Origin of the sequence: Streptomyces sp. NPDC048442 (assembly GCF_040651475.1) — a bacterium.
Lineage (GTDB): Bacteria > Actinomycetota > Actinomycetes > Streptomycetales > Streptomycetaceae > Streptomyces.
The window spans coordinates 1-56,984 of the sequence record NZ_JBEZKB010000018.1 but is presented as its reverse complement, the minus strand read 5'-3'; the positions used below and the strand labels follow the sequence as shown (position 1 = coordinate 56,984).

At 70.6% G+C, this 56,984-nt stretch carries 51 protein-coding genes and 3 tRNA genes (1 of these 54 running past the window's edge); 28 read left to right on the top strand and 26 right to left on the bottom strand.

The features are described from left to right. Positions 1-204, bottom strand: the 5' portion of a protein-coding gene (locus tag AB0D18_RS25155) for a DNA-binding protein (RefSeq protein ID WP_362422679.1). The gene continues 21 nt to the left of window position 1, outside the view; the window shows 204 of its 225 coding nt (coding positions 1-204); it begins with the start codon at positions 202-204; the stop codon falls past the left edge of the window. Between the two features lie 126 nt (positions 205-330). On the opposite strand from AB0D18_RS25155, the gene AB0D18_RS25150 reads away from it, so the two are divergent. After that, the gene (locus tag AB0D18_RS25150; protein ID WP_362422676.1) at positions 331-987 is read left to right on the top strand and encodes a helix-turn-helix transcriptional regulator; all 657 of its coding nucleotides are present in this window, start codon (positions 331-333) and stop codon (positions 985-987) included. A 33-nt stretch (positions 988-1,020) separates the two neighbouring features. Beyond that, positions 1,021-2,190 (top strand): site-specific integrase, encoded by a 1,170-nt coding sequence (locus AB0D18_RS25145; RefSeq protein ID WP_362422673.1) that lies wholly within the window; start codon positions 1,021-1,023, stop codon positions 2,188-2,190. A gap of 119 nt (positions 2,191-2,309) precedes the next feature. On the opposite strand, the gene AB0D18_RS25140 is transcribed toward AB0D18_RS25145, so the two are convergent. Continuing rightward, positions 2,310-2,382: transfer RNA gene (locus tag AB0D18_RS25140), tRNA-Arg, on the bottom strand. 192 nt (positions 2,383-2,574) lie between these two features. Continuing rightward, positions 2,575-2,668 (bottom strand) — tRNA-Ser (locus AB0D18_RS25135). Positions 2,669-3,072: 404 nt separating this feature from the next. Between AB0D18_RS25135 and AB0D18_RS25130 the strand changes: the two genes are divergently transcribed. Beyond that, a complete protein-coding gene (locus tag AB0D18_RS25130) occupies positions 3,073-7,314 on the top strand; it encodes a PAS domain-containing protein (protein WP_362422670.1) in 4,242 nt (1,413 codons plus the stop codon). A gap of 119 nt (positions 7,315-7,433) precedes the next feature. Here the strand turns inward: AB0D18_RS25130 and AB0D18_RS25125 are convergent, their stop codons facing one another. The 9 genes from AB0D18_RS25125 to AB0D18_RS25085 form a co-directional block, all read right to left on the bottom strand. Then, positions 7,434-9,080 carry a long-chain fatty acid--CoA ligase gene (locus AB0D18_RS25125; protein ID WP_362422667.1) on the bottom strand — a complete coding sequence of 549 codons (1,647 nt, stop codon included), beginning with the start codon at positions 9,078-9,080 and terminating at the stop codon, positions 7,434-7,436. Positions 9,081-9,279: 199 nt separating this feature from the next. Next, positions 9,280-9,882: a SigE family RNA polymerase sigma factor gene (locus tag AB0D18_RS25120; RefSeq protein WP_362422664.1), complete on the bottom strand. Its 603-nt coding sequence runs from the start codon at positions 9,880-9,882 to the stop codon at positions 9,280-9,282. Between the two features lie 182 nt (positions 9,883-10,064). Next, positions 10,065-11,021, bottom strand: a complete 957-nt coding sequence (locus AB0D18_RS25115) for a DUF1906 domain-containing protein (protein WP_362422661.1) — start codon at positions 11,019-11,021, stop codon at positions 10,065-10,067. 53 nt (positions 11,022-11,074) lie between these two features. Beyond that, positions 11,075-12,241 carry a lipid-transfer protein gene (locus tag AB0D18_RS25110; protein WP_362422658.1) on the bottom strand — a complete coding sequence of 389 codons (1,167 nt, stop codon included), beginning with the start codon at positions 12,239-12,241 and terminating at the stop codon, positions 11,075-11,077. Then, complete coding sequence (locus AB0D18_RS25105) at positions 12,238-12,705, bottom strand: MaoC/PaaZ C-terminal domain-containing protein (protein WP_362422655.1); 468 nt, start codon at positions 12,703-12,705, stop codon at positions 12,238-12,240. Before AB0D18_RS25105 ends, AB0D18_RS25110 begins: the two co-directional genes overlap by 4 nt. Continuing rightward, positions 12,702-13,826, bottom strand: a complete 1,125-nt coding sequence (locus AB0D18_RS25100; protein WP_362422652.1) for an acyl-CoA dehydrogenase family protein — start codon at positions 13,824-13,826, stop codon at positions 12,702-12,704. Before AB0D18_RS25100 ends, AB0D18_RS25105 begins: the two co-directional genes overlap by 4 nt. Further along, positions 13,807-14,823 carry a bifunctional MaoC family dehydratase N-terminal/OB-fold nucleic acid binding domain-containing protein gene (locus tag AB0D18_RS25095; protein WP_362423039.1) on the bottom strand — a complete coding sequence of 339 codons (1,017 nt, stop codon included), beginning with the start codon at positions 14,821-14,823 and terminating at the stop codon, positions 13,807-13,809. Before AB0D18_RS25095 ends, AB0D18_RS25100 begins: the two co-directional genes overlap by 20 nt. Before the next feature lie 32 nt (positions 14,824-14,855). After that, positions 14,856-16,013, bottom strand: a complete 1,158-nt coding sequence (locus tag AB0D18_RS25090) for an acyl-CoA dehydrogenase family protein (protein WP_362422649.1) — start codon at positions 16,011-16,013, stop codon at positions 14,856-14,858. 241 nt (positions 16,014-16,254) lie between these two features. After that, positions 16,255-16,566, bottom strand: a complete 312-nt coding sequence (locus AB0D18_RS25085) for a hypothetical protein (protein ID WP_362422646.1) — start codon at positions 16,564-16,566, stop codon at positions 16,255-16,257. Positions 16,567-16,871: 305 nt separating this feature from the next. On the opposite strand from AB0D18_RS25085, the gene AB0D18_RS25080 reads away from it, so the two are divergent. Beyond that, positions 16,872-17,810, top strand: a complete 939-nt coding sequence (locus tag AB0D18_RS25080) for a bifunctional DNA primase/polymerase (RefSeq protein ID WP_362422643.1) — start codon at positions 16,872-16,874, stop codon at positions 17,808-17,810. Between the two features lie 93 nt (positions 17,811-17,903). Here AB0D18_RS25080 and AB0D18_RS25075 read toward each other — a convergent pair whose 3' ends face one another. Both AB0D18_RS25075 and AB0D18_RS25070 read right to left on the bottom strand, forming a co-directional pair. Beyond that, on the bottom strand, positions 17,904-19,070 hold the full coding sequence (locus tag AB0D18_RS25075) for a cytochrome P450 (RefSeq protein ID WP_362422640.1): 1,167 nt from the start codon (positions 19,068-19,070) through the stop codon (positions 17,904-17,906). Between the two features lie 10 nt (positions 19,071-19,080). Further along, positions 19,081-19,785 carry a class I SAM-dependent methyltransferase gene (locus AB0D18_RS25070; RefSeq protein ID WP_362422637.1) on the bottom strand — a complete coding sequence of 235 codons (705 nt, stop codon included), beginning with the start codon at positions 19,783-19,785 and terminating at the stop codon, positions 19,081-19,083. Between the two features lie 195 nt (positions 19,786-19,980). Between AB0D18_RS25070 and AB0D18_RS25065 the strand changes: the two genes are divergently transcribed. From AB0D18_RS25065 to AB0D18_RS25045, 5 genes are all read left to right on the top strand, one after another. Further along, positions 19,981-21,567, top strand: coding sequence for an FAD-dependent oxidoreductase (locus AB0D18_RS25065; RefSeq protein ID WP_362422634.1), 1,587 nt, complete (start codon positions 19,981-19,983; stop codon positions 21,565-21,567). 34 nt (positions 21,568-21,601) lie between these two features. Next, positions 21,602-21,997: a lipocalin-like domain-containing protein gene (locus AB0D18_RS25060; RefSeq protein WP_362422631.1), complete on the top strand. Its 396-nt coding sequence runs from the start codon at positions 21,602-21,604 to the stop codon at positions 21,995-21,997. A 4-nt stretch (positions 21,998-22,001) separates the two neighbouring features. Further along, positions 22,002-23,207, top strand: a complete 1,206-nt coding sequence (locus AB0D18_RS25055; protein ID WP_362422628.1) for an acyl-CoA dehydrogenase family protein — start codon at positions 22,002-22,004, stop codon at positions 23,205-23,207. Positions 23,208-23,212: 5 nt separating this feature from the next. Beyond that, complete coding sequence (locus AB0D18_RS25050; protein WP_362422626.1) at positions 23,213-24,031, top strand: helix-turn-helix transcriptional regulator; 819 nt, start codon at positions 23,213-23,215, stop codon at positions 24,029-24,031. Positions 24,032-24,198: 167 nt separating this feature from the next. Beyond that, a complete protein-coding gene (locus AB0D18_RS25045; protein WP_362422624.1) occupies positions 24,199-25,035 on the top strand; it encodes an NAD(P)H-binding protein in 837 nt (278 codons plus the stop codon). Positions 25,036-25,050: 15 nt separating this feature from the next. On the opposite strand, the gene AB0D18_RS25040 is transcribed toward AB0D18_RS25045, so the two are convergent. Further along, positions 25,051-25,902, bottom strand: coding sequence for an AfsR/SARP family transcriptional regulator (locus tag AB0D18_RS25040; protein ID WP_362422621.1), 852 nt, complete (start codon positions 25,900-25,902; stop codon positions 25,051-25,053). Between the two features lie 187 nt (positions 25,903-26,089). Between AB0D18_RS25040 and AB0D18_RS25035 the strand changes: the two genes are divergently transcribed. From AB0D18_RS25035 to AB0D18_RS25025, 3 genes are read left to right on the top strand one after another with little or no spacing between them, the layout of a single operon-like run. Then, positions 26,090-26,515: a helix-turn-helix transcriptional regulator gene (locus tag AB0D18_RS25035; protein ID WP_362422618.1), complete on the top strand. Its 426-nt coding sequence runs from the start codon at positions 26,090-26,092 to the stop codon at positions 26,513-26,515. A gap of 8 nt (positions 26,516-26,523) precedes the next feature. Continuing rightward, on the top strand, positions 26,524-27,087 hold the full coding sequence (locus AB0D18_RS25030) for a toxin (protein ID WP_362422615.1): 564 nt from the start codon (positions 26,524-26,526) through the stop codon (positions 27,085-27,087). Between the two features lie 45 nt (positions 27,088-27,132). Next, positions 27,133-28,428 carry an MAB_1171c family putative transporter gene (locus AB0D18_RS25025; RefSeq protein ID WP_362422613.1) on the top strand — a complete coding sequence of 432 codons (1,296 nt, stop codon included), beginning with the start codon at positions 27,133-27,135 and terminating at the stop codon, positions 28,426-28,428. On the opposite strand, the gene AB0D18_RS25020 is transcribed toward AB0D18_RS25025, so the two are convergent. The 8 genes from AB0D18_RS25020 to AB0D18_RS24985 form a co-directional block, all read right to left on the bottom strand. After that, positions 28,418-28,711 (bottom strand): acyl carrier protein, encoded by a 294-nt coding sequence (locus tag AB0D18_RS25020; protein ID WP_362422610.1) that lies wholly within the window; start codon positions 28,709-28,711, stop codon positions 28,418-28,420. The genes AB0D18_RS25025 and AB0D18_RS25020 overlap by 11 nt on opposite strands. 15 nt (positions 28,712-28,726) lie before the next feature. Further along, positions 28,727-29,953 (bottom strand): ketosynthase chain-length factor, encoded by a 1,227-nt coding sequence (locus AB0D18_RS25015; protein ID WP_362422607.1) that lies wholly within the window; start codon positions 29,951-29,953, stop codon positions 28,727-28,729. Further along, positions 29,950-31,236, bottom strand: a complete 1,287-nt coding sequence (locus tag AB0D18_RS25010) for a beta-ketoacyl-[acyl-carrier-protein] synthase family protein (RefSeq protein ID WP_362422604.1) — start codon at positions 31,234-31,236, stop codon at positions 29,950-29,952. Before AB0D18_RS25010 ends, AB0D18_RS25015 begins: the two co-directional genes overlap by 4 nt. Positions 31,237-31,269: 33 nt before the next feature. Then, a complete protein-coding gene (locus AB0D18_RS25005; protein ID WP_362422601.1) occupies positions 31,270-31,881 on the bottom strand; it encodes a malonic semialdehyde reductase in 612 nt (203 codons plus the stop codon). A 15-nt stretch (positions 31,882-31,896) separates the two neighbouring features. Continuing rightward, on the bottom strand, positions 31,897-32,667 hold the full coding sequence (locus AB0D18_RS25000; RefSeq protein WP_362422598.1) for a cyclase family protein: 771 nt from the start codon (positions 32,665-32,667) through the stop codon (positions 31,897-31,899). Beyond that, positions 32,664-33,491, bottom strand: a complete 828-nt coding sequence (locus AB0D18_RS24995) for an aromatase/cyclase (protein ID WP_362422595.1) — start codon at positions 33,489-33,491, stop codon at positions 32,664-32,666. The genes AB0D18_RS25000 and AB0D18_RS24995 overlap by 4 nt, the downstream gene beginning before the upstream one ends. 236 nt (positions 33,492-33,727) lie before the next feature. Continuing rightward, positions 33,728-33,817: transfer RNA gene (locus tag AB0D18_RS24990), tRNA-Ser, on the bottom strand. Positions 33,818-33,861: 44 nt separating this feature from the next. Beyond that, positions 33,862-35,412, bottom strand: a complete 1,551-nt coding sequence (locus AB0D18_RS24985; protein ID WP_362422592.1) for a trypsin-like peptidase domain-containing protein — start codon at positions 35,410-35,412, stop codon at positions 33,862-33,864. A gap of 269 nt (positions 35,413-35,681) precedes the next feature. Here AB0D18_RS24985 and AB0D18_RS24980 point away from each other — a divergent pair, with 269 nt between their 5' ends. The 3 genes from AB0D18_RS24980 to AB0D18_RS24970 all read left to right on the top strand — a co-directional run bounded on the left by AB0D18_RS24980 (position 35,682) and on the right by AB0D18_RS24970 (position 38,331). Continuing rightward, on the top strand, positions 35,682-36,503 hold the full coding sequence (locus AB0D18_RS24980) for a glycerophosphodiester phosphodiesterase family protein (RefSeq protein WP_362422589.1): 822 nt from the start codon (positions 35,682-35,684) through the stop codon (positions 36,501-36,503). Positions 36,504-36,582: 79 nt separating this feature from the next. Continuing rightward, a complete protein-coding gene (locus AB0D18_RS24975; RefSeq protein WP_362422586.1) occupies positions 36,583-37,188 on the top strand; it encodes an ATP-binding protein in 606 nt (201 codons plus the stop codon). 174 nt (positions 37,189-37,362) lie between these two features. Continuing rightward, positions 37,363-38,331, top strand: coding sequence for a DUF5926 family protein (locus AB0D18_RS24970; RefSeq protein WP_362422583.1), 969 nt, complete (start codon positions 37,363-37,365; stop codon positions 38,329-38,331). Between the two features lie 200 nt (positions 38,332-38,531). Here AB0D18_RS24970 and AB0D18_RS24965 read toward each other — a convergent pair whose 3' ends face one another. Then, positions 38,532-39,056, bottom strand: coding sequence for a hypothetical protein (locus AB0D18_RS24965; protein ID WP_362422580.1), 525 nt, complete (start codon positions 39,054-39,056; stop codon positions 38,532-38,534). A gap of 173 nt (positions 39,057-39,229) precedes the next feature. Then, positions 39,230-39,916: a bifunctional DNA primase/polymerase gene (locus tag AB0D18_RS24960; RefSeq protein ID WP_362422577.1), complete on the bottom strand. Its 687-nt coding sequence runs from the start codon at positions 39,914-39,916 to the stop codon at positions 39,230-39,232. Between the two features lie 485 nt (positions 39,917-40,401). Here AB0D18_RS24960 and AB0D18_RS24955 point away from each other — a divergent pair, with 485 nt between their 5' ends. Together AB0D18_RS24955 and AB0D18_RS24950 are read left to right on the top strand one after the other, a co-directional pair. Beyond that, a complete protein-coding gene (locus AB0D18_RS24955; RefSeq protein ID WP_362422574.1) occupies positions 40,402-41,877 on the top strand; it encodes a PP2C family protein-serine/threonine phosphatase in 1,476 nt (491 codons plus the stop codon). A 163-nt stretch (positions 41,878-42,040) separates the two neighbouring features. Beyond that, entirely contained in the window at positions 42,041-43,525 is a 1,485-nt protein-coding gene (locus tag AB0D18_RS24950) for an aminopeptidase P family protein (protein WP_362422571.1), read from the top strand. Between the two features lie 126 nt (positions 43,526-43,651). On the opposite strand, the gene AB0D18_RS24945 is transcribed toward AB0D18_RS24950, so the two are convergent. After that, complete coding sequence (locus AB0D18_RS24945) at positions 43,652-44,107, bottom strand: ATP-binding protein (protein WP_362422569.1); 456 nt, start codon at positions 44,105-44,107, stop codon at positions 43,652-43,654. Positions 44,108-44,357: 250 nt separating this feature from the next. On the opposite strand from AB0D18_RS24945, the gene AB0D18_RS24940 reads away from it, so the two are divergent. From AB0D18_RS24940 to AB0D18_RS24890, 11 genes are all read left to right on the top strand, one after another. Then, on the top strand, positions 44,358-45,215 hold the full coding sequence (locus AB0D18_RS24940; protein ID WP_362422566.1) for a hypothetical protein: 858 nt from the start codon (positions 44,358-44,360) through the stop codon (positions 45,213-45,215). Between the two features lie 157 nt (positions 45,216-45,372). Then, positions 45,373-46,137: a YcnI family protein gene (locus tag AB0D18_RS24935; protein WP_362422563.1), complete on the top strand. Its 765-nt coding sequence runs from the start codon at positions 45,373-45,375 to the stop codon at positions 46,135-46,137. 58 nt (positions 46,138-46,195) lie between these two features. Then, positions 46,196-46,864: an SCO family protein gene (locus AB0D18_RS24930; protein WP_362423037.1), complete on the top strand. Its 669-nt coding sequence runs from the start codon at positions 46,196-46,198 to the stop codon at positions 46,862-46,864. Continuing rightward, on the top strand, positions 46,861-47,430 hold the full coding sequence (locus tag AB0D18_RS24925) for a copper chaperone PCu(A)C (RefSeq protein ID WP_362422560.1): 570 nt from the start codon (positions 46,861-46,863) through the stop codon (positions 47,428-47,430). The genes AB0D18_RS24930 and AB0D18_RS24925 overlap by 4 nt, the downstream gene beginning before the upstream one ends. Before the next feature lie 17 nt (positions 47,431-47,447). Further along, complete coding sequence (locus AB0D18_RS24920) at positions 47,448-49,577, top strand: copper resistance protein CopC (RefSeq protein WP_362422557.1); 2,130 nt, start codon at positions 47,448-47,450, stop codon at positions 49,575-49,577. A 116-nt stretch (positions 49,578-49,693) separates the two neighbouring features. Continuing rightward, positions 49,694-50,932 (top strand): iron uptake transporter deferrochelatase/peroxidase subunit, encoded by a 1,239-nt coding sequence (gene efeB, locus AB0D18_RS24915; RefSeq protein ID WP_362423034.1) that lies wholly within the window; start codon positions 49,694-49,696, stop codon positions 50,930-50,932. 115 nt (positions 50,933-51,047) lie between these two features. Then, positions 51,048-51,983, top strand: a complete 936-nt coding sequence (gene pheA / locus AB0D18_RS24910; protein WP_362422554.1) for a prephenate dehydratase — start codon at positions 51,048-51,050, stop codon at positions 51,981-51,983. 507 nt (positions 51,984-52,490) lie between these two features. Further along, positions 52,491-53,768 carry a serine--tRNA ligase gene (gene serS / locus AB0D18_RS24905; RefSeq protein WP_362422551.1) on the top strand — a complete coding sequence of 426 codons (1,278 nt, stop codon included), beginning with the start codon at positions 52,491-52,493 and terminating at the stop codon, positions 53,766-53,768. Beyond that, positions 53,765-54,604 (top strand): HAD family hydrolase, encoded by an 840-nt coding sequence (locus tag AB0D18_RS24900; RefSeq protein WP_362422548.1) that lies wholly within the window; start codon positions 53,765-53,767, stop codon positions 54,602-54,604. Before serS ends, AB0D18_RS24900 begins: the two co-directional genes overlap by 4 nt. Positions 54,605-54,805: 201 nt before the next feature. Further along, positions 54,806-55,480, top strand: coding sequence for a FadR/GntR family transcriptional regulator (locus tag AB0D18_RS24895; RefSeq protein WP_362422545.1), 675 nt, complete (start codon positions 54,806-54,808; stop codon positions 55,478-55,480). A gap of 97 nt (positions 55,481-55,577) precedes the next feature. Next, entirely contained in the window at positions 55,578-56,849 is a 1,272-nt protein-coding gene (locus tag AB0D18_RS24890; protein WP_362422543.1) for an MFS transporter, read from the top strand. Positions 56,850-56,984: the final 135 nt, after the last annotated feature.

Here is a 56,984-nt window from a genome sequence, read left to right as displayed (position 1 = left end):
GACAAGGGACGCGGTCACCACGCGCTTCCGGGCGCCGAACGCCAAGGTCCGTACGGGCGCCTCCCCGCGCTGGATGAGCGCGTACATCTGGCTTCGGGAGATCCCGAGCGCGAGCGCGGCGCGGCTGACGTCAACCGTGGCCGGCCAACTGCGCACCTCGGTGAGGGTGGGCGCGACCGCCGCGGCTCTCATCAGGTGGTTCACAGCACTCTCCGTTTCTGAGCGCGACACATGCCGCACAATCACGATTCCGTGTAACCGAATCGCTGTCTTGGAGAACGTACCGCAGTCCACTTGCTACGCGCTAGTCTGTGGTGCAGAATCCACAACATGGCGATTACGGAGTCTGGTCCGGCTGCTGCGCAGGTGGCTAAGAACATCGAGCTGATCCGCAAGGCGCGGCAGCTGAAGCAGAAGGACGTGTCGGATCGGCTCCGCGAAGCAGGCCGGCCGATGCTGCCAACCGTCGTCAGCAAGGTCGAGCGCGGAGAACGTCGCATCGACGTCGACGACCTAGTGGCCTTCGGCCGTGCGCTCGGTGTCCCGCCGGTTCTCCTGCTGTACCCGCTGGGGCAGGACGAAGAGGTTGAAGTCCTGAAAGGACAGCGCGTACCGACCGAGGCGGCGCTGAAGTGGTTCGTCGGAGAAGATCGCTTCCCTTCCGAACTCGTACCGGGCGGCGAAGTCGACGCGGCCACCGGGCTCCCCGAGTACTACGAGGTCCCCGAGGAGGGGTGGCGGGAGGGTGCCGCGCCCGTGCTGCTCTGGCGGCAGCACGCCGAATGGCTCAGCGAGTGGAGCGACGCCGTCTCAGTCGCGCGTCGGAAGGGTCTCTCCGAGGCGGACGAGCGCGCCGAACGCGCTCGGCTGCAAGGCCAGGCTGAGGACTCTTTGAAGCAACTACGGGACGTTATGCGCATGCACGGGCTGAAGCCGCCGCGGCTGCCCAGGGAACTTGCGCACCTGGAGATGTCCCCGGGCCAGTAGGGCGCCGGGAGCTACTGAAGGACAGGGGGAGGTATGGCCGATCCCATCAAGAAGATCGCACTCAAGGGCGGAAAGGTCCGTTACAGGTTCGTCGTCGACGTCGGCACGGACCCGGCAACGGGCAAGCGCAAGCAGCTCACCGTCACGAAGGACTCCAAGAAGGACGCGGTCGCGGAGTACGGCCGCATCCAGCACCAGAAGTCCACGGGGACCTACGTGGCGCGATCAAACGCCACGGTCACCGACCTCGTCGACATGTGGCTGAAGGCTGCGACGCGCGACGTCGAGCGGGCCACCAAACGCAGCTACGAGGACGCGATGCGGTACGTCCGCACGCACCTCGGAGAGAAGCGGTTGCAGCAACTCACCGAGGACGACGTGGAGTCGCTCATCGACTGGATGCTGACCAGCGCGCGCCGCATCGGAGGAACACCCGGTACCGGGGTCGGCGTACGCACGGTGAGCCTCACCCTCGGGCGCCTGCGGGCCGCGCTCAACCTCGCGATCCGGCGGGGCCTGGTAGCCCGGAACGTGGCGGAACACGTCACCATCCCGCGGGCCGCCCGCGTCGCAGCGAAGGCGAAGGCGAAGGCCCGCGTCCCGTGGAACGAGGACGAGGTGAAGGTGTTCCTCGGGCACGTCGCCGGGGACCGGCTCAACGGCGTGATGCTCCTGTCCCTGATCGGCCTGCGGCCGGCGGAAGTCTGCGGACTGCGCTGGCGGGACGTCGACTTGGACGCGGGAACGGTCTCGGTCGAGACCACCCGCACCCTCGTGGAGGGGGATGTCGTCGAGAAGGAGGCGAAGAGCGAATCAGGGGAACGGAAGCTGCCGTTGCCCGCGGTCGTCCTCGTCGCGCTGAAGACGTTCCACCGGACGCAGGCGAAGGAGAAGTTGGCGGCCGGGGACGGGTACGACGCTTCCGGTCGCGTGGTCGTCGACGAGCTGGGCGGCGCGGTCAAGACTGACTGGCTGCGGCGCCGGGCGTACAAACTCATGGAGGCGGCCGGGGTCCGGAAGGTGCGCCTGTACGACGCGCGCCACGCGTGCTTGTCGTGGATGGCCAACAACGGCGTGCCCGACACAGTGGTGTCGGCGTGGGCCGGTCACTCGGACCTCGGCTTCACGAAGAGGATCTACGTGCACCCTGATCCGCAGTCCCTGAAGGCTGGTTCCGACAAGCTGAACAAGCTGCTCGGCTAGCAAGATCAAACAACGAATGTGAGATGTTGTGAGACATCCGCTCCGCGAGCACGACAAAGGCCCCGATCCGCCTTAGCGTCTCAGGGCCTCTGACCTGGTCTTTAACCAGTCTTTCTCTGTGCACTCGGCAGGATTCGAACCTGCAACCTTCTGATCCGTAGTCAGATGCTCTATCCGTTAAGCTACGAGTGCTTGTCGCTGTGCTTCCGGGCCGTTTTCCGCCCCGTCGGCGTTGCAAGAAGAACATTACATGACCTGCGCCGTCATGCGAAATCCATTGCGTGCACCCGGCCCCACCTGCGTAAACACCCCAAGAACCACCCCTGGGAGCGACCCCGGAAACGGCCGAAGCCCCGGTCCTGGTGGACCGGGGCTTCGATGTGCTGGCGGAGGCGGAGGGATTTGAACCCTCGATGGGCTTTAAGACCCAAACCGCATTAGCAGTGCGGCGCCATAGACCGGACTAGGCGACGCCTCCAGCACGACCCACGTACGCCATCGCCTGCGCGATCGCGAGTAGGTGCGTTGCAGATGATGGCACAGCATTGCGCGGTGTCACCAATCGCACCCCACGGTACTAGGCGACCGGGCGCCAGGGCAAAGCACTTCCGCACCCGAACCGAAGATCCACTCCGGGGCGGGCAGAGATCCACTCCGCGCCCGCCGAAGATCCGCTCCGTGGAGCGTGAAGGTCTGCTTCGTGGGCAGGCACAGCCCCACAGCAGCTCCCTCTCTCATCCGCCGTCACGCCCGTAGTCCCAGCCTTTAGACTCCTTCCAGTGACAACACGCGGACCCAGGGGAAAAATTGGGGCTGCCGGAGAGTCGCCGACCGGGCGGGATCGCCTGGGCAAGGTGCAGTAATCAGGGAGGAACCGTCGTTGTGAGCAGCAGGCCATCCCGAGGCGCTGCTCGCCTCGCCGCGATACTCGACGCGCTTCCGGACGGGCTGTTGCTCGTCAATTGCAACGGAACCGTCGTCAACGCCAACACCATCGCCCTGGAGACCTTCGAGACCCCGGGCACCGCACTCGTCGGTCGTGGGCTGCTCGATCTGCTGCCGCAGTTCGACTCCAAGCTGATCCCCGGCTCTATGCGCCGTCCCGACAACGCCGACGCCCAGGGGCGGACCAGGCCGACCCGGATGATCGCGCGGCGCACCGACGGGAGCGAGTTCCCCGTCGAGGTGACCAGCGCGAACCTGGCGGACGGGCGGGACGCCTTCTCCATGGACCGGCCGGCCGGTTCCACTTCGCTGACCGGGGACGAGCTGTTGATGCTCGTCGTACGGGACCTGTCGGGCACCGTCGACACCGAGGCCGAGCTGGCCCGTTCGCAGCGGCAGACCGAGATGATCCTGCGCGCCGCGTCCGAGGGCGTGGTGGGCACCGACAACGACGGTCGGATCGTCCTCGCCAACCCGGCCGCCGCGCAGATACTGGGATTCCGGGCCAGCGACCTGGGCGGCAAGGAGCTGCACGCGCTCGCCGTGCACTCGCGGGCCGACGGGACGCCGTTCCCGTACGAGGAGTCGCCGCTCGCCGACACCCTGAAGTCCGGGCGCAAGCACCGGGTGCGGGGGCAGGTGCTGTGGGCGAAGAACGGCAAGCAGGTGCCGGTCGACCTCACGACCGCACCCGTGCGCGACGGGGAACAGCTGGTGGGCGCGGTGATGACGTTCACCGACCGTCGGCCGTACGAGGAGCAGATCGCCCAGCACGCCGAGGAGCTGGACCGGCAGATCGCCCAGCACGCCGAGGAGATCGCCCGGCACACCGAGGAGCTGGCCGCGACGCGTGAGCGGTACGACGCGGAGGTCGCGCTCGGCCGGGAAAGGGCCGAGGAACTGGCCGGGCAGCACGCCCAGTTGAGCGCCGTCCTGGGCGGCTCGCTGCGCGGTCCGCTGGAGGAGCTGCGCGGCGAACTCGGCACGCTGGCCGCCGACCCGGCGGGACAGCTGTGGCCCGAGGCCAACCAGGTGCTGCACCACCTGGCCGCCGGGTACGCGCGGATGACGACCCTCGTCGACAACGTGCTGGGCTTCCAGCGGCTGGTCGCCGGGACCGAGCCGCTGGTCAAGACGAACGTGCTGGTGGACGGGGTCGTCGCGGCGGCCGTCGAGGGTGCGGTCGAGCTGATCGGGCCGGGGCGCGTCCAGTTCGCCGTGCACGCGCCTGCGATCGAGGCCGAGGTGGACGGCGGGCGGCTGGCGACGGCCCTCGCGCACCTGGTGGCCGACGTGGCGGGGGTGGACTCCACCGGCAAGGCTCCGGCCGCCGCGGCGGGCGGGGGTTACGTCGACTCGACGATCGTGGTGGCGGCCGCGCAGCGCGGCGAGGTCGTGCGCTTCGAGGTGCGCGGGCCGTACGCGGGCGGCGACCCGGTGCACGAGCCGATCGTGCGCGGCATCGTCGCGGCGCACGGCGGGGTGCTGCAGACGCACGAGGTGCCGGGCATGAGCGGCAGCGCGTACGTACTGGAGGTGCCGTTGGGCGACGGCTCGGGGGCTTCGGCTCCTGTCGCCCAGGACGCTGCCCAGGATCCCGCCCCTGACCCTGACCCTGCCCCGGCCTCCGCTGCGAGCGCCGGTGACGCCGGGAACGGTCCTGGCGCGACGGCCGCGGTACCCGCCCAGCAGGGCGGCGGAAGGCGGGCCAGGCGCTCCTCGACCGACGCGTTCCTCAACGCGGACGGGGGCGCGGGCCGCACCGGCGAGAACGCCGGGGAGAGCGGCGCGGGGGCGGAGACCGCCGCCCCGCAGGCCGCCCCGAGCGGGCGGCGGCGCGCTCGGCGCGGGCCGGCCGACGAGAACCAGCAGCAGGAATTGATTCCGGCACAGAACACGGGCGAGGGATCCGGCGGCGCAGGTGGCGGCGGTACGGGCCGCAGGCGCGGGCGGCCGAGCCCGGCCGAGGGACCGGGGAACGACGGCGGAAATCCGTCGGCGCCGACCGGTGACGCCAGTACGAGCGCAGGTACGGGCGCGGGCGCGGGGGCGGGCACGAGCGCAGCCGCCGCCGGTGATGCCGGTGGCGGTCAGGCCGGTGGCGGTCAGGCTCTGGCGCTGCCCGCGCCCGCGAAGCCGTCCGACGGCCCGGCCGAGGGTTCCGTGGTGACGGCCGGGGAGGGCGCGGCCGGGCGTGCGGCGCTGGGGGCAGCCGTGCCTCCGCAGGGAGTTCCGCAGGGCCAGGGCATTCCTGCGCAGAACCAGGGCGTTCCCCCGCAGGGAGTTCCCGCGCAGGCCCCGGCGGGCCGCCGTGACGGCGGTGCGATGGCCGCGCTGCCGCCCGCGAGCTCTGACGCGGGCCAAGCCGGTCAAGCGGGCCAGAAGGGCCAAGAGGGCCAGGCCGGTGTCACGTACGGCCGGCGGCCGCCGGGTGCCGAGGCCTCCGCCATGCCCGGCGCCGGAAGTGCGCCCGTGGGCCCCGGCAACGGCCCCGCGAACAGCGGTGATCCGGCCGTCGACGACACCTCCGGGCACGGCCAGGTGTTCGCCTCCGCGGGCGCCGTGCAGAGCCAGGGGCAGTCGCAGATTCAGTCACAGGGCCAGCCCCACGTGCAGTCGCAGGGGCACCCGCAGGGCCAGACCCCGAGCCAGGGCGGGGGCCAGGCCGGTGCGGGCGCCGGCAACGGCGCCTCCGGCGGCCGTCGGGCCCGGCGGGCACTGGCCACCGCTCCGGCCGCCGAGGCGGAGAGCCCGCGCAGCCCGTTCGCGCTGCCGCCCGCCGAGGCGGACCGTACTCCCGGCCGCACCGGCGACGTACCGGCCCAGGTGTCCAACGAGCAGGCGGCGCACGGCGGCTGGCCCACGCCCAGCGCCCAGGTCGCCAACCCGGAGCCGCAGTCCCAGCCGCTTCCGCAGCCGCTGCCCCAGGCCCAGCCGCACACCCCGGCCCAGCCACTGCCGTTGCCACTGCCGCAGCCCTCCGAGTCCACGCACTCGACCCAGGGGCGCGCCTTCAGCGTGCGTACGCTCGGACAGGGCATGCCGTTCGCGCAGCAGATCGCACAGCAGCAGAACCAGACGCTGGGCTCCGGCCGCCGTCGCAGGCTGTCCACTCCCTCGGAGGCGGAACGCCCGGCGGCGGCAGCGCTCGCGCCCTCGGCCGAACCCGCCGCCCGTCCGCACCCGCAGAGCGGCCCCCAGAGCGGCCCCCGGACGGGCGAGCACACAGGTGCGTACGAAAGCGGCACCGGCACCACGCCCACGGGCGCCCCGCCCACCGGTGTCACGTCCACCGGTCCTGACGCCCCGCAGCTCATCCCGACGGCGTCCGAGGGGCGTGCGTACGCCATAGAGGCGCCCGACGAGGGCAGCGAGGGCCCCGAGCCGCTGGACGGTCCCGGCGGTGCCGTCGAGGTCGCCAACCGACCTGTTCCGCGGCCCGTGGACGACGAGCTGCCCCCGGAGCCGCTGGACAACCCGCGCAGGCTGCTGGTGTGGCCCGCGCCGGACGCCTCCACGGAGCAGGCGCTCAGCGACCGGGGCTACCGGCCGGTGATCGTGCACTCCCGCGACGAGGTCGACGCGCAGATCGCCGCGTTCCCTGCGGCCCTGTTCGTGGACCCCCTGACCGGGCCGATCACCCGTACCGCGCTCCAGTCACTGCGTCAGGCGGCCGTCGCCGCCGAGGTCCCGGTGCTGGTCACGGCCGGTCTGGGGCAAGCGACCCGGGAGGCGGCGTACGGCGCGGACCCGGCCGTCCTCCTCAAGGCGCTCGCCCCGCGCGACAGCGAGCAGCACCCGCCGCGGGTCCTGCTGATCGAGGAGCACGAGGAGATCGCGCTCGCGCTGACCGCCACCCTGGAGCGGCGCGGCATGCAGGTAGCGCGCGCGGCGACCGACACCGAGGCGGTCAACCTCGCCACCCAGATGCGGCCGAACCTGGTCGTCATGGATCTGATGCTGGTGCGCCGCCGCCGGGCGGGCATCGTCGACTGGCTGCGCGCCAACGGGCAGTTGAACCGCACCCCGCTGGTCGTCTACACCTCGGCCGGGCTCGACCAGGCGCAGCTGCCCCGGCTGTCCTCGGGCGAGACGGTCCTCTTCCTCGCGGAGCGCTCCACGAGCAACGAGGTGCAGGGCCGGATCGTGGACCTGCTGGCGAAGATCGGCACCAACTGACATACGGGTGCGGGTGTTTCACGTGAAACATCTACGGGCCGGGGTCGTGTTTCACGTGAAACACGACCCCGGCCCGTACTCGCCCTACACCTGCGTGATGTGCGGCTACAGCTGCGTGACTACAGCTGCGTGACGTCCAGCTCGCCGTCCGCGTAGCTCTTGCGGATCACCTTCTTGTCGAACTTGCCGACGCTCGTCTTCGGCACCGCCGGAACCTTCGCCCAGCGCTCCGGCAGCTGCCACTTGGCCACACTCTGCGCGAGGAAGTCACGCAGGTCGGCGTACGAGGCGGTGGCGCCCTCCTTGAGGACGACGGTGGCCAGCGGGCGCTCTCCCCACCTGTCGTCCGGGACGGCCACGACCGCCGCCTCGGCGACCTCGGGGTGGGCCATCAGCGCGTTCTCCAGATCCACGCTGGAGATCCACTCGCCGCCGGACTTGATGACGTCCTTGGCCCGGTCGGTGAGGGTCAGATAGCCGTCCGCGCTGATCACGCCGACGTCGCCGGTCTTCAGCCAGCCGTCCGCGCTGAACTTGTCCTCGGGGCGGAAGTCCTCGCCGCCCGCGCCGCCGTAGTACGCGCCGCCGATCCACGGGCCGCGTACCTCCAGCTCACCGGCCGACTTGCCGTCCCACGGCAGTGCCTCGCCTGCCAGGCCGCTCAGTCGGGCCTCGACGCTCGCCGGGAGTCGGCCCTGTGTGACGCGGTACGGCCACTCCTGCTCGGCGGTGAGTCCGGCCGGCGGGTGCGCCATCGTGCCGAGCGGCGAGGTCTCCGTCATGCCCCAGGCGTGGCAGAGCCGGACGCCCAGCCGGTCGTACGCCTCCATGAGGGCCGGCGGACAGGCCGCACCGCCGATGGTGACCTCCCTCATCGAGGTGAGGTCGCGCGGGTTGGCGGTGACCTCGGCGAGCAGGCCCTGCCAGATGGTGGGGACGGCGGCCGCGTGCGTGGGGCGCTCGCGCTCGATCATCTCGGCGAGCGGCGCGGGCTGCAGGAAGCGGTCGGGCATCAGCATGTTGATGCCCGTCATGAAGGTGGCGTGCGGCAGGCCCCAGGCGTTCACATGGAACTGCGGGACCACGACCAGGGTGGTGTCCTTGTCGGTCAGCCCCATCGACTCGGCCATGTTGACCTGCATGGAGTGCAGGTAGATGGAGCGGTGGGAGTACGCGACGCCCTTGGGATCGCCGGTGGTGCCGGAGGTGTAACAGAGGGCGGCGGCGGAACGCTCGTCGATGTCCGGCCAGTCGAAGGTCGTCGGGCGGTCCGCGATCAGCTCCTCGTACTCGTGGACGCGCGGTGTGCAGCCGTCGAGCAGCGACCGGTCGCCGGGGCCCGCCACGACCACGTGCTCGATGGTCGGCAGGTGCGGGAGGAGCGGGGCGAGGAGCGGGAGGAGGCTGCCGTTGGCGATGACCACGCGGTCGGCGGCGTGGTTGACGATCCAGATCAGTTGCTCGGCCGGAAGTCGCAGGTTGAGGGTGTGGAGCACAGCGCCCATGGAGGGGATCGCGAAGTACGCCTCGACGTGGGCCGAGTTGTTCCACATGAGAGTGGCGATCCGCTGGTCGCCGACGACTCCGAGCTCGTCGCGCAGGGCGTTCGCCAGGCGGGTGGCGCGCTCACCGATCTCCGCGAAACTGCGGCGCTCCGGCTCCGCCTCCCCCGTCCAGGTCGTGACCTGCGACTTTCCATGGATGGTCATCCCGTGCTTCAGGATGCGGGTCACGGTCAGCGATACGTCCTGCATGGTGCTGAGCACGGCGTCCTCCCGGTGGGCGCGCGATATGGCGGCACGTGGCACTGCATGCCTGAGTGGCGGCAGTGCGTGTCTGGGCCGATTCTGCGCGCGTACCCGGCGGTATGTCACTACCTGGGGGTAACCAAAAAGCAGGTAAAAGACGAGACGTCTTGGCCGGTCAGCGAATCGAGGTCAGCGGACCGGGGCCAGCGGGTCGGCGTCAGCGGACCGGCGTCAGCTCCGGGTCTTCGCGCAGCTTGCCCAGCGCACGGGAGACCGCGCTCTTGACCGTACCGACGGAGACACCGAGGACCTCGGCGGTCTGCACCTCGCTCAGGTCCTCGTAATACCTGAGGACGACCATGGCGCGCTGCCGGTCCGGGAGCTTCATGACCGCGCGCCACATCGCGTCGTGCAGCACCTGCTGCTCGGCGGGGTCCGGGGCCGGCGCCGTGGAGCTGGCGCTCGGCTCGGGCAGCTCCTCGCAGGCGAACTCGTCGACCTTGCGCTTGCGCCACTGCGAGGTGCGGGTGTTGACCAGCGCCCGGCGCACGTAGCCGTCCAGCGCCCGATGGTCCTCGATGCGCTCCCAGGCGACGTACGTCTTGGTCAGCGCGGTCTGCAGCAGGTCCTCGGCGTCGCACGGGTTCGCGGTCAGCGAGCGCGCGGTGCGCAGCAGGACGGGCCCGCGGGCGCGGACGTAGCTGGCGAACGACGGGTATCCGGTGAAGGAAGAGGCGTGCCCGGTACGTCCGGGGTTCACGGCGTGCCCGGCGCGCCCGGTGGCGGCCTTGGATGCGCTGGTGCAGACAGGCGTGGTCATGTGTTCCACGCTATGAGCGGGGACCGCTCCGGGGATCGGCCCCAGGTCCCGAAGACATGTCCGCCTCAGGTTGTAGGGGTGGGGCAGGCCCCACCTCCTGAAGGTGGAGGGGGGCCGGGGGAATGTCAGGGTCGGGCACGGGGCCACGGTCCGGCGCGCGGCGTCCCCGCACGGGTGGGGGATCACTCCCAGGTGCGGGCCACCAGCGCGTCGACCCGGTTGCGGTCGATGTTCAGGCGGTGACCGCCCCGCGTCTCCTTGACGTTGCCCGCGTACTGGTGGATGCGGCGGTGCGGCGCCCAGGCACGGGGGCTCAGGAAGGGCTCTCCCGTGACCGACGGCTTCTTCCCCCAGCGGGCGAACCAGACGACCGTCGGCAGGTCCTCGATCCCCTTCTTCCTGGCCTGTTCCAGGTCGCGGATGCCGGAGTCTGCGCTGCTGTAGTAGCCGGGGAAGTAGCGGTGCTTGCGCAGCTCGCGGTTCCAGGCGCGGACGAAGCTCAGGGTGCGCTCGGCGCAGCCGCGGTTGCCTGTGTCGTACGCCTCCATGTCGAGGTAGAGCGTGCTGCCGGGGATCATGCCGTGCCACCTGGCCCGGTTCACCGCGTCCCGCGCCTCGGCGGCGCCCTGCCGCCACGGGTCGCGGCCGATGGGGTACTGGAGCTTGTGGGTCACGTGCACGCAGGGCGCCTGGGAGCCGACGTAGATCGGGAGCAGGAACCAGCCCATCCGGTCGACCGACTTGATCCACTGCTTGTTGAGGTTCTTCTGCCGGGGGCAGCCGCGCGCCCGGCCGCCGAAGTAGACCCCGACGGCCCGGTACGGGGAGGCCCCGCGCCAGGCCCTCATGGTGGCCAGGGAGGGGGCTTCGCAGGTGTCGAAGGCCCAGCCGCTGAAGCGCACGGGCCTGCCGGAGTACGCCTTCGCCCCGCCCGGCCGCACAGGACCGGACCGCACGGGACCGGACCGTGCGGTGCCGACCTGTGCGGCGCCGGACTTTCCGGCACCCGGGTGGGCCGCCGCCGTTCCCGGCGCGGGCAGCGCCAGCGACACGAGGAGGGCGAACAGCGCCCCCGTGAGGCCGATCAGCCGCGCGGGAGCCCATTTTCGTACGTACGTAGAGCCAATGAATCGGTACATAAGGTGAGCTAACGGTCATTCAGCGGTCGAGTCCACGACTCACGCCGGACCGGTCAGCAATCAGCACCCAGGATCAACCCGGATGTGGGAACCCCGGTGCCCGCCGTCACCAGCGTCCTGGCCGCACCCGGCACCTGGTTCACCGAGGTGCCGCGCACCTGCCGGACGGCCTCCGCGATCCCGTTCATCCCGTGCAGGTACGCCTCGCCGAGCTGCCCCCCGTGCGTATTGAGCGGCAGCGCGTCCGCCGCCACGAAGCCGGCCGCCTCGCCCGGCTCGCAGAACCCGAACTCCTCCAGCTGCATCAGCACGAACGGCGTGAAGTGGTCGTAGAGGATCCCCACGTCGATGTCGGACGGCGCGAGCCCGGACGTCTGCCACAACTGCCGCGCCACGACACCCATTTCCGGCAGCCCGGCCAGCGTGTCCCGGTAGAAGCTGGTCATCTGCTCCTGCCCGCGCCCGGCGCCCTGAGCTGCGGCGACGATCACCGCGGGCGGCTTCGCGAGGTCCCGGGCCCGCTCGGCGGAGGTCACCACGACCGCCTGACCGCCGTCGGTCTCCTGGCAGCAGTCGAGCAGCCGCAGCGGCTCCACGATCCACCGCGAGGCGGCGTGGTCGGCGAGCGTGATCGGCTTCTCGTAGAAGTACGCGGCGGGATTGCGCGCCGCATGCCGCCGGTCGGTGACGGCGACGTGCCCGAACGCCTCCGGGGTCAGCCCGTACGTGTGCAGATAGCGCTGTGCCGCCATCGCCACCCACGACGCGGGCGTGAGCAGCCCGAACGGCAGCGCCCAGCCGAGCGCCGCCCCCTCCGCCGACGGCTCCCGCCGCTGCACCCCGGAACCGAACCGCCGCCCCGAACGTTCATTGAATGCCCGGTAACAGACAACGACTTCGGCCACCCCGGACGCCACCGCCAGCGCCGCCTGCTGCACGGTGGCGCAGGCCGCACCGCCGCCGTAGTGGATCCGCGAGAAGAAGGACAGCTCGCCGATCCCGGCCGCCTGGGCGACGGTGATCTCGGGGCTGGTGTCCATGGTGAAGGTGACCATGCCGTCGACGTCGGCGGGGGTGAGCCCGGCGTCGTCGAGGGCCGCGTGCACCGCCTCGACGGCCAGCTTCAGCTCGCTGCGCCCGGAGTCCTTGGAGAACTCCGTCGCCCCGATCCCGGCGATGGCCGCCTTCCCTCCGAGGCTGTCGGCCCTGCGGATGCTCATACGGCCCCCTCGCGGCCGGAGGACGCGGCAGCCCCGGAAGACGAGGCGGGCCCGGAGGACGAGGCGGGGCCGGAGGACGAGGCCGGCCCGACCCTCACCGTGCCGGTGACATGGTGGCCGATGCCGTTGGTGCCGACGACACGGATCTCCGCCGTGCCCGTGGCCTCGTCCGCCTCCGTGACCGTGCCCCGCAACACCATCGTGTCTCCCGGGTAGTTCGGCGCGCCCAGCCGTATCCGTACCGCGCGCAGCCGCACTTCCGGGCCGAGGCTGTCCGTCACGTACCTCCCCACCAGGCCGTTCGTCGTCAGGATGTTCATGAAGATGTCCGGTGACCCCTTCTCCCGTGCGGCCTCGGCGTCGTGGTGCACGTCCTGGTAGTCGCGGGAGGCGACGGCCCCGGCCACGATCAGGGTGCGGGTCACCGCTATCTCCAGCGGTGGCAGTTCCTCACCGGCCTTCATGCCTCGATCCCCTCCTCCATCAGCAGGTCACCCAGCTCTTCCAGCACTTGGCCGCCGCTTCCCAGATACGCGTCGAGCTGCCGCCCCCACAGGAAGTGCCGGTGCACCGGGTACTCCACATCGGCCCCCACGCCGCCGTGCAGATGCTGTCCCGCGTGCACCACCCGCCGGCCCGCCTCCGACGCCCACCAGGCGGCGGTGAGCGCATGCGACGCGTGCGGCAAGGCCTGGTCGTACCGCCAGGCCGCCTCGTAGGCGGTGACCCGGATCGCCTCGGTGTCCATGTGCGCGTCGGCGGCCCGCAGCTGGACCCCCTGCTTCGTGGACAGCGGCCGCCCGAACTGCTCGCGCTCCGAGGTGTACGCCACGGCCCGCGCCACCGATCCCGCGCACACCCCGGCCTGCAGCCCGGCGAAGGCAATCCGCGCCGCACCCCTGATCTGCTCGTACGCCTCCGGGCCCGGCCCGCCCAGCCGTTCGCCCCGCGCCCCGCTCAGCGTGAGCCGCCCCGCCGACCACGGCGCGGTGGTCTCGACCGGGTCAACGGCGACCCCCGCACTCCCCGTCCGTACGATCCACAGCGCCCGGTCCGCGTCCGGCACCACCACATGGGTGGCATCCCGCAGCCACGGCACCACCGGAACGGTCCCGGAGAGCACGGTCCCGGAAAGCACCTGCCCCGGGAGCCCGGTCCCGGAAAGCGCCGGCCCGCGGAGCGCACTCCCGTGCGAGTCTTCTCCCGCCGACGCCCGGACGGGGCCCGGTCCGGTGGCCGAAAAGGCACCTACGGCCACCATGGAGCCGTTTCGCAGGCCAGGACCCATCGCTTCCTGCTGTTCTTCCGTCCCGTACGCACTCAACGCGAGCAGTCCGCAGACAGCCGTGGCCGCGAACGGCACCTGGGCGGTGGTGCGCCCCTGCTCCTCCAGCAGCAGCACCAGGCCCAGCAGACCGATCTCCTCGACGGCTTCGAGCAGTCCCGCCCCGCACAACCGCTTCCACAGTTCGGCGTCCGTGCCCGTCCCGGCCGCCGTCAGCCGCTCGTGCGTCGACAGATCGCCGAAGATCCGCGCCGCCAGGTCCCGCGCGGCCTGCTGTTCCTCAGTCGGTGTGAAGTCCATCCGCCCCACCCCCGTCCGCAACCGCCCGGAACGCCGGAAGCTCCAACTCCGGGTCGAAGCGCCGGAATTCCGCCCGCACCCGCATCCCGATCCGCACCTCGCCGGGCGCCACCCCGACCACATTGCTGATCATCCGCACACCCTCCGCCAGCTCGACGAGCGCCACCGCATAGGGAGGGTCGAAGGCCGGGAACGCCGGATGGTGCATCACCACGTACGAGAAGACCGTCCCCTCCCCGCTTGCCGCGACCGTGTCCCACCGTGCGCAGCCGCACGCATTGCACCCCGGCAGCCACGGGAAGCGCAGCGTCCCGCACTCCTCGCACCGCTGGATCAGCAGCCGGTGCGCGGAAACCCCCTCCCAGAAACCGGCGTTGTCCCTGTTGATCACCGGCCGGGGCCGCAGCACGGGCCCCGCCCCTTCCGCAGGCTTCTCCGAATCCTGTTCCTGCTTCTCCGGCTTCTCCGGCTTCTCCTGCTTCTTGCGGGCGGGCGCGTACTTGAGGATCCGGAAGCGGTGCGTCCCCGCCAGCTCCCCGGCCCCGTACACATCCATCCGCGTCGTGACGAAATACCCGCTGCCCAGCTTCGTCGTCTTCCGCTCCGACACCGACTCGATGACCGCGTCGAAGGTGACGCGGTCCCCCGGTCGCAGGTCCCGTACGTACTCCTGCTCGCAGTCGGTCGCCACCACCGAGGTGCAGCCCGCGCCGTCGAGCAGCGCGAACAGCCCCTCGTACGCCGATGAACGGCCGGTGTGCCCGGACAACCCGCCCATCGTCCAGGCCTGGAGCATCGTCGGCGGAGCTATCGCCTCCGGCCCCGCGTACGCCGGGTTGCCGTCCCCTGTCGCCTCGCACCAGTGCCTGATCATCGGCTCGTTGACCAGGTCCTTGCCCACACCCGAGGTGGCCGCCGCCTGCCCCTCGTACTCCTTCAAACGCGCAAGCAATCCGTCGAGTTCCCCGCTCCCGGACTGCTCCCTCACCTCCCCCATCGCCTCCCCCTTCACCTCCCCCATCGCCTCCTTCACCGCTTCCCTCTCCTCATCCCGAGCCGCATCGTCGCGACGATCTCCCGCTGCACCTCGCTGACCCCGCCCCCGAAGGTGTTGATCTGCGCCGCCCGGTTCATCCGCTCCAGTTCCCCGTCCCCGAAGGCCCCTTGCGACCCGGCCCTCACCAACCCCGCGTCGCCCACCACCTCCTGGCACATCCGGTACACCGCGACCGCGCTCTCGGTGCCCACGAACTTCACGCCGCTCGCGTCGCCGGGCGCCAGCACCCCCGCGCCCACGTCCCCGACCAGCCGCCAGTTCAGCAGCCGCACCATCGAAAGCCGGGCGTGCGCCTCGGCCAGCCGGGCCCGCACCCATGCCTTCTCACCAGGCCTTTCGCCCGTATGGGGGTCCGGAGTACGGGCATACGCCAGTGCCTCGGCGCAGGCGTCCTCGGCCTGCATGCCGATCGCGGCGAGGGCGACACGCTCGTGGTTTAGCTGGTTGGTGATCAGCCCCCAGCCCTCGTTCTCCGCCCCCACCAGATTCCCGGCAGGCACCCGGATCCCGTCGTAGTACGTGGCGGTGGTGGTCAGCCCGCCCACGGTCTCGATCGGCGTCCACGAGAAGCCGGGTGCGTCCGCCGGCACCAGGACGATCGAGATCCCCCGGTGCTTGGGGGCCTCGGGGTCGGTCCGGCAGGCGAGCCAGATCCAGTCCGCGTTCTGGGCGTTGCTGGTGAAGACCTTCTGGCCGTCGATCAGCCACTCGTCACCGTCCCTGACCGCTCTCGTACGCAGCGCCGCCAGGTCCGTACCGGCCTCCGGCTCGCTGTACCCGATGGCGAAGACGAGTTCGCCGCGCAGGATTCGCGGCAGGAAGAAGTCCTTCTGCTCCTGGGTCCCGTACTTCATCAGGGTCGGGCCGACGGTGTTAAGCGTGACCATCGAGACGGGCGCGCCCGCCCGGTACGCCTCGTCGAAGAAGACGAACTGCTCGTCGGGGCCGCGCCCCTGACCCCCGTACGCGACGGGCCAGCCGATCCCGAGCATCCCGTCGGCGCCGATCCGTCGCAGCAGGGCCCGCTGGGCGCCCGGATCGTCCGGCGGCCCTTCCGGCATCACATCGCGGAAGTACGAACGGAGTTCGGCGCGCAGCCGCTGCTGGCGCCCGGTCGGTGCGAGGTGCACGGCGATGCCCTCCGGCGGGTCGTCCGGACGTACGGATGGAACGTACGGAAGGAACGTACGAGGGAAGGTTTCTGACTGTCCGTCAGAAACTCCCGCCCTGTCAAGGTCACCGACACACCCCGCCCCACAACCCCCCTGAACACTCCCCTGAACGCGGACATGCCTGTGCGGCGGCGCCGAAGCGCCGCCGCACAGGCATTCGTTCACCCCGCAGCACAGACCCCCATCAGGCCACGCGGTACTACCAGAACTTGGCGAAGTTCACCGCGACGTTCTCGTTGCCCTGCTGGATTCCGGTGAAGCCGGAGCCGTTCACGCTGGCGGTGTTGTTCTGGTTCGAGGCGCCTGCGCCGGTCGCCACCTGCTGCGTGGTGGTGGAGTTGCCGTGGTTCGTGCCGCCCACACCGGTGCCGCTCTGCGTGGCAACCGTCGCGTTCGATCCGTCGTCCGCGAAGGATCCGTTGTCGGCAGCGGCAACACCCGTGAAGAGAGCGGCAGCGAGCGGGAGAGCGGCGACAGCGGCGATGACGCGGGCGTTACGGATACGTGCCATGTCAATTCCTCCAGGAACTGTTAAGTAAGGCTGTTTCCGAGAAAGTTGGCCGACTGCCTCGGTACTGGTGACGACGTCGCGACATCAGGATCACCCACAGAATCCCCGGCGAACCACCCACTAGGCACTTATTCGCTCGCAAGCGTGAGGTTTTGTCGATAAACCCCCAACCTCACCCCAAAACCACTATGGATCGGCCAAATGACCCATCGGATCCAGTAACCCCGCAAGGGGAAACGTTCCGGCACCTTTCCAGCCAACTTTCCCCGCTTCCCTTATTCGAACATTCGTACGACCATGGAGTCATGGCCACTCCAGACCGGCTCACCGCCACCCTGGCCCTCGCACACGCCCTCTCCGCAGCGGAGCGCGGCCTCCCCGTCATCCCCCTGTCCCGTACCAAACTCCCGGCCCTGCGCTCCCCGCACCACGACGAGCACACGGCCGAAGGCCCACACACCACCCAGCAGCCGCCTGCACCACCCGCTCTGCCCGCCCCACCTGCCCCGCCCTGTCGCGGCGAGTGCGGCCTCCCCGGTCACGGCGTCCACGACGCGTCGACCGACCCGGCCGTCGTCCGCGCCCTGTTCGCCGCCGCCCCCTGGGCCACCGGCTACGGCATCGCCTGCGGCCGGCCCCCGCACCACCTGATCGGCATCGACCTGGACCCCAGGCCGAACACCGAACCCGACGCGGCCCTGCAACACCTGGCCCGCACACACCTGTTCACGGTTCCGCCGACGGTCACGGTCCTGACCCCCTCCGGCGGCCGCCACCTCTGGCTCACCGGCCCTGCGGGCGTCACCGTCCCCAACTCCGCGAGCCGCCTCGCCCCCGGCATCGACGTCCGGGGCGCCGGCGGCTACCTGGTCGGCCCCGGCTCCCTCACCTCCCGCGGCGTCTACCGCCTGGCCCCCGGCACCGCCCACCTCCCGGCGGCCCCCTGCCCGCCCGCGCTCCTCGCCCTCCTGACCCCCCGCCCACGCGGCCACCGCAGGCACCCACCGCCGCCGTTACCGGGTACGGACCGGGGCCGCGGCCTCGTCGAATTCGTCCGCGCCGCCCGGGAGGGCCAGCGCAACACCCGCCTCTTCTGGGCCGCCTGCCGCGCGTACGAGAACGGAATCGGCGAGCCCCTCACCGACGCCCTTATAGAGGCGGCCCTCCACACGGGCCTCACCCTCCAGGAAGCCCGCTCCACCCTCGCCTCGGCGGCCCGCCTGACCACGGGCACGCGCGCGTAGCGACGCTCGTCCCACCCCGCGTGGTCGAACCTCGTGGCAGGAAACGGGTCGGGCCCGGCACTGATTTCTCAGTGCCGGGCCCGACCCCGAGTTTCACCGCCGGAGGTCGAAGCAGAAGTGGGCCTCCTCCAGCGGGTCCACTATCCAGGTGCGCCGACGCAGCGGGCGCCCCGGGGACAGCCGGAGGCCGGGCAGGCGCCGGGTGGCCTCCTCCAGCAGGACGCGCAGTTCGAGACGGGCGAGGGGGGCGCCGAGGCAGTGGTGGCGGCCCCGGCCGAGGCCGAGGTGGGGGTTGGGGCGACGGCGGATGTCGAAGGTGTCGGGCTGCGGGAACCGGGCGGGGTCGCGGTTGGCCGAGGTGAGCCAGCCGGTGATCCACTGGCCGGGTTGCAGACGTCGTCCGGCGATCTCGGTCTCGGCCACCACGTAACGCCGTACCCCTGGAAAGGCCGGGTACCAACGCAGTGTTTCCTCCACCGCGTTGGGGATGAGCGACGGATCGGCACGCAGTGCGTCCCAGTGGCCGAACCCGGTGAGGAAGAGCAGCGCGTTGCCCATGCTGCTGGAGGTGGTGTCGACCCCGGCGCTGAGCATCATCGCCAGGTGGCCGACCAGGTCGCGATCGCTCATCGGGCAGCCGTTCACCCGGTGACCGGCGGCCTGTGCGGCAATCAGGTCGTCGAGGAGCCCTTCACCGGGCGTACGACGCCGTTCGGCAACGAGCCCGGTGAAGAAGTCCACCATGTCCGGCTGGGGCGGCAGCGAATGGGTGTGGGAGGAGACGGAGCAGGTGTAGATCTCGTCCATCCACTCGTGCACCCATTTCGCGTACGAGACGTCGAGGCCGAGCAACCGGCAGATGACGCGGGCCGGAAGCGGGCGGACGAGATCCTCGACGATCTCCGTTTCGCCGGTACCGGCGGAGAGGATCCGGTCGATGAGGTCGGTCGCCGTCTCCCGTACGGCGGTTTCCAGGCGCTCCATCTCGGTGCGTCGGAACGGCTCGGCCACGGCGGCCCGGAGGTCGTCGTGGCGCGCGCCCTCGGCCGCCCACAGACCGACCAGGGAGGGGTGGACGTGTGCCCGGGACTCGTCGTCGAGGCCGTATCCGGCCGAGAACGCCGAGGCGTCGGTGAGGACCCGCAGCACGTCCGCGTGGCGGAACACATGCCAGGTCTCCAGCAGTTCGTCGTAGAACGCCTCGGTGTCCGGCTCCCAGTAGAAGGCCGGCCGTGAGGCGTGCAGAACATCGCTCGTCATGGGGGCGACGTCAGTTGACCCGGCAGCGGAGCGACAGCTCGACGCCGCCGTCGCCCAGCGGAAGTGCGACGCTCGTATACCCGTTGGCCGGGTCGCGGACGTAGTCCAGGTATTCGGCGATGGCCTCCGGGCCCGGGGGCATGCCGTCGGCCACCACGAGCGCTCCCGGGGCGAGCTGCGGTTCGATCACGCGCAGAACGTCACGGTAGAGGCTGGCGAAGCCGTCGATGAGCACCATGTCGACGGGGCCCGGCAGGCTCCGGAGCGTCTCGCGCGCGTCGCCCTCGCGGACCTCGACCAGGTCCGCGAGGCCGGCCGCTGCGAGGTTGGCGCGGGCGCTGCGCACCTTGTTGGGCTGGAGTTCGGTGCCGATCACCTGCCCACCGCCGTTGTCGCGCACAGCGGCCGCCAGGTAGATGGCGGAGGCGCCGTGCGAGGTGCCGTACTCCACGATGCGCCGGGCGCCGCGGTTGCGGGCCAGTACGTACAGCAGCTCTCCGGTCTCCCGGGAGACCGGGATGACCACGTCGGAGAGGGCCTCCGCCAGCTTCTCGGGAGGGAGGCTGTGCAGCGCGTTGAGGTGCCCCTGCCCGTCCGCGCCGGGCAGCCGGGTGCCGATGTCCGCGATGGCGGCCACGTCGTGCAGCTCCGCGGCGAAGATCCGGTCGAGCGTCCTGAGGATCTGATCGGTGTTCAGCGTGTTGACGACAGTCACGTCTTCGTCCCTCTCCCTTTCAGTGCCACGGCCGCACAGCTCTGAGTCGCCGGGGCCGCGAGGAGTGGCTGACAGTGCTGGGGCGCTCTCAAGGCCGGCTCAAGGATGGTTCACCGTCCCGCGCCCGGCTCCTTGAGCGGGCCTTGAGCCGGCCGGTGGAGCTTGGGCGCACCGACGAGAGGAGGGTGGCCGACCATGGAGAGTGCCGAGGGGCGAGCCGGACACGACGGGGGTCTCGCCCGACACGACGGGGAGTTCCAGGTCGTGGTGGCGGGCGCCGGGCCGGTGGGTCTGATGGTGGCCTGCGAACTGCGCACGGCCGGAACATCAGTGGTGGTGCTGGAGCGGAACACCGAACCCGAGCGGGTGACCAAGGCCGGTTCCATCGGCCCGTTGGCGGTGGAGGCGCTCGAACGCCGAGGCCTGGGCGAGGAGTTGCGCACGGCCGAGCAGGAGACCCTCCAAGGGTATCTGCGCATGGCCGAAGTCGCCGGCCTCGACCCGGAGAAGGCGGTTCCCAAGGAGCACTTCGCCGGCATCGAGAAGCTCGAACGGCCCGGGTCCGCCGACGAGGGACGGCGCCGGATGCGCGTCGAGCAGCCCGTACTGGTGGACATCCTGCGGCGGCGGGCCGAGCGGCTGGGTGTGGTCGTCCGGCCGGGGCACGAGGTCTCGGGCGTGGAGCAGGACGAGCAAGCGGTGGTGGTGACCGCGCACACCTCCGCCGGGCCGCGGCGGGTGCGCGGCCAGTACCTGGTGGGCTGCGACGGCGGCAACAGCGCGGTGCGTACGCTCACCGGCTTCAAATTCACCGGCACCGCGCCGACGGTGACCGGGCGGCAGGGCGTGGTCGAGATCGACGACTGGGGGCAGGTGCCGCACGGCTTCCACTACACGCCGCGCGGTCTGATGGTCCACGGGCTGGGGGTGAACCGGGTGGCTGCCATCGAGTTCGACGGCCCGCCGGACCCCGGGGCCCCACCGCTCACCGCCGCCGAGCTCCAGGAGAGCCTGCGCCGGATCGGCGGCCTGAACGTGTCGATCACGCACATGGCGACCGGCGGCCGCTTCTCCGACCTGGCCCACCAGGCGACCGAGTACCGGCGCGGCCGGGTGCTGCTGGCCGGCGACGCGGCACACATCCACGCCCCCTTCGGCGGACAGGGGCTCAATGTCGGGCTGACCGACGCGGTCAACCTCGGCTGGAAGCTCGCCGCCGTCCTCGACGGCTGGGCACCGGCCGGCCTCCTCGACACCTACACCGCCGAACGGCACCGGATCGGTGCCGAGCTGCTGGAGAACACCCGGGCCCAGACCGCATTGATGCGTCCCGACCCCCACAGCACGGCGCTCAGGGGGCTTCTGGAGGAGCTGCTCGATCTCGACGAGGTCAAGCGGTACGTGGTCGGCATGCTCGCCGGCTTCGGCGTGCGCTACGACCTGGGGGACGCACACCCCCTGGTCGGCACCCTCTGCCCGACGATGAAGCTCGACCCCATGGGGCCCGGGGAGCCGGCGCTCGCCTCCCTGGCCGATGTGACCGCCGACGGGCGAGGGGTCCTGCTCGACCTGGGCGGCTGCGACGACGTCGTACGTACCGGCGCCCGGTGGAGCTCCCGCGTGCGGACGGTGAGCGCGAAGGCCGACCGCGACGACGTGGACGCGCTGCTGATGCGCCCGGACGGCTGCGTCGCCTGGGCACTGCCCCGCGGCGCGCACTTCGATCCCGGGACCCTGACCGTTGCCCTGGCCACCTGGTTCGGGCAGGACCCCGGTGTTTGAGCCCCACACGAAAGACGAGGAGTTGACACTGCGTATGTCCACCAACGAGCTGGTCGGGGTGTGGAACCTGGTCTCCTTCCACGACCTGGACGACGAGGGAACCCGCCTTGAGGGTCCACTGGGCCCGGCGCCCAGGGGGCTGCTGGTGTACACCGCCGACGGCCATGTGACGGTCAACATGATGCGCACCACCAGGGGCAGTGCCCACGGCGGTCCCACGCACATGGGGTACGCCGGGCACTGGCGACTGTCCGGGAACAAGGTCGTCCACCGCATCGAGGTGACCCCCAAGGCCGAGTGGGTCGGCACCGAGCAGCTCCGCGACATGGTGCTCGACCAGGACGCGCTCACGCTGTACGGCACAGCCGTGGTCGACGGCCGCCCGCAGCGCCGGGTACTGCACTGGCGGCGCACCATGGGCAGGGGATGAGCCCATGACCGCATCCATCCGGGGTGGGACCGTGACTCCCACCCCGTACACGCCCGCAGGAGAGACGGAGGGGGCGGGCCCCACCGCACGGCTCGCCGCCCTGGCCGCGGAACACGCCCCGGCGGCCGAGGCGGACCGCAGGCTGACGGACGAGGTGGCGGCCGCCCTCCTCGAAGCCGGGTTCGCCCGGCACTTCGTACCGGCCGAACACGGTGGCCGCGGCTCCACGTTCGCACTGCTCCTGCGGGAGACGGAGGAGGTGGCGCGAGGATGTGCCGCGACCGCCTGGTGCGGGATGATCTACGCACTCTCCAGTCGGATGGCGGCCCTGCTGCCGGGCCCTACCCGGCGGAATCTGTGGGGTCGCGGCCCCGACGTGCCGATAGCGGCGGCGCTGAATCCGGCCGGCGCGGCTCGTCCGGTACCCGGCGGCTGGCGGCTCACCGGCAGGTGGGGCTTCCTCAGCGGCGTGGACTTCGCGCACTGGTCCCTGCTGTGCGCACCCGCGGAACGTGGCGGGGAGGAACGGGAGCTGCGGTACTTCCTGGTGCCCCGGGAGCAGTACGAGGTGCACGACACCTGGCTCACGCTCGGGCTGCGCGGCACCGGCGGCAACACGGTCCAGGCCGAGGACCTCTTCGTGCCAGAGGACCGCTCGTACCCGCAGGCCACGCTGTTGCGCGGGCTGCGGACGCCTTCGGCCCCGGAATTCCTGCGGGTTCCGCTCCTGGGGGCCCACGCACCCGCGTTCGTGGCCCCGGCACTGGGTGCCGCGAGAGCCGCCGTCGGAGGGTGGGCGGACGAGGTCGCCCAGCACGCGGGCAACGGCTCTCTGGTGGCAGCGCCCGCTGCGGCGCAGGCCACGGTGGCGCGAGCCACCGGGGAGCTGGACGCGGCGGGGCTGCTGCTTGAGCGGGCCGCCGCGGCCACCGACACGGGACGGCTGAGCCGCCCACGGGCAGCCAGGAACGCGCGGGACGCCTCGCTGGCGGCCAGCCTGGTGCGGGACGCCGTCGAGCGGGTCTTCCACGCGGGCGGCAGCCGCGTACAGGCCCAGTCCCACCCGTTGCAGCGCACCTGGCGCGACGTACAGGCGGCCACCTCCCACGCCGCGCTCAACTCCGAGCGCAGCAGCGGCGTTTACGCGCGGTACGCACTGGCGGAAGGGGGACTTCGGATGCCGGACGGAACGGCCGATGAGGCATCCTAGGGGTCATGGACAGGGCAGAACTGGCACACTTCCTCCGCGACAGAAGAGCTCGTCTGAAGCCGGTTTCCGTCGGCCTGGTCGCCGGCGGCCGCCGACGCACACCGGGGCTGCGGCGTGAGGAGATCGCCCAGCTGGCCGGGATCAGCCCTGACTACTACATGCGCCTGGAGCAGGCGCGCGGACCGCGGCCGTCCAGGCAGGTGCTGAAGTCGCTCGCCTGGGCGCTGCAACTGTCCGACGACGAACGGAACTACCTGTTCCGGTTAACCGGCGAGGCACCCGCACTCGCCGGAGCCTCCCGCGAGGTCCCCGCGAACGTACTGATGCTGCTGGAGCGGCTGGACGACAACCCGGCCATGGTGCTGGACGCCAAGTACGACATTCTCGCCTGGAACCGGATGGCCACGGCCCTGATGTGCGACTTCGACGCGCTGCCGGCCGGCGAGCGGAACACCCTGCGCTGGCTCTTCGGCCGGCAGCGCGCCTGGCTGGAGACCGCGGACGGCTGGCGCTACGCGCGCCAGTGCGTGGCCGATCTGCGTGCGACCGGACGCTATCCGGAGGATCCGGCCGTACGCGACTTCGTCGATCAACTGCACGCCGAGAGCCCCCAGTTCGCGAGGTTGTGGGACGCGCGCGAGATCGAGATCCAGCGCAGCACCACCAAGCGCTCGGTCCATCCCGTGGTGGGCGAACTGGAGCTGGACTGCGAGATCCTGGTGCTTCCGGACCGGGACCAGCGGCTGATCTTCTACACGGCCGCGCTGGGGTCCCCCTCCCACAAGGCCCTCCAGGCGCTCCGGGCCGGCCTCGATCCGTGCTGACCGCACACCGGCGCCCTCAACCTGCCGGGGCCCCGGACCGGGCCCGCAGACTGGGACCGCCGGTCCTAGGGCAGAGCGGTCTCTCCTCAGCGCCGCCCACCGCGGCCATGATCGTGGTGCGGGATCTCGTACGGGAAGAGTTCCGCGGGACCAACTGAGGAGAAGCAGTGACAATCCTGGTGACTGGCGGACGCGGACACGTGGCACGGGGCGTGGTGGAGCAGCTCCTTGAGCGCACCGATCGGGTCCGCGTGGCCACGCGGGACGCCTCGGCGCTCAGGCCCCCGGCGGGGGTCGAGGTGGTCGAGGCCGACCTGACCCGCCCCGAGACCCTGCCCGCCGCGCTCGACGGGGTCGAGAAGGTCTTCCTCTACGCCGACCCGCAGGGCATCGACGCCTTCACGAAGGCCGCCGGGGAGGCCGGCGTGCGGCACATCGTGCTGCTCTCCGCGAGCCCGGTGACGGCCGCCAACCCGGACCTGAACCCGCTTGCGCGCATGCACCGGTCGGCCGAACGCGTACTGCTCGACTCGGGGCTGGCATGGACCTTCCTGCGCCCGGCCACCTTCGCCACCAACACCCTCCAGTGGGCCGCCTCGATCCGTGACGAGGGTGTGGTGCGCGCCCCGTACCCCGAGGCGCACAACGACGCCATTCACGAGGCGGACATCGCCGCGGTCGGGGTACGGGCGCTGACGGAACCCGGGCACGAGGGCCGGGCCCACTTGTTGACGGGCCCGGTGTCGATCACCCAGCGGCAGCAGGTCGAGGCGATCGCCAAGGCCACCGGACGCCCGGTGGAGTTCGTGGAGCTCCAGCCGGACGAGTACCGCAGGACGCTGAGCAAGTGGGGCTCCGACGAGCTGGTGGACCAGTTGCTGCGCTACCTCTCCGAGCAGGACGGCATCCCCATGCCCACCGTCAACACGGTCGAGCTGCTGCTCGGGCGGCCGGCCAGGACGTTCGCCGAGTGGGCCGCCGACCACGCGGACGACTTCCGCTGACGGAGCCTCGGCCGCTCACGGCAGGGTGGTGCGGACCGCGCCCAGCAGGGTGTCGACCGCACCCCCTGCTCCGACGAGCTCGGACTCCGACGCGTTCAGGATCCCCTGCTGGAGCCGGCACAGGCCGGCCGAGGGGGACAGTCCCAACTCGTCGGAGAGGACCCGGCGCAGACGGTGGAACACGTCCAGCGCCTCCATGCGCCGGCCGCAGCGGTGCAGCGCGTGCATCAGATAGCCGTGCAGATGCTCGTGGTAGGGGTACTGCACCGCAAGACCGGACAGTTCGCCCAGCACCTCGCGGTGGCGGCCGAGCCGCAGCTCCGTCTCGATGCACAGTTCCCGGGTGATGAGCCGGGCCTGTTCGAGCCGGGTGACCTCCGCCTCCAGGGCCATGCCCCGCTGGACGTCGGTGAGCGCGGGGCCCCGCCACAGGGCATCGGCCCGGCGCAGCAGCTCCGCCGCGTGAGCCGGGTCGCCGAGCTCCAGCGCATGCTTGCCCGCGGCCGCCAGCCGCTGGTACTCGCGGAGGTCGAAGTGACAGCCGTCGGTCTCGAAGAGGTAGCCGCCGTTGCAGGTCCGCAGCAGCTCCCTGCTCACCTGGGGCGCGGGGATTTTGAAGTTCCGGGAAAGGGTCTTGCGAAGGTTGAGGACGTACGTCTGGACGATGGTGAGCGCGGTCTTGGGCGGTTCGTTCACCCAGAGCTCGTCGACCAGTACGGAGACCGGGACCGCCTGCGAGGGATTCATCAGGAGTAAGGAGAGGACCTGACGCTCTTTCGGCGCCGTCGGCTTGGCTCTGCGGTCACTCCCCATCCGCAGTTCCAGAGGACCCAGTACGTCGATGGCCATGCTGTGGCTTTGCCCCATGAGCTCTCCCGCTGTCGTGAAGACGCACTGAACGAGCAGATTCAACTAACAGTTGAATTCGAACCTTTGAATCAACCTGTGGTCGATCACACTCTGTGCAGAACCTCGTACTCTTGTCAACGGTCAGACGATCGGGCATGGTTCAGGCAACGGTCAGTTGCATGACTTCGTACGGAGGGGGGCGGGTATGCCGGGTGGGACGAGCGATTCGCCACTCGCCGGCAGGCTCGACCATCTCTTCCGGGTCAGCCGCCCCAAGAAGCGGCAATGGACCAATCGCGAGGTCGCCGAGGCGCTGAAGGAAGCGAATCCCGGGCTGAAGGTGAGTGGCGCCTACCTCTCCGCGCTGCGCACCGGCAAGCGCATCAACCCCTCCGCCGACCTCCTCAACTGCCTCGCCCGGTTCTTCGGCGTCTCACCCGCCTACTTCGTCGACGAGAACTACGCCCGCCGCGTCAACGTCCAGCTCACCGCGCTGAACGAACTCGACCAGGCCGGAGTGCACGCCGTGGCCATGCGCGCGGTGGGGCTCCCCCCCGAGAGCCTGGCTGCCGTCACCACAGTGATAGATCAGCTCAGGCGCCTTCAGGGCCTTCCTCCCGTTGAGGAGTAGTAGTTCCGATGCGCCCCTGGTTCTCGTCCCGCTTATTCGGCGCCCCGGGCTCCAAGGGTGCCCTGCGCCGCAGGTGCGAGCGGCTCCTGGCCGAGGCCGGCGTGCCCGACCACTGCAGCGTCGACGAGCTGTGCGACCACCTGAGCAAGCGACGTGAACGTCCCATCGCCCTGCTGCCGATGCAGGTGAGGCAACACGGCCCCGGCGGACTCTGGTTGGCCTGCGCAGGGGTGGACGTCATCCTGTACGACCCCGACACCAGCAGGTCCCACCAGAACCACATCGTCACCCACGAACTCGCCCACATCCTGTGCGAGCACCGCACCGCGGGCACGGGGGCCGGTACGGACGACCACAGCATGCACGCCCTCTTCCCCGACCTGGACCCGGAGTTGGTCCGCGGGATGCTCGGCCGTTCCTTCTACACCGATCCGCAGGAACGGGAGGCCGAGATGATCGCCTCACTGATCCTCAAGCGCGCCCGCCCCCGATCCGCCGACCCGAGCCCCGCGTTGCCCGGTGAGACGGCGGCCATCATCCGTCGCATCGAGCGAACCATCGGCAGGAGCTAGGGAGGGAGATCCCGGGAACGGGAAACTCTCGGGCGGGGAGGTCCGTTGCTGTACAGAACGTTGGAATGGGTCTGCATGCTGGCCGCGGCGGTGGCGTTCTGCTATTCGCTGCCCGCGCTGATCCGTCGGCCGACCTCGGCCACCGTCGCCCTGTCGCTCTACTACCTCAGTTCCGCCCTGAGCTACCTGGCGGGGCTGGAGCCCTTCGTTCCCTACCTGGCCACCGTGCTCGGCTCCTCCAGCACGGTGTACCTGGCGGCTGCCGGTCTCATGATTTCGCTGACCGTGGCCCAGCAGGTGGTCCTCTCCCACTGGTCCCATCCGCCCGCTGCGGCCCGCCGGCACTCCCGTCGCCTGCTCCTCGCCTACGGGGCCCTCCTGGCCGGCCTGTTACTGCTCCTGCCCAGCGGCACCAACCCGGCCACGGTGCCCACGAGCAAGGAGGGCCAAGGAGCCTTCACGCTCCTCCTCGTCGGCTGCTACTTCCTCGGCTGCGGGGTCGGCCAGTGGGAGACCGTGCGTCTCTCCCTGCGCTACGCCAACCTGGCCGAACGGCCCTGGTTACGACGCGGCATGTGGACCGTGGTCGCCGGGGCGGTACTCGTCCTGACCTACTGCGCGCTACGGCTGATCGAAGTCATCGGCGTGTCCATGTCCTTCTCCGTGGGGAGGTGGGACACGCTGCGCTGGCTCTCCGGGGACATCGGCTCGTTCCTGGAAATCGTCGGCTGGACCGTCCCCGCGTGGGGGCCGCGCCTCTCCGCGGCCCGGCGCTGGGCCAGCGCCTACCGGCAGTACCGCCGCCTCCGCCCGCTGTGGGAGGCCCTCTACCGGGCCACGCCCGACATCGCGCTGGACCCGCCGGGACGGCTGGCGCAACGGATGCCGCCCCGGGATCTGGAGCTGGGGCTCTACCGCCGGGTCATCGAGATCCAGGACGGTTGGATGGCCCTGCGCCCCTACACCTGCCCGGCCGTGGCCGCCGCCGCCCGGCGAAACCTGGAAGGGCGCCGGCTCCCGGCAGGGCGCCGCCGCGCCATGGAGGAGGCGCTGATCCTGCGGGCCACCCTGCGCGCCAAGGACGCGGGTGCGGCGCCGCCCTTCGGGCCTCGGAGCGGCTGCGCCCCACCTGCTCCGGCCGGGCGCCACGAGGAGTCCGGGCACCACGAGGAGCCCGGCCGCCACGGGGAGGAGGAGCACTGCGGAGAGACCGCCTGGCTGGTCGCCGTCGCCGAAGCCTTCGCGGCGCTCAAGCCGGCCTCCCCGAGGACGTCCCGGGACGCCGCATCGCGCCCCGGGACCGGTCCGCCGGCAGCATCCGACTCCACGGTCAGACAGTGACCCGCTGTGCGCCCTCCATGCCTTGAATGTGCTCCAACAGTGCGCGCGGCGAGCCCAGTTCGGCGAGGACGTCGTCCTGGACGCTCACCCCGTGACGGCTCTGGAGGCGTGCCGCGGTCTCCAGCAGGGCAAGCGAGTCGCAGCCCAACTTCTCGAAGGAACAGTCCGGTATCTCCTCGGGGGTGTCCGGCAGCTCCAGGTCACCCGCACATTCCGTGAGGATGGCGACCAATTCCTCCATGGTCAGCCGGATTTCTCCCGTGGTCCCTGTGGTTTCGGTCATGGCAGCTGTTTCCTCTCATCCGGTGGGATCGGCGGCACACACGACGACCGCCGAATTGAAACCGCCCTTGCCCCGGGCCAGCACCAGCGCCGCCCGCAGCTCCTGGTGGCGCGGCTCTCCGCGTACCAGGTCGATCCCGTACGCCTCCGGGACGTCGGTGGTGTGTGCGGTGGGCGGAATGACGGAGTCCCGCAGGGCGAGCAGCGCCGCCACCACGTCCAGCGGCCCGCCGCCCGCGTAGAGCCGGCCCGTCAGCGCCTTCGGTGCGGTGACCGGCACCGCGCCGGATCCGAAGAGCTCACGCAGCGCCGATGCCTCGGCCGCGTCCCACTCCGGTACGCCGGAGGCGTCGGCGAAGACGACGTCGATGTCCTGAGGAGCCAGTCCCGCGTCCCTGAGGGCCAGTTCGGCGGCGCGCCTCAGTCCCGGAGGCCGCCCGGAGCCCGGCCGGGGGTCGAAGGTGGCGGCGTGCCCGGCGAGAATGCCGTACGGGGACTTCCCCCGCTGCCGCGCCGCTGCGGCGTCCTCCAGAATGAGGATCGCCCCGCCCTCGCCCGGCACGTAACCATCTGCCGCCGAGTCGAACGGCAGGTAGGCCCGGTGCGGATCGGTGGCCCTGCTGATGCGGCCGCCGGCGATGTGCGAGGCCCAGCCCCACGGGTCCAGCGCCGAGTCCACACCGCCGGACACCACCAGTGACGTGCCCTCCAGCACCGTCGACCGGGCCGCTCCCAGTGCGTCGAGGCCGCCCGCCTGTTCGCTCACCAGCACCCTGCCCGGCCCGCGCAGCCCGTGCCGGATGGAGATCTGGCCGGTGTTGACCGCGTAGAACCAGGCGAAGGACTCGTAGACGCTGACGGACTGGGGCCCCTCGGTCCACAGCTTGCGGAACTCCCGGTGGGTGAACTCGAATCCGCCCAGCGCGCTGGAGGTGATCACGCCCGCCTCGTAGTCCGGGAGTGCCACCAGATCCATCTCCGAGTCCTGCAAAGCGGCAGCCGCCGCCGCAAGGGCGTATCGGGTCGAGACGTCGGTCTGTGGCAGCAGCCGCTTCGGGATGTGCTCCAGGGCGTCGAAGTCCCTGATCTGTCCTGCCAGCCGGGACGGCGCGGTCGAGGCGTCGAACCGGTCGAGCTCGCCGATCCCGCTCTGCCCCTTGCGGACGGAGCTCCAGAACTCCTCGGTGCCGTTGCCGTTCGGCGCCAGTACGCCGATGCCGGTCACCACCACGTCACGGTTCACCGGGTCGCTCCTTCGACGCGGCGCAGGACCATGGCGCTCTGGAAGCCCCCGAAGCCGCTGCCCACACTCAGCACGCTGTCCACCCGCTGCTCCCGTGCGGTCAACGGCACGTAGTCCAGGTCGCATTCGGGATCCGGCTCGTGCAGGTTGGCCGTCGGGGGTACGACCCCGCGGTCGATGGCGAGCACGCACGCGGCGATCTCGATGGATCCGATGGCACCCAGGGAGTGGCCCACCATCGACTTGATCGAGCTCACCGGCACTCGGTACGCATGCGCACCGAGGCTCCGCTTGAGGGCGGCCGTCTCGTGCCGGTCGTTCTGCTTGGTGCCCGAACCGTGGGCGTTGACGTAGTCCACCGACTCGGGCGTGGCACGGGAGTGATCCAGCGCCACTCGGATCGCTTCGGCCATCTCCCGGCCGTCCGTCTTCAGACCGGTCATGTGGTACGCGTTGAGCCGCGTCGCGTAGCCGGTGACCTCCGCATAGATGCGGGCACCACGTGCCCGGGCGTGCTCCAGCTCCTCCAGTACGAAGACCGCCGACCCCTCGGCCAGCACGAAGCCGTTGCGCGTGCGGTCGAAAGGACGGGATGCCGCCTCCGGCTCGTCGTTGCGCGGTGTCGTCGCCTTGATCGCGTCGAAGCAGGCCACCACGATCGGAGTGATCGGAGTGTCCACCGCGCCCGCCACCATGACCTCTGCCCTGCCGTCCCGGATCACCCGGCAGGCATGGCCCAGCGCGTCCAGCCCCGAGGTGCAGCCGTCCGACACCATCGTCACGGGCCCTTCCGCCCCCACTGTCCAGGCCACCTCGCCCGCAGCAGCGGCCGGTGTCAGGTAGTCGAACATGTGCGGCGACAGGTAGTCGTAGTCCACCAGCCATTCACGTCCGCTGTCGGACAGGGCCAGGTACTCCCTCTCCAGGCTGGTGGCCGCGGCCACCGCGCTGCCCAGGCTCACCCCGATCCTGTCCGGGTCCGTCTCGGCGAAGGCCAGAGCGCTGTCCCTCGCCGCCTCCCGCGCGCACACCACGGCCATCTGCGCCGCCCGGTCCATCCGACGGATCTGCCGTGGGGACAGCCCCTCGTGCACCGGGTCGAAGTCGCACTCGCCCGCGATGCGGGAACGGAAGGGACTGGCGTCGAAGAACGTGATCGGCCGGGTGGCCGTCCGTCCCGCGGTCAGCAGGTCCCAGAACTCCTTGGTTCCGCGACCACCCGGCGCGCGTACGCCGATTCCCGTGATCACCACGCGCCGGCTCACCGTGACCAGCCTCCCCATTTCGCCTGCCGAAGGCCCGGCGGCCGGAAGGGCTCAGACAGTGGTGACGACCTCGTGGAATTCCATCCGGGGGAGCCTGGGCAGCCAGGCATTCTCGCCCGGGAGGCCCATGTTGACCACCGCCAGGACTTCGTGCCTGCCGTCGTCGAAGAATTCATTGTTCACTCCGTCTGCGTCGAACCCGACAATGGGACCGGCCGCCAGGCCGGCTGCCCGTATGCCCAGGATGAAATAGCCGATCTGTATGGCCGCGTTGAAGACTGCCGATTCCCGGCGGACCAGCTTGTCCGTGAACATCTCCTGGGCGACGGGCACATGGGGGAAGAGCCGGGGCAAATTCGTGTGGAATTCCAGATCGGCCGCGAGTACGGCGACCAGAGGCGCCGAGGCGACTTTCGCGCGATTTCCGCCGTGCATGTGGCGCAGGAGGGCCGCCCGCGCCTCCTCGGAGCGGAGCAGCACGATCCGCAGCGGCTGCTGGTTCATCGAGGTCGGGGCGTACTTGACCAATTCGTAGATGGCGCGCACCCGTTCCTCGCTCACCGGCTCCGCCGCGAAGGTGTTCGCCGTGCGCGCCGAGCGGAACAGCAGGTCCTGGACCTGTGGAGGCAGGGCCAGCAGGGGGACTTCGGAGTTGGTGGTCATTCCCTCTCCCGAAGGTCAGGCATGCGTGCTCTCGTCGGACCGCTCGTCCATCGCCACCACTCGCGTCCAGCCGGCGCCCGCGCCCGCCAGCGACACGGGAAAGCACGCGACCGTGAAGCCCGTCGCACCCCGCAGCGCTCCCAGGTTGGCGAGTTTCTCCAACTGCACGTACTCGCGGGTGCGTCCGTAGATGTGCGCGGGCCACAGGAACGACCTGTCCCCCGTGCGCCGGTAGTCCTCGATCATCCGGTGCATGGGCCGGTCCAGCCCCCATGCGTCGATGCCGATCACCCGTATCCCCTGCTCGACGAGGAAGGCCGTGGCCTCCCCGGTGAGCCCCGGGTACGAGGTCAGGTACTCGGGCGATCCCCACAGGGCGTCCGCCCCGGTCCACAGCAGGACGATGTCCCCGGGGGCCGGCGTGTGGCCCGCGTCCGCCAGGGCGGCCCGGACGTGTGCGACCGTAATGCCCTCGCCGGGCGGCACCCGCCGCAGGTCGAGTCGCACGCCGGGGCCGTGACACCAGTCGAGCGGCACCTTGTCGATGCTCTTGGCGGCCTTGCCGCCGCTGAGGGGCCCGTAGTGCAGTGGCGCGTCCATGTGCGTGCCGGTGTGCGTGGTCAGGGTGACGGTCTCGTTGGAGATCGCCATCCGGTCGGGGAAGTCGTCCGGCATCAGTCCGAGCACCGTCGCACCGGTCCGGTGGTCGAGCAGGTCCACCTTCACCCGCGTCGCTTCGCTCGGTGAGTCCTGCGTGGCCACGCTGAGGTCGATGTAGCGCGTCATGACGCCCTCGCAGCCCCGGCCGTCCGCCTTTCCGCCTCCTCCTTGACGGCCCCGAGGTCGGCCACGCTGTTGCGCTCCACCGCCCCCTGGAGGAGCTCGTCCGCCTCCTCGTAGCTGAACTTGCCCGCCACCTTGCCTTCGACCGGCTGCCTCGGCCGGAAGTCGTGGGTGAGCACCAGCTGGGTGGTCTTCTCGTCGAGCGGCAGGGCCCGCCAGTCGCCGCCCATGTGCCCGATGAGCGGGGCGTGTTCCAGCTGGAGGTAAGTGATGACGCGGCGCTGACGGTCGATGTCGCGCCGGGAGACCCAGGACTGGATCTGCCCGTTGACATCGACCACCAGGCGCACGGTCTGGTGCTCGGGGCTCTCGTCCAGGATCTTCGCTTCCTGTGTGGGCGGGAAGATGCGGGCGTACCCCTCCACGTCCACCAGCACGTCCCACACCACATCCACGGGCGCGTCCACGGTCACCGTGTGCTCGGTGTGCCGCAGTACCGGCGGACCCACGAGCACCATCTCCTCGTGATTGGCGTAGGCGGCGTCGTAGGAAACCCTGGAACGCCACCGTCCGATGAAGGCGTGCACATGCGGAAGTTCGGAGAACTGCTGCATGGCCTCGACGTCCTCGCAGGCGTATTGCGCAATTGCGGTCCCCGTCATTCCCGGCGACTTCTCGTCGACCGGCAGCCATACGTGCGGCTTGCAGTCGAACGCTTTCACCAGGCCGGATTCCAGAGTCAACTCCCGCAATTCGGCGAAGAACTGCTTCTGCTCCTCCTCGGAAACCGAGTCTGCAAACCGGTAGATCAACGTGTGGACGATCACTGAAGAACTCCCCAAATCGTGGACGCCATCCGCAGGTCCCGGCAGCTCCGGAAACCTGCTGCCGAGACTCGGGGGACAGACTCAAGCGCTCCTCAAGGACTTCTCAGGGGCAGGACTTCTCAGCTGCCCACGGGCGGACCGAGGGGGGACAAGGGGCACGACGGGGCACCACGGAGCACGGCAAAGGGGCACTCCGGATCCGGAGTGCCCCTCTGTGACCTGCATGTTCTCTGGCCTGGCGGTGGGTGTGGGATTTGAACCCACGGTGACATCGCTGCCACGACGGTTTTCAAGACCGTTCCCTTAGGCCGCTCGGGCAACCCACCCTCGCGCCACCCGACCTGCGGTGACGCGAGGACAGCCTAGCCGGTCAGCCGTCGCCCTCGCGTGCCTGCAGGGTTACTTCTGCTGTGGACTGCTTGCCGCCGCGCGTGTAGGTCAGCTTGACCTTGTCGCCGGGCTTGTGGGTCCAGATCTCGCTGATCAGGGTCGGGCCGCTGTCGATGACCCGGTCCTCGAACTTCGTGATGACGTCGCCTGGCTTGAGACCGGCCGTCGCGGCCGGGCCGCCGGGGGCCACCGCGGGGGTGTTGCCGGTGCCCTGATCAGCGATCCTGGCGCCGCTGCCCTTCTCGGCCATCCCGACCGTCGCGCCGATCATCGGGTAGACCGGCTTGCCCGTCTTGATGAGCTGCTGGGCGACCGTCTTGGCCTGGTTGATCGGGATCGCGAAGCCGAGGCCGATGGAGCCGGACTGACCGCCCCCGCCTCCACCGCCGCCGAGGCCGCCGCTGGGCACGGACTGGATCGCCGAGTTGATGCCGATGACCGCACCGCGCGAATCGAGCAGCGGGCCGCCGGAGTTGCCTGGGTTGATCGAGGCGTCGGTCTGCAAGGCGCTCATGTACGACGCCTTGCTGCCCTGGCCGTCGCCCGAGGCGACCGGGCGGTCCTTGGCGCTGACGATGCCGGTGGTGACAGTGTTGGAGAGACCGAAGGGGGCGCCGATGGCGATCGTCGAGTCACCGACCACGACCTTGTCCGAGTCGCCCAGGGGGAGGGGGTTGAGGTCCCCGGCGTTCTTCAGCTTGATGACGGCGACGTCGTAACCCTGTGCCCGGCCGACGACCTCCGCGGCGTACTTCTTGCCGTTGGAGAACGTGACGGACAGCTCGCCGCCCTCGGCCGCCGAGGCGACCACGTGGTTGTTGGTGAGGATGTGGCCCTGCTTGTCGTAGACGAAACCGGTGCCGGTGCCGCCCTCGCCGTTGCCGCTCTGCGCGTCGATCGTCACGACGGAGGGGAGCGCCTTGCCCGCCACACCCGCGACGCTGCCCGGGTCGCGCTTGAAGTCCTGCGGGTTGCCCGCGGCGGAGATGGTGGTGGAGCCGCCGGGGGAGTGGGCCTCGCGGTTCGCCGCCCAGTAGCCGACGCCGCTGCCCACGCCGCCCGCGACCAGTGCGGCAACCAGGACGGCGGCGATCAGCCCGCCGCGTCCCTTGCGCTTGGGGCTCGGGGCAGCGGCGGCCGGAGGAGCACCCCAGGGGTCGCCACCGCCACTGTTGCCACCGCCACTGTTGCCGTACGAACCGTCACCGTTGCCGTACGAAGGGAACGTCGGCGGCGGCGGGGGCGGCGGCCAGGCTGCGGCGGGATACGGGGCGGGGGCGTGCGGCACAGGGGCAGGGGCAGCGGCAGCGGCAGGCGCAGGAGCTGCCGCGGAGGCAGGAGCAGGTGCAGGGGCAGGGGCAGGGGCAGGGGCAGGGGCAGGGGCGACCGCATCCGTCGGCGGTGTCGCCGACGGGGTCGCCGGAAGTTCCGCCGCGGGTTCCGGTGCACCCTGCTCCGTCATCGGAACGGGAGGCGGCGGCGGTGCGGACGGGGCGGCCGGTACCGCAGTGCCCTCGTTCTCGGTGCTCACAGCTCTCTCCTCGGTTCCACGTCGTCCTGGGTCTGCATTGTCTGGATTGCCTGAGTCCGTTGTCCCGCTGTACAAGTGTGTGCCGTCAGCTTTTCCCACAGCACGTCGGAGCACTGTAAGCGGGACCTGTGCATCCGCTCGTCATCCTTTATTCCGGACCAATGGGACGCATCCCGGGACCTCCTCAAAGAGGCCGATCAGCCCCCCGGAGCCCTCCGTTGCGCACCACTGCGCGTACATCTGCCCCAGGTCGGTGACACCATGTCGCGGTGACCCACGCACGACAGCAGACCATCCAGGTAGTCGCCCACCGCGGAGCCTCCGAGGAGGAGCCCGAACACACCCTGGCCGCGTACCGGAAGGCCATCGAGGACGGGGCGGACGCCCTGGAGTGCGATGTGCGCCTGACCGCCGACGGCCATCTCGTCTGTGTGCACGACCGCAGGGTGAACCGTACGTCGAACGGCCGCGGCGCCGTCTCCGCTCTCGAACTGGCCGATCTCGCCGCCCTCGACTTCGGCTCCTGGAAGGGGCGCGAGGAGAGCATCGAGCGCCCCGACCGGGACCCCGGCCGCGGCGACCTCACCTCCGTACTGACCCTGGAGCGGCTGCTGGAGCTGGTCGCGGACGCCGGCCGCCCGCTCCAGCTGGCCATCGAGACCAAGCACCCCACCAGGTGGGCCGGCCAGGTCGAGGACAAGCTCCTGGGGATGCTGAAGCGGTTCGGTCTCGACGGTGCGCCGAAGGAGCCCGATGCGCCTGCGCCGGTACGGATCATGAGCTTCTCGGCGCGTTCGCTGCACCGGGTGAGCATCGCCGCACCGGCCATCCCGACGGTCTACCTGATGCAGTTCGTGACGCCCCGGCTGCGCGACGGCCGACTGCCGGCAGGCGCCCGGATCGCGGGGCCCGGCATGCGGATCGTGCGCAACCACCCCGGCTACATCGCCCGGCTGCACCGCGCGGGCCACCGGGTGCACGTCTGGACGGTGAACGAACCGGAGGACGTCGAGCTGTGCGTACGCCTCGGAGTGGAAGCAATCATCACCAACCGCCCCAAACAGGTACTCGCCCAACTCGGCCGCGACTAGGGCCTAACCCTCTTTCCACCCCCGGGCACCCACTACTGGGAGTGCACCGGCGCATCCGTACCGTATTCGATCGTTACGAGTGCATCATTGGCCAACGCTTGGCCGGTTTCCGGTCCAGGCCATTGGGGAATTCACACCGTGGCGTGGGGCGAAGGAGGTCTCGGGGGTGGCGTTGATGGAGGCACAGGAGGTGCCCACGTCGTCGTGCATGGCCATTCCGCATGGCCCTGCAGGCGTGGGGGCGGCCAGACACCAGATGCGTGCGGAGTTGCGCACAAAAGGGGTGTCCGATTCGGTCGTTGATGATGCAGTACTGATCCTTTCCGAACTACTGAGCAATGCCTGCCGGCACGGCAGGCCGCTGGGCCCGGCGGCGGAGGTGGGCGACGGCGACGTCAGAGCAGCTTGGGGCGTGGACCCCGCAGGCCGTCTGACCGTGGAAGTGACGGACGGCGGCGGCCCGACCCGCCCTGTTCCGGCCACTCCCTCGGTCACCGCACGGGGCGGCCGCGGGCTGAACATCATCAGCGCGCTCGCCCAGGACTGGGGCGTACGGGACGACAGGGCGTCCGGCGAGGTGACGGTCTGGGTGGTTCTCGACGGAGGCCACCGGCACAGCGACTTCGCTACGCGCGTCGCAGCGCCGTCGCTCGACTTCGCCGTTCCCTTCGACGAACTGGGCTGACGTCCGGCCGGCGTCGGGGGCCGGCGTCGGGGGCTGGCGTCGGGGGCTGGCGTACGGACACCAAGGCGTCGGCGCGTACGTACGTCCCGGACCGCGTACGCGTCCGGAGAGGTGCGCTCCCCATTGCGGCTAGGCTCGCGCCGACACCGCACTGCCGCAAGGGGAGAAGCACGCATGGCCAAGAAGCGCCCGCAGACCAAGGCCGCCAAGCCGCAGACCGCCAGCAACGAGCCCGTGCCGGTGGTCGGGGCGCGTGAGCCCTGCCCGTGCGGTTCCGGCCGCCGCTACAAGGCGTGCCACGGCCGCGCCGCGTCGCACGCCGTGACCGAGCTGGTCCAGCGTCCCTTCGAGGGCCTGGCCGGCGAGTGCGACTGGGTCGCCCTGCGCGAGCTGGTCCCGGCCGCGACGGTCGAGCTGAAGCTCAAGGACGGGCTGCCCGACGGCGTCCCCTCCGTCACCCTCGCGACCGTCCTGCCGATGGCCTGGCCCGCGCTGCGCCGCGAGGACGGTTCCGTACTTCTCGGCCTGCAGAACGACACCCCGTCCGGCGACCTGAGCCGTGACCTCGCCGACACCCTCAAGAGGGCGCTGTCGGCCGAGCCCGGCAACCCGGTCGCCGCCGCCAAGGCGCCCGCCGACGGACCGCGCCTCCAGGACCTGCTCGACCCCGAGGCCGCGTTCGCACCGGACGTGCACACCGGCTTCGAGTTCTGGGTGCCGGACAGCGACAACGCCGCCGCCGAGGTCACCGCCTCGCTGGAGCGCGCCAACGCCGCCGCCATCCCGACCGTACGGCTGACGAGCGTGGACGCCGCCTACTGGTGCGAGACGCCGGAGAAGAACCACCTGCGGTGGGCCATGCCGCACCCCGAGGAGAAGCTCCTCGACGCACTGGCCCGGCTGCACGCCGCGGGCAACGCCTCGCTCGGTGACGACACCCGCCTCGTCGGCTCGTTCCGGGCGCACGGCATCATCGTGCCGGTCTGGGACCTGCCGAGCGCGATGACGGCCGAGGAGTGCGAGAAGCCGGCCGCCGAATTCGCCGAGCGGCTCGCCACCGCGCTCGCCTCCGACGCGCCGCTGACGACCGAGGAGCGGCGCTCGCGCGGCGGCCTCACCAACCGCCAGGTGACCCTCAGCTGAGTGCCGCCGTTGCACGTCGCACAACGGGACGGAGGGGACACGGTGACCCCGGTCACAACTCCCCGTACTGACGGGTAAATCCCTGTCTGAATACACGAGATCGAATTTGCGAACAGCAGATCTCTTGTTACCGTTCTAGGAGCCCGGTCGCTGGTGCATCCCCCGTCGCCAGCGATCGGGCCTTTCACTTTCCCGCGCCGTCAACGTGCAGCGGGGGCGGCCGAGTTGCTTCCGGACCGCAACAGCAGCGGACCGTCGTCCGGACCTGCGAATTCCGAAACTGCCGTGTACTTCCACGGCTCAGCCTTCCCCTCCTCGGCACTCCCCCCGGCGCTCCCAGCGGCCCCCGGCTCGTGCGGCGTCTCGCACGCCCCCGGCTCGTCGCCGACACCCACCGCACAGTGCATCTGTACGGTGCGCCCGGCCGGGCCCATGAGCGTGAGCACGGCGTCCAGTTCCTCGCCCGTCGCGTTCCGGTAGTACGTACGCGCCCAGGCGTCGCGCCCCTCCGCCAGTACGCAGGTCTGCGCCTCGACACCCTCGGGGGAGGCCACCTCGGGGCCGCACTGTGCGTGCGCGCGCCGTGCCTTCTGATCGTCCGCCACAGCGGCGGGCGCACCCTCCGCGGGATCGACGCCCTCCCCTTCCGAACCCGCGGGCCCGGCCGACGCCACTGCCAGCGGCAGCAGAACGGTGAACACCACGACGGCCGAAAGCCCGATCATGCGGATATTCAAGGGGAACCCCCACCTGTCAACTGCCGGAAATTCGCGACGGTGGGCCGAAGATATCGACGGATGACGCGCGCCTTGTCGGCCGCGCGCCCAATTCCGCTGAACTCACGCCGTCTCGCACCCTTACGAGTGAGGCGCGTACGCGTTCACTCACGGACGGCGCGTCAGTACGCGAGCCTGCTGCCGCCGCCCGGAGCGCCACTGCTCGCCGTCACCAGAGCGTCCAGCACCGTCTCCACGTCCGGCAGCCACGGCCGCCCGTCCCGGCCCGCGACGGGCTCCCGCTCCCACCGCGCCGGTCCCGCACCGGTCTGCGAGGCGGGCAGCAGCAGATAACCGCCGTCCCCGTGAAACCTCAAAGAGGAGGGGACGCAGTCCTTCGCGTACAGCAGCTCGCCGAGCCGCTCCAGGGAGTACGGGGCCACCAGCAGCGACCATCGGGTGGGCGTCGCCACGACCGGGCCAAGACGCACCCCCATCCGGTCCAGCGCCACCAGCGCCCGTGCGCCGGCCAGTGCCGGAAGGCTGAGCGCACAGGGGGCGCGGCCCCCGGTGGCCAGCACGACCGGCGCGTCCGGGCGCTTCTCCCACCACCAGCGCACCATCCGCGCATCCGTGGTGGCCGCCAGCAGGCCGGGGTCGAAGGGGTGCGCGCCTGGCACCACGCACTCGGGATCGGGGCAGGCGCAGCCCTGGGCCGCACCGCCGCGGCCACCGTCAAGGGCCGGCCCCACGCCCGGGAGGACCGGCCACTGCCACACGGTGGCGCAGGTCAGCGCCGTACCGGGTGGGGCGGGCCGCTCACTTCGCCGGAACCGGAGCCTGCGTCGCCTTCCGGGGATCTCGCGCATGAGCGCTCGTTCCTTTCCGTTGAACGCCGAGGTCCACATCGCACCATGCGTGCATCACTTCACTGCGCATGTAGAAACTGAACAGACTGACACTGAGAACAGACTGAACACTGAACAGACTGCGGTACGGCAACCCCTTGGGGGCCGAGCGCGGAGCTGGCGGGGGGTGGCGCGCACGAGGCGCTTACCCGTCCCCGTGGGACATCGCCAGAGCTTCCGGTAGTGCTTTCCCTGTGCTTCCCCGCCGCTCGGGGACCGTGCCGGGCCCACAGCGGATAGGACGCCTGCGCCCGCCGCCGGGTTCCGAGTCGACGGCGGCACGGCCGCAGTCCCCCGGTCATCACGGAGTCAGATACCCAGCACGGCTGATATGACGCGCTGTCGAGCGGGCTCAGTCGACCTCAAATGTCTCCAGGGGAGTGCATTTTCGCGCCAAGTTTGCTTTCCTCTGTTTCCCCAGGGACACCATGAATCCCGGGGGGACAATGCTGGACATCGTCTTACATCTACGTGTAGATGTGGATCCATTGATAGCGGCGCAGAATGACATGGGGGTTTGCGATGCTATTGAGCGAAACGCACCAGGCGGAAAGCCGGCTGACATGAGCGCCCCGAACGTTCCGAAAGTGGCTGGAATCGATCCTCTGGTTCCACCCCCCGCGCAGACTCCCGCGCCTGCGGGAGCAGTGATCCAGGACCGGCTGGCCGGCTGGGTCTCCGACCTGACCACCCTTCACGAACTCACCGAACGCCTGGTGGGCACCGGTGCACTCGACGAGGCACTGCACGAGGTGGTGCGTGCGGGCGCCGCTCTCGTCGGGGCCCGCCGCGGCCTCGCAGCCCTGGAGCCGGCCGACGGCCTCGGCCCCGCCCACACCGTCGGCCTCGGCCTCGCGCACGCCGATCTCGGCCACATCGAGACGGTGCCGCGCGGCTCGACCCCGTACGGACGCATCCTCGACGGGACCGCCGGGAGCGACCCGGCCGCGGAGACCGAGGGCTCCAGCCCCGACCTGCTCCACGAGGAAGGGCTGGACCCGCTGCACCGCGAGGTCGCCGCCCGCCTCGGCTACGCCGCCAGTTACGCGCTCGCACTGACCGGTCCCTCGGGCCGCCTGGGTGCGGTCGTGTGGCTCTACGACGAACCCGCCGAGCCCGTCGAGCGCCAGCGCCACCTGGTCAGCCTCTACATCCGGTACGCCGCCGAGCACTTGGCCCGGCTCCTGGAACTGGAGCGGGCACGCGCGCGCGTGGCGATGCTCACCGCGGAGCTGCTGCCCAGCCGGCTGCCCCGGGTCCCCGGCGTACAGCTGGCCGTCCGGCACCACACGGGGCCGCACGGCGGCGGCGACTGGTACGACGCGCTGGCACTGCCCGAGGGAGCGCTCGGCCTGGTCGTCGGCTCGGTCACCGGGTCGGGTCCCGGCGCGACCGCCGCGATGGGACGGCTGCGGGCGAGCCTGCGGGCGTACGCCGTCATAGAGGGCGAGGACCCGGTCGCCGTACTGTCCGACCTGGAGCTTCTGATGCGGCTGACCGAGCCTGCACGCTCGGCCACCGCCCTGCTGGCGTACTGCGAACCGGCCAAGCGGAAGATCGTGCTCGCCGGGGCCGGGCACAGCCCGCCGCTGATCGTCGGCGAGCGGCGCACCGAGTACGCGGAGACGTCGCTGTCGGCGCCGCTGAACATGCTGTCCTGCTGGGAGGCGCCCAGCGTGGAGATCAGCCCGAACCCGGGCGAGACCCTGCTGCTCTACACCGACGGGCTGCTGCACCGCACCGGCGACCCCATGGACCGGGCCTTCGCCCGGCTGCACGCGGCGGCGGCCGGTGTGCCGAAGTCGCTCCGCGACGACCCGGACGCGATCGCCGACCACGTCCTGCGGACGGTGTTCCCCGAAGGGCTTGACGAGGCGGGCCCGGCGGAGGACATCGTGCTGCTCGCGGCACGCTTCGACTGAGGCTCCGTGGTGCCCGGACCCCGGTCTGCGGCGCTCCGGGCCTGGCCCGCGACTGATTTCTCACAGTTGTCCACAGGCCGGGGACCCCCCTCCCGCACGGACATACGATGGAGGGCCAGGAGGCGGGAAACCCCTGGCCCTGTGTCGTATGAGGAGACGTGTCGTGTCTGAGGAGCTCAAGCCGGAGACCCCGGAAATCGTGGACGGCGAAGCCGAAGCCGCTGAGGAAGAGCCCATCAAGCAGCGCAAGAACGGGCTGTACCCGGGTGTGTCCGACGAGCTCGCCGAGAACATGAAGTCCGGCTGGGCCGACACCGAGCTGCACGGCCTGGAGCCGATCGCGCAGGCGCAGTACACCGCCGCCCGCCGCGCCGCGCTGTCCGCCCGCTTCCCCGGCGAGCGTCTGGTGATCCCCGCGGGCAACCTCAAGACCCGCTCCAACGACACCGAGTACGCCTTCCGCGCCTCCACCGAGTACGCGTACCTGACCGGTGACCAGACCCAGGACGGCGTCCTGGTCCTGGAGCCCACCGAGACCGGGCACGACGCGACGGTCTACCTGCTGCCCCGCTCCAACAGGGAGAACGGCGAGTTCTGGCTCGACGGCCAGGGCGAGCTGTGGGTCGGCCGTCGGCACTCCCTCACCGAGGCCGAGCAGGTCCTGGGCCTGCCCGCCAAGGACGTCCGCGAGCTGCCCGAGGCACTGCGCGAGGCCACCGGCCGGGTGCGCAACGTCCGCGGGCACGACGCGGGCATCGAGGCCGCCCTCACCGACAAGGTCACCGCCGAGACCGACGCCGAGCTGCGCGTCTACCTCTCCGAGGCCCGCGTGGTGAAGGACGAGTTCGAGATCGGCGAGCTGCAGAAGGCCGTCGACTCCACCGTGCGCGGCTTCGAGGACGTCGTGAAGATCCTCGACAAGGCGGAGGCCACCTCCGAGCGCTACCTGGAGGGCACGTTCTTCCTGCGCGCCCGCGTCGAGGGCAACGACATCGGCTACGGCTCGATCTGCGCCGCAGGCCCGCACGCCACCACCCTGCACTGGGTGCGCAACGACGGCGACGTCCGCTCCGGCGACCTGCTGCTGCTCGACGCCGGCGTGGAGACCCACACCCTCTACACCGCCGACGTCACGCGCACGCTGCCGATCAACGGCACCTTCTCGCCGCTCCAGAAGAAGATCTACGACGCGGTGTACGAGGCCCAGGAGGCCGGCATCGCGGCGGTCAAGCCGGGCGCCGCTTACCGCGACTTCCACGACGCCTCGCAGCGTGTGCTGGCCGAGAAGCTCGTCGAGTGGGGTCTCGTCGAGGGCCCGGTCGAGAAGGTCCTGGAGCTGGGCCTGCAGCGCCGCTGGACCCTGCACGGCACCGGCCACATGCTCGGCCTGGACGTCCACGACTGCGCCGCCGCGCGCACCGAGGCGTACGTCAACGGCACCCTGGAGCCGGGCGTCTGCCTGACTGTCGAGCCCGGCCTGTACTTCCAGGCGGACGACCTGACCGTGCCCGAGGAGTACCGGGGCATCGGCGTCCGTATCGAGGACGACATCCTGGTCACCGAGGACGGCAACCGGAACCTGTCGGCCGCGCTGCCGCGCCGCTCCGACGAGGTCGAGGCGTGGATGGCGGCGACCAAGGCCAAGTAGGCCTGTGCGCTTGCAGGTTGCGCCTTTGGGCTGCGCCTTGTTGCGCCTTGTTGCACCTTTGGGCTGCGCCTTGTTGCGCCTGCAGGTTGCGCCCGTAGGTTCAGGGGGCGCGTTGCCCGGGGTCCGTCAGGACGCCTGGAGCAGCGCGCCCTCGCGCCATTTCAGGATCTTGTCGAAGCTCACCACCGCGCCCCGGCCCGGCCGGTTCCGGAAGTGCACGTGGTCGGCGAGCTGCTCGATCAGACAGAGTCCCCGGCCGCTCTCGCGGGTGTGCGCGACGGTCTGCGCGGCCGGACCGCGGCGCCGTACGGAAGGAAAGCCGGGACCCGAGTCGGTGACCTCGATCCGGCACTTCTCACCGTCCAGGTACGCCGTCACCCGGTACTCGGCGGAGTTCGGACCGGACGTGTGGTCGCCGCCGTGCTCGACCGCGTTCGCACAGGCCTCGCTGAGTGCGACCGACAGATCGTAGGAAACGTCCGGGTCGACACCCGCGGTCTCCATGGAGCAGAGCAGAAGACGGCGGGCGAGCGGAACGCTCGCGGCTTCCCGCCGCAAGTGGAGTGACCACCAGATGCTCATGCTCCAGCCTCCTGGCTGCGCCTCGACATACGACTACGTATTGCCGCAAGTGACGGCCCGTAAGCCCGTCACGGGTGTGCGAGCGCCCATTCGGCGGATGTGCACGCCCTGCGCGCCGGTGTAGGCGGAGCCGCATTCGGGGCCGGCCGCGCGCCCCACGGACGGCCCGCCCCGGTGACGTAACGGACCATAGGGAGCTTCCGGACCTGCCGGGTCCGGTGCGGGGTCGCAGTGCGATGATGGCTCCGCCATGTCACAGCCGGTCGCCTCTCGCGACGCACACAGCAGGGTCGCCCCGCGACTCGCCAGGGCCGCGGTCTTCGCCGCGGTCTGCGTTGTGCTGTCCGCGTGCGGGCACGTGCTGGGCTCCACGGCGACCGTGCCGTGGTGGACGCTGGCCGTGGCCTTCGCCGCGGTGTTCGCGCTGGCCGCACCGCTGGCCGGGCGGACGCGTTCGCTGCCTTCGATCACCCTCGCGCTGACCGCGGGACAGCTCGGTCTGCACGCCCTGTTCGGGCTCGGCCAGAATCACGCGGCCGCCGGAGCGGGCAGCGACCGGAGCCCGCTGGGCCCTCTCGCCGCCGACCTCATGTGCGGTGGCGGTGCGGGGCTCGACGAGGCCGAGGCGCGCAATGTCGTGGCCACGGCGGGACTCGGCCCGGCATCCGGCACACACACCGACCACGGCCTGCCCGCGTCGTACGACGCCTACGGCAATATCGGTACGGGCGGCGGACAGGGCGGCGCCGGTACGACGGCCGACTGTCTGCACTCGCTGGTCCCCAACCTCCCCATGCTGCTCGGTCACCTGCTGGCGGCACTCGCCACCGGATGGCTGCTGCGGCACGGCGACCTCGCGCTGCGGCGGCTCGGCAGGCTCTCCGCGTACGGCGCGGAGGAAGTCGCGGCGGGGGCGCTCGTACGATCCCTGCGCGCCGCGCTCACACTCGTGCACGCCCTGCTGTCGGGGCTCCTGGGAGTCCCCTCGGGCGGGCCGCGCACGCTGCCCGCGGCCTTCCGCGCCCCGGTGCGGCTGGAGGGGCGGGCGCTGCAGCACTCGGTGAGCAGGCGCGGGCCGCCCTCGTCGGCGTACGCCCTCATCGCCTGACGCGGCCCCCCTCGTCACTCGTACCGCAGAGTCTCGTACCGCCAGAGACTCGACTCGTACGGCAGGACAGGAGCGGGTCGCGGATCCGGTGCGCCTCAAAGCCTCAAAGAGGTGCGCCCGTCACCCGATTCGCTTCTGACTTGTGGGGTTCACAGCCATGACCGCAATCCGCCGTACCACCCGTCTGTCCCGTCTCGCCGCCGTCGGTGTCGCCTCCACCGCGTCCGTGCTGCTGCTCGCCGGGCCCGCCTTCGCGCACGTCAGCGTGCAGCCCGTCGGCCCGGCCGCCAAGGGCGGTTACGCCACGGTCAACATCAAGGTCCCCAACGAGCGCGACAACGCCTCGACCGTGAAGCTCGAAGTGACCTTCCCGGTCAAGGACCACCCGCTCACCTCCGTGATGCCGCAGCCCATCCCCGGCTGGACCGTGAAGGTCGAGAAGGCCAAGCTCGACAAGCCGCTGAAGGTGCACGGCAAGGAGATCAAGGAAGCCGTCGAGAAGATCACCTGGACCGGCGGCAAGGTCGGCCCCGGTGAGTTCCAGCAGTTCCCGCTCTCGCTCGGCCAGCTCCCCGAGGACGCCGACAAGCTCGTGCTGAAGGCCGTTCAGACGTACGACAACGAGGAAGTCGTCCGCTGGATCGAGGAGCCCAAGGAGGGTCAGCCGGAGCCGAAGACCCCGGCACCCGTCCTCAAGCTGACCGCGCCCGCGGGCGACGGACACGGCGCTCCGGCCGCCGACGGCAAGGCGGCTTCGGCCTCGGACTCGGCTTCCAAGGGCGGCGACAGCGACAAGAAGACCACCGCCGCGGCGGCCGACAGCAGTGACACCACCGCCCGGGTGCTCGGCATCGTAGGCATCATCGTGGGTGTCGCGGGTGTGGCTTTTGGTGTTCTCGCCGGCCGCCGCCGCGCCGCCTGACCCCACCCCTTCCTCAAGCACCAGGATTTTCATGCGTTCCATGCGTCCCATGCGTTCCATGCGTAAGAAGAAGAACGTGCTGGTCGCGGCGGCCCTCGTCGCCGCGGCCACGCTCACCCTGTCCGCGTGCGGCGGCAGTGACACCACGGCCAAGGGCGGCAACCAGCCGCTCGCCGAGGCCCCGCCGGCCAAGACGAAGGCCGCGACGGCCCTCGACCGCCCGTACACCAAGCCGAACCTGGTCCTGAAGGACACGAACGGCAAGGAGTACGACCTGCGGGAGGCCACCAAGGGCAAGCCGACGCTCATCTACTTCGGCTACACCCACTGCCCCGACGTGTGCCCGCTGACGATGAGCAACATCGCCGCCGCGTACAAGAAGCTCCCGAAGGCCGACCAGGAGAAGCTCCAGGTCGTCTTCGTCACCACCGACCCGAAGCGGGACACCCCGAAGGAACTCGGCAAGTGGCTCAAGGGCGCGGGCAGCCCGGACTTCATCGGGCTGACCGGTGACTTCCCGACCATCCAGGCCGGGGCGCGACAGCTGGGCGTCAGCATCGAGCCGTCCACCACGGACAAGGACGGCAACGTCACGTCCATGCACACCAAGCAGGTCATCGCGTTCTCGCCGAAGACCGACGCCGGCTACCTGCTCTACACCGACCAGGCCACCGCCGACGACTACACCGCCGATCTCCCGAAGATCGTCAAGGGAGAGACCCCGTGAACCGCCGCACCATCCGTCACACCCGCACTGCCCACACCACCCGCCTCACCGGCCTCGCCGTCATAGCCCTCGCGGGCTCGCTCGCGCTCACCGGCTGCAACGGCGACTCGGCCGACAAGTCCGCTGCCGACAAGACCGCCGCCGCGAAGACGACGGCTCCGGCTGCGGATCCGGCTGCGGACGGCAAGCCCAAGCTCGAAGTCACCGGCGCCTTCATGCCGGAACCCGCCATGGCCGACATGGCGGGCGGCTTCCTCACCGTCAAGAACAGCGGCAAGGTCGCGGACAGGCTGAAGTCCGTCACCGCCACCGGTTTCGCGGGCAAGGCTCAGATCCACGAGACGACGAAGGACGGAAAGATGCAGGAGGTGAAGTCCTTCGACGTGCCCGCGGGCGGCACGCTCGACCTCAAGCGCGGCGGCAGCCACATCATGTTCCTCGACGTGAAGAAGAAGCCGAAGAAGGGCGACAAGGTCGCCGTCGAGCTGCACTTCGAGAAGGCCGGCACCGTCAAGGTCGACATGCCGGTGGAGGCCGCCACCCACAACCCGCAGCAGCACCACTGAGGGGCTGAGACCACACCATGACGGACACCGCCCCGCGCTTCGGGACCCCGGCGACCAGCACGGCCGCCAAAACTCCGGCGACCGCCACGGCCGTCGGAACTCCGGCGACCGCCACTGCAGTACGTGTGCTGCTCGTGGCCGTCGCCCTGTTCGGCGCACTGCTCGCGGGCATCGGCCCTGCCGCCGCGCACGCCGCGCTCACCGACAGCAACCCGAAGGACGGGGCGGTGCTCGCCGGCGCCCCCAAGGACATCACCCTCAGCTTCTCCGAGCAGATCTCGCTCGGCGAGGACGCCATCCGCGTCCTCGACCCGTCGGGCAAGCGCGCCGACACCGGCGAGGTCCTCGACCTGTGCAGCGGAGACGCCATCAAGTACGGCGTCGCGCTGCACAGCGGGCTGCCCGACGGCACCTACACCATCGCCTGGCAGGCCGTCTCCGCGGACAGCCACCCCATCTCGGGCGCCCAGACCTTCTCCATCGGCGCCCCCTCGAAGAGCAGCGTCGCCCTGCCGACCCAGGAGGCCGGGGGCGGCGCGGTCGGTGTGCTCTACGGCATCGCCAGGTACGCCGCCTACGCCGGGTTCATCGTGCTCGTCGGCGGCGCGGCCTTCGTACTGGCCTGCTGGCGACGGGGTGCGTCCGAGCGGCCGATGCAGCGGCTGGTGGTGCGCGGCTGGCTTGTGCTGGCCGCGGCAACGCTGGCGATGCTGCTGCTGCGGGCCCCGTACACCGGGTCCGGGGAACTGTCGGGCATCTTCGACCTGGCCGCGCTCAAGGCGGTGCTGACCACCAAGACCGGTGCGGCGCTGGTCTCGCGACTGTTGCTGCTCGGTGCGGCCGCGCTGTTCGTGGCCGTCCTGTTCGGGGCGTACGCGAAGAAGACCGGCGCCTACGGTGACGGTGGTGGCGGCAACAGTGGCGGCGGCGACCGCGACGGTGACGACGGCGACAGCGACGACGAGGACTCTTCGCTGAAGGACCTCACCTTCGGCCTCGCCCTCGGTGGCGGGGTCGTCGCGGCGGGCATCGCCGCCACCTGGGCCATGTCCGAGCACGCTTCGACGGGCATCCAGGCGGGCCTCGCGATGCCCGTGGACGTGCTCCACATGCTGGCGGTCGCCGCCTGGCTGGGCGGGTTGGCCGCACTGCTGGTCGCTCTCTACCGGTCGCCCGCCCTGGAACGTACTGCGGTACGGAACTTCTCCCGCCTCGCCTTCGGGTCGGTCGCCGTGCTCGTCGTGACCGGCGTCTACCAGTCCTGGCGGCAGCTCGGCTCCTGGAAGGCACTCGTCGACACGACGTACGGACAGCTGCTGCTCGCGAAGATCGCGCTGGTCGCGGTCATGGTCGCCGGTGCGTGGTTCTCGCGCCGGTGGACCGGGCGGATGGCGGAGGGCGCGTCCCCGGAGGCCGAGGCGGAGGCCGTACGGGAAGCGCGGGAGGCCCGGACCCGGGGCACGAAGACGAAGCAGCTGGCGACGCACCACGGGCAGCGGCAGGCACAGCCCGAGCCGGCGACCGTTCCTGCCGGCCCCGACCTCGGCCCCGACCTCGGCCCCGACCTCGGCCCCGAGCGCGCCGCCCAGCTCGCCCGGCAGCAGGCCGCGATGAGCACCGCGCGCGCCAAGCGGGTCCGCGACGCCGACCCGGAACGGTCCGGACTGCGGCGCTCCGTCCTCCTGGAAGCCGGGGTCGCGGTCGTGCTTCTCGCCGTCACCACCGTCCTGACCAGCACCGAACCGGGTCGTACGGAGCTCAAGGAGGCGGGCCGCGGCAACGCAGCCGCCCCCGCCGTGCCGAACCGTCCCGTCGACCTGAACATGCCCTTCGACACCGGTGGCAAGGGCGGCAAGGGCACCATCCGCCTCCAGGTCACCCCCGGCCGCACCGGCAGCAACGCGCTGCACGTCTGGGCGAACTCGCCGGACAACAAGCCGGTGGACGCCCCCGAGCTGAAGGTCGACCTCACCAACGAGGACAAGCAGATCGGCCCGCTGCCCGCGGTGCCCGACAAGCTCGCTCCCGGACACTGGAGTGCGAGCGGCGTACAGATCCCGATGGCCGGAACGTGGAAGATCGAAGTGACGATCCGGACCTCCGACATCGACCAAGTGACCGTGAACCAGAACGTCAAGATCGGCTGACCGGCGTGACCGACTCCCCTTCCTCTCCCAAGGGCTCCCCCAAGAATTCCCCCACGAATTCGCCCAAGAACTCTCCCAAGGATTCGCCCGAGAACTCCCCGGAGACGCCCCCCGGGATTTCGCGGCGCCGGCTGATCGGCACCGCGGGCGCGGCCGGAGCCGCCGGGCTCGTCCTGGGCGCGGCGGGCGGCGCGGGCGCCGCCTCCGCGCTGCGAGGGGACTCAATCGCCGACGGTCCGGGTCCGCTGTCCTCCGTCGGCACGGACGAGGAGATGTTTCACGGGAAACATCAGGCCGGAATCACCACTCCGCTTCAGTCCCGCGGCCATCTGATCGCCTTCGACCTGGCCCCCGGGTCGGGCCGCAAGGAGGCCATGGCGCTGCTGCGCCGCTGGTCGGCGGTGGCGAAGCAGCTGATGGCGGGCAGGTCGCTGGCCGGCGCCGACACCGGGGTCGCGTACGACGCCGGGCCGTCATCCCTCACCGTCACCTTCGGCTTCGGCCGGACCTTCTTCGACCGTACGGGCCTGGCCTCGAAGCGCCCGGCGGAGCTGGACCCGCTGCCGGACTTCTCCTCCGACCGCCTCGACGCCCGACGCAGCAACGGCGATCTGTGGGTGCAGATCGGCGCCAACGACTCCCTGGTCGCCTTCCACGCGCTGCGCGCCGTGCAGCACGAGGCGGGCGAGGCGGCCCGGGTGCGCTGGCAGATGAACGGTTTCAACCGCTCGCCCGGCGCGACCGCCGGCCCGATGACGGCCCGCAATCTGATGGGTCAGGTGGACGGGACGGGCAACCCGCAGCCCTCCGAGCCCGACTTCGAGAAGCGGATCTTCGTGCCGGAGAGCGTCGGCCCGGCCGGTCAGGAGTGGATGGCGGGCGGCTCGTACGCCGTCGTACGGCGCATCCGCATGCTCCTCGACGACTGGGAGAAGCTGCCTCGGGGCGATCAGGAGGCGGTCATCGGGCGGCACAAGAAGGACGGTGCCCCGCTGACCGGCGGCGACGAGTTCACCGAGCCCGAGCTCCAGAAGGTGGGCCCGAACGGCAAGCTGATCATCGCCTCCGACGCACACTCCCGGATCTCGGCGCCCGAGCAGAACGGGGGCGCGGCGATGCTGCGGCGCCCGTTCTCGTACCACGACGGCATGTCGGCGGACGGGGTGCCGGACGCGGGGCTGCTGTTCATCTGCTGGCAGGCGGACCCGCTGCGCGGGTTCGTGCCGGTGCAGCGGAAGCTCGACCGGGGGGACGCGCTGTCGAAGTTCATCCGGCACGAGTCGAGCGGGCTGTTCGCGGTACCGGGCGGGCCACGTGAGGGCGAGTACGTGGGGCAGCGGTTGCTGGAGGGGTGAGGCTCGCGGTCGCCGAGTCGGGGCTCGGGGCCCCGGGGTACACGGGGTCCACAGCGGCCGATGGTGGCTGTGAGACGGCTGAGCCGTGTCCCGTACGGCCCATTAGGGTGACCGTATGTCAGCCACGCGCTACGCCTACCTTGGCCCCGAGGGCACCTTCACCGAGGTCGCCCTCCGTACGCTCCCCGAGGCCGCCACCCGTGAGCTCGCCCCGATGCTGTCGGTGCCGGCGGCACTGGACGCCGTACGCAACGGAGAGGCAGCGGCCGCACTCGTACCGATCGAGAACTCCGTAGAGGGTGGCATCACCGCCACCCTCGACGCGCTGACCTCGGGCGAACCTCTGATGATCTACCGCGAGGTGCTGCTGTCGATCCGCTTCGCACTGCTGGTGCGTCCGGGCACGAAGCTCACCGACATCAAGACGGTGACCGCCCACCCGGCCGCCCAGCCGCAGGTCCGCAACTGGATCAAGGCGAATCTGCCGGACGTGATGTGGGAGTCGGCCGCCTCGAACGCGGACGGGGCCCGGCTGGTGCAGGAGGGGCGGTACGACGCCGCTTTCGCGGGGGAGTTCGCGGCAGCGACGTACGGGCTGGAACCGCTGGTCACCGACATCCACGACGCGGTGAACGCGCAGACGCGCTTCGTGCTGGTGGGCCGCCCCGCGCGGCCGGCGGCGCCGACCGGGGCGGACAAGACGTCGGTGGTGATCTGGCTGGGTCCCGACCGCCCGGGTGCACTGCTCGAACTGCTCCAGGAGTTCGCGGTACGAGGCGTGAACCTCATGCTCATCCAGTCGCGGCCGACGGGTGCGGGCATCGGGAACTACTGCTTCGCGGTGGACGCGGAGGGTCACATCGCGGACCGGCGGGTGGGCGAGGCGCTGATGGGACTGAAGCGGATCGCGCCGAAGGTGCGGTTCCTGGGGTCGTACCCGAGGGCCGGGGTGGCGGTGGAGGACGTTCCCGAGCTGCGGCACGGGACGTCGGACCGGGAGTTCACGGAGGCGTCGGACTGGCTGGCGCGGTGCCAGGACGGGCGTGCCTGACAGCCGGGCCGGGCCGACCCTGAGGACAACTCCAAAGTTATCCACAGGGTGCGGTCACTCCCTGGGGACAAGTCGACAACACAACGCGACATGGTCGACAAATCGCCCCAGTAGTCACTCTTCCCTCCACAGGTCAACAGGTCCGGCCGCGTCAGCTCAATTGCCTTGATCAACTCTTTAGGGGGAGTAATTCCCACTCGAATGAGTGTGTGAGGTGTGTTTAAGGAGGGAATCCATCGCCCCGGATGCCCCTTTCGGAACGATCCATTCCGGCATCCACAGATCTTTCGCACACCCTGTGGATAACTCGACGGAACTTCATCCCCCTGTGGACAAGGCGTAGCCCAACTCCCCTTCCAAACAAGGGAAAAGCGCCGTGATGCCCGATTCCGCACTACGGTCTCACTGAATCCCCATTACGGGCAATACGGGCAAATGCCACACTTTGGAATAGTGGGCAGCAATATCAAGGTGAGGGGCGCAGGCAGGCACCGGTAGCCTGGTGGGGTGATTGACCTTCGCCTGCTCCGTGAGGACCCCGACCGTGTTCGCGCCTCCCAGCGCGCCCGTGGAGAGGACGTCGCGCTCGTCGACGCCCTGCTCTCCGCCGACGAGCGGCGCAGGTCGTCCGCCGTCCGCTTCGACGAGCTCCGCAACGAGCAGAAGACGCTCGGCAAACTGATCCCCAAGGCCACCGGCGACGAGAAGGCCGAGCTGCTGAAGCGCACCGGCGAGCTCTCGGCCGCCGTGAAGGCCGCGGACGCGGAGCAGAACGAGGCGGCCGAAGAGGCACAGCGCCTGCTGCTCCAGCTCGGCAACATCGTCCACGACGACGTTCCGGTGGGCGGCGAGGAGGACTTCGTCCTCCTGGAGACGCACGGCACGATCCGCGACTTCGCCGCCGAGGGCTTCGAGCCCAAGGACCACCTGGAGATCGGCGAGGCGCTGGGCGCCATCGACGTCGAGCGCGGCGCGAAGGTGTCCGGCTCGCGCTTCTACTACCTCACCGGTGTCGGCGCACTCCTCGAACTGGCCCTGGTCAACGCGGCGATCGCACAGGCCACCGAGGCCGGCTTCATCCCGATGCTGACTCCCGCGCTGGTCCGCCCGCGCGCCATGGAGGGCACCGGCTTCCTCGGCCAGGCCGCGGAGAACGTGTACCACCTGGAGAAGGACGACTACTACCTCGTCGGCACCTCCGAGGTCCCCCTCGCCGCGTACCACATGGACGAGATCATCGACGCGGACAAGCTGCCGCTGCGCTACGCGGGCTTCTCGCCCTGCTTCCGCCGCGAGGCCGGGACGTACGGCAAGGACACCCGCGGCATCTTCCGGGTGCACCAGTTCGACAAGGTCGAGATGTTCTCCTACGTGAACCCGGAGGACGCGGAGGCCGAGCACACGCGCCTGCTGGAGTGGGAGAAGCAGTGGCTGACCGCCCTTGAGCTGCCGTTCCAGGTGATCGACGTGGCGACCGGCGACCTCGGGTCCTCGGCGTCGCGGAAGTTCGACTGCGAGGCGTGGATCCCGACGCAGGGCAAGTACCGCGAGCTGACCTCGGCGTCGAACTGCAACAGCTTCCAGGCACGGAGGCTCTCGGTCCGGATGCGCGACGGCAAGAAGGTCCAGCCCCTCGCCACGCTGAACGGCACGCTGTGCGCGGTCCCGCGCACGATCGTGGCGATCCTGGAGAACCACCAGTTGCCGGACGGTTCGGTGCGGGTCCCCGAGATCCTGCGTCCGTACCTGGGCGGCCGCGAGGTCCTGGAGCCGATCGCCAAGTGAGCACTGCCGTCTCCGCCGGTTCGGACGCCGCCGCGCCGTTTCCGTACAAGCTGATCGCGACCGATCTCGACGGCACGCTCCTGCGTGACGACCAGACGGTGTCGCAGCGCACGCGCGACGCACTCGACGCGGCCTGCGCCGCAGGCGCCGCGCACATCGTGGTGACCGGCCGGTCCGTCGCCTGGACCAAGCACATCTTCGAGGACCTCGGGTACGAGGGACTCGCGGTGTGCGGGCAGGGCGCACAGGTCTATCACGCGGGCGAGCGGCGGCTGCTGACCTCGGTGACGCTGGATCGGCAGCTAGCCGGTCTGGCGCTCTCCAAGATCGAGGCGGAGATCGGTCCGCTGGCGCTGGCCGCCAGCCGGGACGGGATAGACGGCGAGGTTCTGATGGGCCCCGGCTACCGGGTGCACGAGGGCCCGCTGCCGTACGTCCCGTTCGAGGACCCCGCCGAGGTGTGGGCGGCGCCGCTGACCAAGGTGTACATCCAGCACCCGGGTCTGTCCGACGACGCCCTCGCACAGGTCGCGCGGGAGACGGTCGGCAACCTGGTGGACGTGGTCATGGCCGGCGCGGGGGTCGTGGAAATCCTGCCGCTGGGGCTGAGCAAGGCGACCGGTCTGTCGCTGGCCGCGCGTCGGCTGAAGCTGAAGGCGTCGGACACGATCGCCTTTGGTGACATGCCGAACGACATCCCGATGTTCGGCTGGGCGACACACGGTGTGGCCATGGCGAACGCGCACGACGAGCTGAAGGCCGTCGCCCACGAGATCACCGCGTCCAACGAGCACGACGGGATCGCCGTGGTGCTGGAGAACCTGCTGAATCGCTGAATCGCCGGGTTCCGGGTTCCGGGTTCCGGGTTCCGGGTTCCGGGTTCCGGGTTCCGGGTTCCGGGTTCCGGGAGGGTGGGGGCGGCGCTTGAGCGCCGCCCCCACCCTCACTTACAGGGCGTGTACATCTACTTGGCCATCAGTTGTAGGATGACTGGGCAACCGGGCGAATCATTCCTTGCGAAAGTGGGCAACGACGCGATGGCACTTCAGGCGGCGGGGCGGAAGTCCCTGGTGGACTCGATCGTGGAACAGCTGCGCGATCAGCTCGCCGACGGCGAGTGGTCCGTCGGCGACCGGATCCCCACCGAGCACGTCCTCGCCGAGCAGCTCGGCGTCGGGCGCAACACCGTCCGCGAGGCCGTACGCGTCCTGGTGCACGCCGGACTGCTGGAGTCCCGCCAGGGCAACGGCACGTTCGTCCGCTCGACCGCCGACCCCGCAGCCGTCCTGCGCAGCATGCAGCACGCCGGCACCCTCGACGTGCTGGAACTGCGCGTGGCCCTGGAGGCGGAGGCCGCCCGGCTCGCCGCCGTACGCCGAGACGAGGACGACCTGCGTGCACTGCGTGCGGCTCTGGCCGAGCTGCACGAGCAGGGCGACCGGGCCGCCGACGCCGACATCGCCTTCCACCGGGGCATCGTCGAGGCCACCCACAACGCGGCCTTCAGCGAGGTCTACCGCTTCTTCTCCACCCAGGTGCACGAGTCCCTGGTGACCTCGCTCGGCGACCACGAGATGCCGCCCATCGACCTGGCCGCCCACACCGCCCTGGTCGACGCCGTCGAGAGCGGCGACCCGGCGGCGGCGGAACAGGCCGCGCGCGCACTGCTCCAAGTGCCGATCGACGTGATCCGCGGACTCGTCGGCCGCTGAGCTTCCTCTTCTCCCACCAAGTTGTCACCCCTCCCCTTCGAGCGGTTGTCACCCCTCCCCTTCGAACGACTTCGAACCACTTCGAAAGGTGCTTGCCTTGTCACGCCCGGATGCCGATCAACTCCTGCTGGACGCCGAGGCCGATGTCCGGCCCACTCCCCAAGGGGTCGCCGCGCGGCGGGCGTTGCTGGCGCATCCGATGCTGCTCATGGTCGGCATCGTGCTGGCCTCGCTCAACATGCGGGCGGCACTCGCGAGCGTGTCCCCACTGGTCGGCGAGATCAGTGACAGCTTCGGCCTGTCGTCGACGGCCACCAGCCTGGTGACGTCCGTGCCGGTGCTCTTCCTCGGCGTCGGCGCGATGATCGCCCCCTGGCTGGGTCGGCGGTTCGGCACCGAACTGGTTCTGTTCGGCGCCCTGTTGCTGCTCGGCGCGGGCATCCTGGTCCGGGTCGTGCCCTCGACGGCGGCCCTGTACGGCGGCGGTCTGCTGATCGGTGTCGCGATATCCCTCCTCAATGTGCTCATGCCCGGTCTGATCAAGCGGGACTTCCCCGACAGGGCCGCGTCGATGACGTCGGTCTACACGGGCTCGATGATCGCCGGTGCCACCGTCGTGGCCGCCACCTCGGTGCCGCTGGAGAAGGCCTTCGGCGGGAGCTGGGAAGCGTCCCTGGCGTTCTGGTCGCTGCTGGCCGCCGTCGCCGCGGTGGCCTGGCTCCCTCAGATGCTGATCTCCCGCGGCCGTACCGGACACGAGGTGCGGGTCGCCCCGGCCACCGCTGGCAAAACCGCTCCGAGGAGCATCTGGCGCTCGGCGCTGGCCTGGCAGGTCACTCTCTTCATGGGCCTCCAGTCGCTGTGGTCGTACGTCCTGATCGCCTGGATGCCGACGATCTTCACGGATCACGGGATGAGCCGCTCCACGGCCGGCGTCATCTTCGCGTTCAACAATCTGATCCAGGTCGCGGGTGCTTTCGCCGTACCGCTGCTGGCCGGGCGGATGCGCAGTCAGCGTCCGCTGGTTGCTCTCGTCGCCTCTCTTGTCGCGGCCGGATATGTCGGCCTGATGGTGGCCCCGGTGTCCGGGGCCTGGCTGTGGTCGGCGATTCTCGGCGTCGGCCAGGGCGGCGCCGTGGGTCTCGCACTCACGCTGATCGTGCTGCGCAGCGGGGATGCGGCGACGGCGGCGCGGCTCTCCGGAATGGCGCAGACGATCGGCTATCTGCTGGCCGCCGTGGGCCCGTTGGCGGCGGGCGCCGTCTACCAGATGACCGGCAGTTGGACGGTGCCGATCGCCCTGATGCTGGGCGTGTGTGCGGCGGCTCTGGTGGTGGGTCTCTTCGCGGCCAGGGACCGGAAGGTCTGACTTTCCAGATGTCAAGGTCCCAAGGCTCAGGGCCTGTTCGGTGAAACGGGGAGCGCCCCCGGTTCGTATGTGGAATACGAACCGGGTTCAACCTCCTCCCCTCCCTGACCGTCGCGCCGAACGTGCTGCTTCCGC

Coding starts and splice junctions, on each gene's coding strand:
- AB0D18_RS25065 (WP_362422634.1), top strand. CDS start 19,981: ATGGAGAGTGCCGAGGGGCGAGCCGGACACGACGGGGGTCTCGCCCGA.
- pheA (WP_362422554.1), top strand. CDS start 51,048: ATGTCAGCCACGCGCTACGCCTACCTTGGCCCCGAGGGCACCTTCACC.
- AB0D18_RS25145 (WP_362422673.1), top strand. CDS start 1,021: ATGGCCGATCCCATCAAGAAGATCGCACTCAAGGGCGGAAAGGTCCGT.
- AB0D18_RS24940 (WP_362422566.1), top strand. CDS start 44,358: ATGTCACAGCCGGTCGCCTCTCGCGACGCACACAGCAGGGTCGCCCCG.
- AB0D18_RS24960 (WP_362422577.1), bottom strand. CDS start 39,916: ATGCGCGAGATCCCCGGAAGGCGACGCAGGCTCCGGTTCCGGCGAAGT.
- AB0D18_RS25120 (WP_362422664.1), bottom strand. CDS start 9,882: ATGACCACGCCTGTCTGCACCAGCGCATCCAAGGCCGCCACCGGGCGC.
- AB0D18_RS25150 (WP_362422676.1), top strand. CDS start 331: ATGGCGATTACGGAGTCTGGTCCGGCTGCTGCGCAGGTGGCTAAGAAC.
- AB0D18_RS25050 (WP_362422626.1), top strand. CDS start 23,213: ATGGACAGGGCAGAACTGGCACACTTCCTCCGCGACAGAAGAGCTCGT.
- AB0D18_RS25040 (WP_362422621.1), bottom strand. CDS start 25,902: ATGGGGCAAAGCCACAGCATGGCCATCGACGTACTGGGTCCTCTGGAA.
- AB0D18_RS25075 (WP_362422640.1), bottom strand. CDS start 19,070: ATGACGAGCGATGTTCTGCACGCCTCACGGCCGGCCTTCTACTGGGAG.
- AB0D18_RS25110 (WP_362422658.1), bottom strand. CDS start 12,241: ATGAGCATCCGCAGGGCCGACAGCCTCGGAGGGAAGGCGGCCATCGCC.
- AB0D18_RS25080 (WP_362422643.1), top strand. CDS start 16,872: ATGGCCACTCCAGACCGGCTCACCGCCACCCTGGCCCTCGCACACGCC.
- AB0D18_RS25010 (WP_362422604.1), bottom strand. CDS start 31,236: ATGGGGAGGCTGGTCACGGTGAGCCGGCGCGTGGTGATCACGGGAATC.
- AB0D18_RS24935 (WP_362422563.1), top strand. CDS start 45,373: ATGACCGCAATCCGCCGTACCACCCGTCTGTCCCGTCTCGCCGCCGTC.
- AB0D18_RS25060 (WP_362422631.1), top strand. CDS start 21,602: ATGTCCACCAACGAGCTGGTCGGGGTGTGGAACCTGGTCTCCTTCCAC.
- AB0D18_RS25030 (WP_362422615.1), top strand. CDS start 26,524: ATGCGCCCCTGGTTCTCGTCCCGCTTATTCGGCGCCCCGGGCTCCAAG.
- AB0D18_RS25085 (WP_362422646.1), bottom strand. CDS start 16,566: ATGGCACGTATCCGTAACGCCCGCGTCATCGCCGCTGTCGCCGCTCTC.
- AB0D18_RS25035 (WP_362422618.1), top strand. CDS start 26,090: ATGCCGGGTGGGACGAGCGATTCGCCACTCGCCGGCAGGCTCGACCAT.
- AB0D18_RS24955 (WP_362422574.1), top strand. CDS start 40,402: ATGCTGGACATCGTCTTACATCTACGTGTAGATGTGGATCCATTGATA.
- AB0D18_RS24965 (WP_362422580.1), bottom strand. CDS start 39,056: ATGATCGGGCTTTCGGCCGTCGTGGTGTTCACCGTTCTGCTGCCGCTG.
- AB0D18_RS25095 (WP_362423039.1), bottom strand. CDS start 14,823: ATGGGGGAGGTGAGGGAGCAGTCCGGGAGCGGGGAACTCGACGGATTG.
- AB0D18_RS24970 (WP_362422583.1), top strand. CDS start 37,363: ATGGCCAAGAAGCGCCCGCAGACCAAGGCCGCCAAGCCGCAGACCGCC.
- AB0D18_RS25100 (WP_362422652.1), bottom strand. CDS start 13,826: ATGGACTTCACACCGACTGAGGAACAGCAGGCCGCGCGGGACCTGGCG.
- AB0D18_RS25055 (WP_362422628.1), top strand. CDS start 22,002: ATGACCGCATCCATCCGGGGTGGGACCGTGACTCCCACCCCGTACACG.
- AB0D18_RS25115 (WP_362422661.1), bottom strand. CDS start 11,021: ATGTACCGATTCATTGGCTCTACGTACGTACGAAAATGGGCTCCCGCG.
- AB0D18_RS25000 (WP_362422598.1), bottom strand. CDS start 32,667: ATGACGCGCTACATCGACCTCAGCGTGGCCACGCAGGACTCACCGAGC.
- AB0D18_RS25105 (WP_362422655.1), bottom strand. CDS start 12,705: ATGAAGGCCGGTGAGGAACTGCCACCGCTGGAGATAGCGGTGACCCGC.
- AB0D18_RS24920 (WP_362422557.1), top strand. CDS start 47,448: ATGACGGACACCGCCCCGCGCTTCGGGACCCCGGCGACCAGCACGGCC.
- AB0D18_RS24930 (WP_362423037.1), top strand. CDS start 46,196: ATGCGTAAGAAGAAGAACGTGCTGGTCGCGGCGGCCCTCGTCGCCGCG.
- AB0D18_RS25005 (WP_362422601.1), bottom strand. CDS start 31,881: ATGACCACCAACTCCGAAGTCCCCCTGCTGGCCCTGCCTCCACAGGTC.
- AB0D18_RS24945 (WP_362422569.1), bottom strand. CDS start 44,107: ATGAGCATCTGGTGGTCACTCCACTTGCGGCGGGAAGCCGCGAGCGTT.
- AB0D18_RS24895 (WP_362422545.1), top strand. CDS start 54,806: ATGGCACTTCAGGCGGCGGGGCGGAAGTCCCTGGTGGACTCGATCGTG.
- AB0D18_RS25020 (WP_362422610.1), bottom strand. CDS start 28,711: ATGACCGAAACCACAGGGACCACGGGAGAAATCCGGCTGACCATGGAG.